This is a genomic window from Streptomyces sp. NPDC002784 (assembly GCF_053592135.1).
The window spans coordinates 56,697-113,226 of sequence record NZ_JBSFVD010000017.1; the positions used below are offsets into that span (position 1 = coordinate 56,697).

General features: G+C 71.9%; 44 protein-coding genes and 3 pseudogenes (2 of these 47 only partly in view). 21 read left to right on the plus strand and 26 right to left on the minus strand.

From position 1 onward, the window contains the following. From ACWD1Z_RS25975 to ACWD1Z_RS25990, 4 genes and pseudogenes are all read right to left on the minus strand, one after another. Window positions 1-757, minus strand: partial view of an alkene reductase gene (locus tag ACWD1Z_RS25975; RefSeq protein ID WP_451121986.1) — the 5' portion only. 305 nt of this gene lie to the left of the window's left edge; the window shows 757 of its 1,062 coding nt (coding positions 1-757); it begins with the start codon at window positions 755-757; its stop codon lies beyond the left edge, outside the window. 127 nt (window positions 758-884) lie between these two features. Then, a pseudogene (locus tag ACWD1Z_RS25980) lies at window positions 885-1,324 on the minus strand (zinc-binding dehydrogenase); the annotation flags it as partial. A 157-nt stretch (window positions 1,325-1,481) separates the two neighbouring features. Beyond that, a complete protein-coding gene (locus ACWD1Z_RS25985) occupies window positions 1,482-1,949 on the minus strand; it encodes a cupin domain-containing protein (RefSeq protein WP_451121987.1) in 468 nt (155 codons plus the stop codon). A 54-nt stretch (window positions 1,950-2,003) separates the two neighbouring features. Further along, window positions 2,004-2,978: an alpha/beta hydrolase gene (locus ACWD1Z_RS25990; RefSeq protein ID WP_451121988.1), complete on the minus strand. Its 975-nt coding sequence runs from the start codon at window positions 2,976-2,978 to the stop codon at window positions 2,004-2,006. Window positions 2,979-3,338: 360 nt separating this feature from the next. On the opposite strand from ACWD1Z_RS25990, the gene ACWD1Z_RS25995 reads away from it, so the two are divergent. Then, the gene (locus ACWD1Z_RS25995; RefSeq protein ID WP_451121989.1) at window positions 3,339-4,628 is read left to right on the plus strand and encodes a hypothetical protein; all 1,290 of its coding nucleotides are present in this window, start codon (window positions 3,339-3,341) and stop codon (window positions 4,626-4,628) included. Next, window positions 4,625-4,855 (plus strand): annotated as a pseudogene (locus ACWD1Z_RS26000) (VOC family protein); the annotation flags it as partial. The gene ACWD1Z_RS25995 and the pseudogene ACWD1Z_RS26000, both read left to right, overlap by 4 nt. Here the strand turns inward: ACWD1Z_RS26000 and ACWD1Z_RS26005 are convergent. Beyond that, entirely contained in the window at window positions 4,847-5,017 is a 171-nt protein-coding gene (locus ACWD1Z_RS26005) for a hypothetical protein (RefSeq protein ID WP_451121990.1), read from the minus strand. The pseudogene ACWD1Z_RS26000 and the gene ACWD1Z_RS26005 sit on opposite strands and share 9 nt — an antisense overlap. A 259-nt stretch (window positions 5,018-5,276) precedes the next feature. Continuing rightward, complete coding sequence (locus ACWD1Z_RS26010) at window positions 5,277-6,473, minus strand: carboxylate-amine ligase (protein ID WP_451121991.1); 1,197 nt, start codon at window positions 6,471-6,473, stop codon at window positions 5,277-5,279. A gap of 179 nt (window positions 6,474-6,652) precedes the next feature. Here ACWD1Z_RS26010 and ACWD1Z_RS26015 point away from each other — a divergent pair, with 179 nt between their 5' ends. The 3 genes from ACWD1Z_RS26015 to ACWD1Z_RS26025 all read left to right on the plus strand — a co-directional run bounded on the left by ACWD1Z_RS26015 (window position 6,653) and on the right by ACWD1Z_RS26025 (window position 8,666). Further along, window positions 6,653-7,207: a hypothetical protein gene (locus ACWD1Z_RS26015; protein WP_451121992.1), complete on the plus strand. Its 555-nt coding sequence runs from the start codon at window positions 6,653-6,655 to the stop codon at window positions 7,205-7,207. Between the two features lie 261 nt (window positions 7,208-7,468). Then, window positions 7,469-8,329, plus strand: a complete 861-nt coding sequence (locus tag ACWD1Z_RS26020; RefSeq protein ID WP_451121993.1) for a SigB/SigF/SigG family RNA polymerase sigma factor — start codon at window positions 7,469-7,471, stop codon at window positions 8,327-8,329. A gap of 31 nt (window positions 8,330-8,360) precedes the next feature. Next, the gene (locus tag ACWD1Z_RS26025; RefSeq protein WP_451121994.1) at window positions 8,361-8,666 is read left to right on the plus strand and encodes a DUF5133 domain-containing protein; all 306 of its coding nucleotides are present in this window, start codon (window positions 8,361-8,363) and stop codon (window positions 8,664-8,666) included. Between the two features lie 115 nt (window positions 8,667-8,781). Here the strand turns inward: ACWD1Z_RS26025 and ACWD1Z_RS26030 are convergent, their stop codons facing one another. Further along, window positions 8,782-9,141, minus strand: a complete 360-nt coding sequence (locus ACWD1Z_RS26030) for an STAS domain-containing protein (RefSeq protein ID WP_451121995.1) — start codon at window positions 9,139-9,141, stop codon at window positions 8,782-8,784. Window positions 9,142-9,401: 260 nt separating this feature from the next. On the opposite strand from ACWD1Z_RS26030, the gene ACWD1Z_RS26035 reads away from it, so the two are divergent. Then, window positions 9,402-10,055: a beta-glucanase gene (locus ACWD1Z_RS26035; RefSeq protein WP_451121996.1), complete on the plus strand. Its 654-nt coding sequence runs from the start codon at window positions 9,402-9,404 to the stop codon at window positions 10,053-10,055. A gap of 269 nt (window positions 10,056-10,324) precedes the next feature. Beyond that, window positions 10,325-10,849, plus strand: coding sequence for a MarR family winged helix-turn-helix transcriptional regulator (locus ACWD1Z_RS26040; RefSeq protein WP_451121997.1), 525 nt, complete (start codon window positions 10,325-10,327; stop codon window positions 10,847-10,849). A 76-nt stretch (window positions 10,850-10,925) separates the two neighbouring features. Here the strand turns inward: ACWD1Z_RS26040 and ACWD1Z_RS26045 are convergent, their stop codons facing one another. The 6 genes from ACWD1Z_RS26045 to ACWD1Z_RS26070 all read right to left on the minus strand — a co-directional run bounded on the left by ACWD1Z_RS26045 (window position 10,926) and on the right by ACWD1Z_RS26070 (window position 16,862). After that, window positions 10,926-12,746 carry a PP2C family protein-serine/threonine phosphatase gene (locus ACWD1Z_RS26045; protein WP_451121998.1) on the minus strand — a complete coding sequence of 607 codons (1,821 nt, stop codon included), beginning with the start codon at window positions 12,744-12,746 and terminating at the stop codon, window positions 10,926-10,928. Beyond that, entirely contained in the window at window positions 12,730-13,806 is a 1,077-nt protein-coding gene (locus ACWD1Z_RS26050; protein WP_451122082.1) for a SpoIIE family protein phosphatase, read from the minus strand. Before ACWD1Z_RS26050 ends, ACWD1Z_RS26045 begins: the two co-directional genes overlap by 17 nt. Continuing rightward, window positions 13,803-14,249: an ATP-binding protein gene (locus ACWD1Z_RS26055; protein ID WP_451121999.1), complete on the minus strand. Its 447-nt coding sequence runs from the start codon at window positions 14,247-14,249 to the stop codon at window positions 13,803-13,805. The genes ACWD1Z_RS26050 and ACWD1Z_RS26055 overlap by 4 nt, the downstream gene beginning before the upstream one ends. Next, window positions 14,246-14,665 (minus strand): STAS domain-containing protein, encoded by a 420-nt coding sequence (locus tag ACWD1Z_RS26060; RefSeq protein ID WP_451122000.1) that lies wholly within the window; start codon window positions 14,663-14,665, stop codon window positions 14,246-14,248. The genes ACWD1Z_RS26055 and ACWD1Z_RS26060 overlap by 4 nt, the downstream gene beginning before the upstream one ends. Next, complete coding sequence (locus ACWD1Z_RS26065) at window positions 14,662-15,552, minus strand: STAS domain-containing protein (RefSeq protein ID WP_451122001.1); 891 nt, start codon at window positions 15,550-15,552, stop codon at window positions 14,662-14,664. The genes ACWD1Z_RS26060 and ACWD1Z_RS26065 overlap by 4 nt, the downstream gene beginning before the upstream one ends. A 137-nt stretch (window positions 15,553-15,689) precedes the next feature. Continuing rightward, window positions 15,690-16,862 (minus strand): PP2C family protein-serine/threonine phosphatase, encoded by a 1,173-nt coding sequence (locus ACWD1Z_RS26070; protein WP_451122002.1) that lies wholly within the window; start codon window positions 16,860-16,862, stop codon window positions 15,690-15,692. A 198-nt stretch (window positions 16,863-17,060) separates the two neighbouring features. Between ACWD1Z_RS26070 and ACWD1Z_RS26075 the strand changes: the two genes are divergently transcribed. From ACWD1Z_RS26075 to ACWD1Z_RS26085, 3 genes are all read left to right on the plus strand, one after another. Continuing rightward, the gene (locus tag ACWD1Z_RS26075; RefSeq protein ID WP_451122003.1) at window positions 17,061-17,495 is read left to right on the plus strand and encodes a MarR family winged helix-turn-helix transcriptional regulator; all 435 of its coding nucleotides are present in this window, start codon (window positions 17,061-17,063) and stop codon (window positions 17,493-17,495) included. Window positions 17,496-18,118: 623 nt separating this feature from the next. Beyond that, entirely contained in the window at window positions 18,119-18,352 is a 234-nt protein-coding gene (locus ACWD1Z_RS26080) for a hypothetical protein (RefSeq protein WP_451122004.1), read from the plus strand. Then, on the plus strand, window positions 18,294-19,106 hold the full coding sequence (locus ACWD1Z_RS26085; RefSeq protein ID WP_451122005.1) for a DUF4440 domain-containing protein: 813 nt from the start codon (window positions 18,294-18,296) through the stop codon (window positions 19,104-19,106). The genes ACWD1Z_RS26080 and ACWD1Z_RS26085 overlap by 59 nt, the downstream gene beginning before the upstream one ends. A 316-nt stretch (window positions 19,107-19,422) precedes the next feature. Here the strand turns inward: ACWD1Z_RS26085 and ACWD1Z_RS26090 are convergent, their stop codons facing one another. Beyond that, on the minus strand, window positions 19,423-20,970 hold the full coding sequence (locus tag ACWD1Z_RS26090) for an MFS transporter (RefSeq protein WP_451122006.1): 1,548 nt from the start codon (window positions 20,968-20,970) through the stop codon (window positions 19,423-19,425). A 327-nt stretch (window positions 20,971-21,297) separates the two neighbouring features. On the opposite strand from ACWD1Z_RS26090, the gene ACWD1Z_RS26095 reads away from it, so the two are divergent. Then, window positions 21,298-22,308, plus strand: a complete 1,011-nt coding sequence (locus ACWD1Z_RS26095) for a class I SAM-dependent methyltransferase (protein WP_451122007.1) — start codon at window positions 21,298-21,300, stop codon at window positions 22,306-22,308. 65 nt (window positions 22,309-22,373) lie between these two features. Further along, window positions 22,374-22,589 (plus strand): annotated as a pseudogene (locus ACWD1Z_RS26100) (Tn3 family transposase); the annotation flags it as partial. 120 nt (window positions 22,590-22,709) lie between these two features. Here the strand turns inward: ACWD1Z_RS26100 and ACWD1Z_RS26105 are convergent. Genes ACWD1Z_RS26105 through ACWD1Z_RS26115 form a run of 3 tightly spaced genes read right to left on the minus strand, consistent with a single transcriptional unit; the run spans window position 22,710 to window position 25,595 of the window. After that, window positions 22,710-23,591, minus strand: a complete 882-nt coding sequence (locus ACWD1Z_RS26105; protein WP_451122008.1) for an alpha/beta fold hydrolase — start codon at window positions 23,589-23,591, stop codon at window positions 22,710-22,712. A 46-nt stretch (window positions 23,592-23,637) separates the two neighbouring features. Further along, entirely contained in the window at window positions 23,638-23,916 is a 279-nt protein-coding gene (locus ACWD1Z_RS26110) for an acyl carrier protein (protein ID WP_451122009.1), read from the minus strand. 26 nt (window positions 23,917-23,942) lie between these two features. Continuing rightward, entirely contained in the window at window positions 23,943-25,595 is a 1,653-nt protein-coding gene (locus ACWD1Z_RS26115) for an AMP-binding protein (RefSeq protein WP_451122010.1), read from the minus strand. A gap of 218 nt (window positions 25,596-25,813) precedes the next feature. Between ACWD1Z_RS26115 and ACWD1Z_RS26120 the strand changes: the two genes are divergently transcribed. Both ACWD1Z_RS26120 and ACWD1Z_RS26125 read left to right on the plus strand, forming a co-directional pair. After that, window positions 25,814-27,445, plus strand: a complete 1,632-nt coding sequence (locus ACWD1Z_RS26120) for a (2,3-dihydroxybenzoyl)adenylate synthase (protein ID WP_451122011.1) — start codon at window positions 25,814-25,816, stop codon at window positions 27,443-27,445. Next, window positions 27,442-28,173: a 4'-phosphopantetheinyl transferase family protein gene (locus tag ACWD1Z_RS26125; RefSeq protein ID WP_451122012.1), complete on the plus strand. Its 732-nt coding sequence runs from the start codon at window positions 27,442-27,444 to the stop codon at window positions 28,171-28,173. Before ACWD1Z_RS26120 ends, ACWD1Z_RS26125 begins: the two co-directional genes overlap by 4 nt. On the opposite strand, the gene ACWD1Z_RS26130 is transcribed toward ACWD1Z_RS26125, so the two are convergent. The 6 genes from ACWD1Z_RS26130 to ACWD1Z_RS26155 are packed head-to-tail and all read right to left on the minus strand — an operon-like array spanning window position 28,144 to window position 44,397. Beyond that, window positions 28,144-28,929 carry a thioesterase II family protein gene (locus ACWD1Z_RS26130; RefSeq protein WP_451122013.1) on the minus strand — a complete coding sequence of 262 codons (786 nt, stop codon included), beginning with the start codon at window positions 28,927-28,929 and terminating at the stop codon, window positions 28,144-28,146. The genes ACWD1Z_RS26125 and ACWD1Z_RS26130 overlap by 30 nt on opposite strands. Then, a complete protein-coding gene (locus ACWD1Z_RS26135) occupies window positions 28,926-30,044 on the minus strand; it encodes a Gfo/Idh/MocA family oxidoreductase (protein WP_451122014.1) in 1,119 nt (372 codons plus the stop codon). The genes ACWD1Z_RS26130 and ACWD1Z_RS26135 overlap by 4 nt, the downstream gene beginning before the upstream one ends. Beyond that, window positions 30,041-31,171, minus strand: a complete 1,131-nt coding sequence (locus tag ACWD1Z_RS26140; RefSeq protein WP_451122015.1) for a saccharopine dehydrogenase NADP-binding domain-containing protein — start codon at window positions 31,169-31,171, stop codon at window positions 30,041-30,043. Before ACWD1Z_RS26140 ends, ACWD1Z_RS26135 begins: the two co-directional genes overlap by 4 nt. Then, a complete protein-coding gene (locus ACWD1Z_RS26145) occupies window positions 31,168-36,564 on the minus strand; it encodes an amino acid adenylation domain-containing protein (protein WP_451122016.1) in 5,397 nt (1,798 codons plus the stop codon). The genes ACWD1Z_RS26140 and ACWD1Z_RS26145 overlap by 4 nt, the downstream gene beginning before the upstream one ends. After that, window positions 36,561-43,121: an amino acid adenylation domain-containing protein gene (locus ACWD1Z_RS26150; RefSeq protein WP_451122017.1), complete on the minus strand. Its 6,561-nt coding sequence runs from the start codon at window positions 43,119-43,121 to the stop codon at window positions 36,561-36,563. The genes ACWD1Z_RS26145 and ACWD1Z_RS26150 overlap by 4 nt, the downstream gene beginning before the upstream one ends. A 13-nt stretch (window positions 43,122-43,134) precedes the next feature. Continuing rightward, entirely contained in the window at window positions 43,135-44,397 is a 1,263-nt protein-coding gene (locus ACWD1Z_RS26155; protein ID WP_451122018.1) for a condensation domain-containing protein, read from the minus strand. Window positions 44,398-44,592: 195 nt separating this feature from the next. On the opposite strand from ACWD1Z_RS26155, the gene ACWD1Z_RS26160 reads away from it, so the two are divergent. After that, window positions 44,593-46,554, plus strand: coding sequence for an amino acid adenylation domain-containing protein (locus ACWD1Z_RS26160; protein ID WP_451122019.1), 1,962 nt, complete (start codon window positions 44,593-44,595; stop codon window positions 46,552-46,554). 1 nt (window position 46,555) lies between these two features. On the opposite strand, the gene ACWD1Z_RS26165 is transcribed toward ACWD1Z_RS26160, so the two are convergent. Then, window positions 46,556-47,761 (minus strand): cytochrome P450, encoded by a 1,206-nt coding sequence (locus tag ACWD1Z_RS26165; protein ID WP_451122020.1) that lies wholly within the window; start codon window positions 47,759-47,761, stop codon window positions 46,556-46,558. A 172-nt stretch (window positions 47,762-47,933) separates the two neighbouring features. Here ACWD1Z_RS26165 and ACWD1Z_RS26170 point away from each other — a divergent pair, with 172 nt between their 5' ends. From ACWD1Z_RS26170 to ACWD1Z_RS26185, 4 genes are read left to right on the plus strand one after another with little or no spacing between them, the layout of a single operon-like run. Further along, the gene (locus ACWD1Z_RS26170) at window positions 47,934-48,761 is read left to right on the plus strand and encodes a thioesterase II family protein (protein ID WP_451122021.1); all 828 of its coding nucleotides are present in this window, start codon (window positions 47,934-47,936) and stop codon (window positions 48,759-48,761) included. Beyond that, a complete protein-coding gene (locus tag ACWD1Z_RS26175; protein ID WP_451122022.1) occupies window positions 48,758-49,504 on the plus strand; it encodes an SDR family NAD(P)-dependent oxidoreductase in 747 nt (248 codons plus the stop codon). Before ACWD1Z_RS26170 ends, ACWD1Z_RS26175 begins: the two co-directional genes overlap by 4 nt. 38 nt (window positions 49,505-49,542) lie before the next feature. Further along, on the plus strand, window positions 49,543-50,784 hold the full coding sequence (locus ACWD1Z_RS26180) for a pyridoxal phosphate-dependent aminotransferase (RefSeq protein WP_451122023.1): 1,242 nt from the start codon (window positions 49,543-49,545) through the stop codon (window positions 50,782-50,784). Continuing rightward, on the plus strand, window positions 50,784-51,533 hold the full coding sequence (locus tag ACWD1Z_RS26185) for a tryptophan 2,3-dioxygenase family protein (RefSeq protein WP_451122024.1): 750 nt from the start codon (window positions 50,784-50,786) through the stop codon (window positions 51,531-51,533). The genes ACWD1Z_RS26180 and ACWD1Z_RS26185 overlap by 1 nt, the downstream gene beginning before the upstream one ends. Before the next feature lie 38 nt (window positions 51,534-51,571). On the opposite strand, the gene ACWD1Z_RS26190 is transcribed toward ACWD1Z_RS26185, so the two are convergent. Further along, on the minus strand, window positions 51,572-52,084 hold the full coding sequence (locus ACWD1Z_RS26190; protein WP_451122025.1) for a helix-turn-helix domain-containing protein: 513 nt from the start codon (window positions 52,082-52,084) through the stop codon (window positions 51,572-51,574). Between the two features lie 451 nt (window positions 52,085-52,535). After that, window positions 52,536-53,729, minus strand: coding sequence for a cytochrome P450 (locus tag ACWD1Z_RS26195; RefSeq protein ID WP_451122026.1), 1,194 nt, complete (start codon window positions 53,727-53,729; stop codon window positions 52,536-52,538). Between the two features lie 158 nt (window positions 53,730-53,887). On the opposite strand from ACWD1Z_RS26195, the gene ACWD1Z_RS26200 reads away from it, so the two are divergent. Together ACWD1Z_RS26200 and ACWD1Z_RS26205 are read left to right on the plus strand one after the other, a co-directional pair. After that, complete coding sequence (locus ACWD1Z_RS26200) at window positions 53,888-55,093, plus strand: cytochrome P450 (protein ID WP_451122027.1); 1,206 nt, start codon at window positions 53,888-53,890, stop codon at window positions 55,091-55,093. 95 nt (window positions 55,094-55,188) lie between these two features. Continuing rightward, a protein-coding gene (locus ACWD1Z_RS26205; protein WP_451122028.1) for an FAD-binding oxidoreductase crosses the window boundary here: on the plus strand, window positions 55,189-56,530 show its 5' portion. 38 nt of this gene lie beyond the right edge of the window; only the first 1,342 of its 1,380 coding nucleotides appear in the window; its start codon is at window positions 55,189-55,191; the stop codon falls past the right edge of the window.

The window sequence follows — 56,530 nt, forward strand, 5'->3', positions numbered from 1 at the left end:
GGGCGCGTGCGAGGGCGGGGTACACCTCCGCGGTGTCGGTCTCGGCGATGTCGTTGAAGGGGTTGCCGGGAGAGATGCGCAGGCCGGTGCGGTCGGCGCCGATCTCGTCGGCGACGGCGGTGGCGACCTCGACGGCGAAGCGGATGCGGTTCTCCATGGAGCCGCCGTAGCGGTCGGTCCGCTGGTTGGTGTTGGCGGACAGGAACTGGTGGACCAGGTAGCCGTTGGCGCCGTGGATCTCGACGCCGTCGGCGCCTGCCGCCATGGCCGCGGCGGCGGCACGGCGGAAGTCGTCGACGGTCGCCGCGACTTCTCCAGTGGACAGGGCGCGGGGCGTCGGCATGTCCTGGGGTCCGGAGGCGGTGAACATCGCGCCCTGGGGGCGGATCGCCGAGGGCGCGACCGGCTGCCGGCCGTGGGGGGTGTTGTCGGGGTGGGAGATGCGTCCGACGTGCATGAGCTGGATGACGATCCGCCCGCCGGCGGCGTGGACCGCGTCCGTCACCGTGCGCCATCCGGCGATCTGGTCGTCGTTGTGGATGCCGGGGGTGAGGAGGTAGCCCTGGCCGTCGGCGGAGGGCTGGGTGCCTTCGGTGATGATGAGCGCGTGCGAGGCGCGCTGGGCGTAGTACTCGGCGTTCAGGGGGGTCGGCACACCTTCGGGTGTGGAGCGGTCCCGGGTCATGGGGGCCATGACCAGGCGGTGCGGGAGGGCGAGGGCGCCGACGGTCGCGGGGGTCCACAGGGCGTTGAGCATGGGTGTTCCTTCGGTGTGGTGATGAGGGGTGATGGTGAGGGGTGGTGGTGAGGCGTGGCGCGACGAGTCGGGGTGATGAGGGGTGATGGCGACCCGGGGTGGCGAGTGGGCGGTGGTCCCGTGCGGGTCAGTCGACGGTGAGGACGAGCTTTCCGCGGACGTGACCGCGGTCGCTGACGTCCTGGGCGGCGGCGGCCCGGGCGAGGGGGTAGGTGGCGCCGACGGCGGTGACCAGCTTGCCGGTCGCGGCGGCCCGGGCGAGGGCGGCGAGGCGGTCGGCCGAGCGCTGCTGCGGGCCGTCGGCGAAGGTGATGCCGATCTGGTGGGCGCGGAAGTCGGCGAGGGTGATGATGCGTTCGGTTCCGCCGCGCAGGGCGATGGAGTCTTCCAGGGCGCCCTTGCCGGCGGCGTCGAGTACGGCGTCCACGCCGTTGGGAGCGAGGGCCCGAACCCTGTCGACCAGGCCCTCGCCGTAGATGGTCGCGGTGGCGCCGAGGGCGGTGAGGTAGTCCTGGTTGCCGGGGCCGGCGGTGGCGATGCCCGTGCTCCGCGGCCGGTGGCGAGCTGTGGCGGGTGCGGGAGGGTGTTGGGGGGCGGGTGACCGCTGGTAGCCGGTAGGCGCGGCGCGGGAGCCCGGCCAGGCAGTCGCCGGTAGCCGACAGGAGTCACGGCGACGGGAGCGCGGAGGACGGTCGCCGGTAACCCGTAGGCACCCGTGAAGAGGTCAGCGCGGAGGGCCGACGACGACGGCGCCATACAGTTCGGCGGCCTCCGCCATCAGTGACTTGGGGATCTCGAAGCCGTCGGGACGCGGCGTGGTGAGGTCGCGTCCGGCGTGACGGAACATGCCCTCGATGCCGCCCGGGGTGGCGATCATGAGGAGGTCGGCGCGCTCGGAGGTGATGCGGTAGGAGTGCGGGATGTTGCGCGGCAGGTAGACGATCCCTCCTTCGCGCAGCTCGTGCTCCTCCTCCCCCGCCCACACCAGAGCGGATCCCTTGATGAGCATGAAGATCTCGTCCTCGCGGGTGTGCATGTGGAAGGGCGGGGCCTCGCCTCTGACGACATCGAAACGGCCCACGGTGAGTTGCCCCTCGGTGGCGTCCTTGTCGAGCAGGACGGAGAACGTGCTGCCGTCGAGCCACTCCAGCTTCTGCTGCTGCTCGTGTTGTGCGAGATAGGCGGCGGTCATGTCAGTCTCCTTTGGGCGTACGGCCCTTGGCGGCCGTGGGGATGGCGGGGTCTGTCAGGCGCTGAGCGTGCGGCGCACCCAGGCGGTGCGGGCAGCGAGCGCGGCGGTGGACAGGGCCGCGGCAGGGGCGGCGCCGTCGAAGATGTGGAAGCCGCCGGCCCAGACGTGGAGTTCGGCCTGGACACCGGCCGCCCACAGGCGGGAGGCGTAGGTGACGTCCTCGTCGCGGAAGACCTCGGCGGAGCCGACGTCGATGAAGGCCGGGGGCAGCCCGGACAGGCCCTCGGCCCGGGCGGGGGCGGAGTACGGGGAGACCGCCTCGGTGCCGCGAAGATCGCCCAGGAGTGCGGTCCAGCCGGTGGTGTTGCTCTCCCGGCTCCAGGAACCGGTGCCGGAGTACTGGAGCGTGGAGACGGTGTTGTCGCGGTCGTCGAGCATGGGGCTCATCAGCAGCTGCGCCAGCGCCGTCGGCCCCTTGCGGTCGCGGGCCAGCAGCGCGACTCCGGCCGCGAGTCCACCGCCGGCGGAGGTGCCGGCGAGGAGGATCCGCTCGGGGTCGATACCGAGTTCCGCGGCGTGGGCGGCGGTCCAGACGAATCCGGCGTAGGCGTCTTCGACGGGGGCGGGGGCGGGGGGTTCGGGGGCGAGGCGGTAGTCGAGGGAGACGACGACCGCCCCGTGCTCGAAGGCCCAGTCGAGGATGTTCGCCATGCCGGTGGAACGGTCACCGATGAGCATGCCGCCGCCGTGCAGGAAGTAGATGGCGGGAGCGGCGGCGGCCCTCTTGTCGCGGGGCGTGAACACCGAGGCCGTCAGCTCGCCGTCCGGGCCGGGAACGGTGACGACGCGGTGGCCCAGCGCGCGGGTGGCGAGGACTTCCTCGATCGGGGCGGTGAAGGGCGCGGCCCGCAGCGGCTCGATCATCTCCGCCGTGATCGCGGAGGGCAGCGGGCTGTTGGCGTGCAGTTCGCCCAGCTCGGGTCGTACGGGGGGGCGGGCAAGAGCATCGGTCGCGGAAGCAGTGGTCATGACGCACTCCTGGGGAGGGGCTTCACCGACCGCTTCTGTGGCCGACCACATAAAAGTAGCGCGAGATTACGTGGCTGGCAACACATTTCTCCGCGGGGTCTTCCGTCCCCACCGACGAGGAGCGACGAGCCTGTTCCGGTGATCGCGCGGCGGACTCCCGTGACATCGCCGCCGTAGGACCGTTGAGGCAGGTCATGATCCACGGACTCGCCCCCGACCTGGCGGTCGCAGTTCGTCCTCCCTGGCTCGCCCCCATACGGCGTCCACACCTTCCACCGGCACGCCGTACGCGACCCCCGGGTGCGTCTGGTGATGCCCCGCCTGCGACGGCCTGACCCTGGCACGAAAGAAGACCGGCACATGACCGCGCATCGCCTCAACACCTGGACCCTCACGGAGTTCCCGCGCCTGAACCAGGGGGTGCTCTTCCACGGTGACCCGTGCGAGAGCCTGGTCAAGGCACTGGCGACTCAAGCGCTTCCGCTGCTGGCCGAGGACCCCGACACCTACACACCAGCGCAGGCCCAGCAGATCACCGTCCTGATGGGAAGGTGGGGCTCGGCGTGCGTGCGCCACCACGTCGAGCAGGGCCGCATCCCGGTCGGCGACACGAGCACTCTGTTCGCGGCACTCGACGTGCACGGCCGCCCCTACCGCCAGTACCTCGCCCGCGTGGCCGCCCGCACCCGGACCGGGCACCCCGACCGCGACACCTACGTCTCCTACTTCCACTGGAACCCGCCCACCGTCCACGTCCGCTGGGCCGGGCAGGAGTGGCACGCTCCCGGCGTGTTCGGCGACGGGCAGACCCGCACCTACACCGGTGATCCACGCGAACGGCAACTGCTCGGGTTCGTGAAGTCGGCCGAGGGCGTGGAACTGGCCGCCAACGACCTCATCGAACCCCTGCTCGGCACGGAATCGGCCACGGACGAGCGGATCGCTCGGATGACCGCGGCGGCCGGCCTCCTCGGCACAGTCCACCGGCTCTTCGCCCACTTCACCCGCCTCCCGGCAGGCGAGCGCATGTCACCGGAGTTCTTCACCGACACCTGGCGCCAGTTCACCAACCACTGGGAGCCCGGCGACTACCCGCCCAGCGGCGCCGCCGACACCGAGTTCATCGCCCGCGACCTCATCCTGGGCCTGGACATCCCCGACTACATCTCCTACGTCCGCCGCCTGTACCCGGCGCTCCTGCCCGACGGACAGCGACGCCTCAGCCGTCTGACGGGCGTCACCCCACTCCCCCGGCAGGTCCTCGCCCGCGCCGGCCTCGACGAGGAATCCCTGAACCGCGCCACTCCTGACGAACTGACGGCCATCGCGGCCGCCCACCGGGAACTGACCGCCTGCTACCTGCTCCTGGCCGAGAACGTCCGCGTCGCCACCGCCCACCTCAACTTCGCCCGCCGCTTCGTCTTCGACCTGCGCCGCAGCCGTGACGCCGACGGTGTGCCCGACACCACCGTCATGAGCAGCCGCATCGGCTCCACCGGCATCCGCGAGTCGTTCATGGACGAACTCAAGAACGCGCGCCGCCACCACCCCCTCACCGCCTTCGAGAAACTGCGCCGCTCCACCCTCACCGCCCTGGTCCAGGCACCCCCCACCCCGCCGCTGGACGAGGTCGTCGGCCTCGGCGCCTGAAGCGCGCCTTTCGGGTGGGGCCTTGCAAGCGCACAGACAACTTCGCCGGTCTCACGAGTGAGAACGGGCTCTTCGTCGGATTTCAGCGCGTCGACGACTACCGGGCTCCCAGCTGGCCGGACCAGGATGTTTCCCAGCAGCTCCACCTCTGCTTCGCCGTCGACGACCTGGACGAAGCCGAGGCCCGGTTGTTCGATCTGGGTGCCGGCAAGCCGGGTTCAGGACCCCTCGCGCAGGTTCTCCGGGCTGAGCCCGGCCTCCTCCATCGCCTCCCGCATGGTGCGGCCGGTGGCGCCGTTGCCCTGCTCGCCGGTCGCTGCTTCCTCCGGCGTCCGTACGACGTCGTCCGTGGACGTCGTCTTCGGCCGGTTCTCCTCCGGTACGGTCACGACTTCTCCTTGCTCGCCCGTGCGGGCGGGTTCTTGTGTGCCGACTTGCGGGCCTGGCTGTCCCGTGGGGAGAAACGCTTACCGATCACTCGGGTGTCTCACGAGCCCCGTCCGAAACGTGCCCCAGTCGTCACCGGCGCCCACGGCTTCGCTGACCACCCTGGGGGGATGCCGAGGTCGACGGCTCGGACGTACTCCCCCCGACGCCGCCGTTGTTACCCGCCCGGGCGAAGACCGGCACCTCCAGGCACCGGAGGTGTCACGCAGGCCGGTCGGAAGGCTGCGCCGTGACACCCGAGATGAGGTGGTCGACGACATCGGCGAGACGGCCACGCCGGCGGTGGACGGCGCGTTGGGCATCGGCGCGGCTGCCGTGGTTGCGCAGGCGCGACCAGAGCCGGTGCACGAGTTCGGTGTCGCCGTGGTGATCGAGCGCCGGACGCAGGCGGGCCAGCAGGCCGTCGACGTGGCTGATGGCCGGGGTCAGACGGCCGGTGGCCGGATCGATGAGGTCACCGGCGAGGCCGTCGCGTGCGGCGCGCCAGCAGGCGGCCCGCAGCAGGTCCGGAGCGGGCCGCGGGACCGGCTCCTTCGCGTCGATGGCGCTTAGGGCCGCGGCGGTCATCGCTCTGACGAGTCCGGCGAGCAGGACGGTGTCGTCGGCGGTGGCGGTGGCGTCGGCGGCCCGGAACTCCAGGGTGGGCAAGTGGTGGGAGGGCCTGATGTCCCAGTACAGGCCACCGCGGTCCATGATCGCGCCGGTGGCGAGATGGCCGGCGACGAGATCCTCGTAGTGCGAGGGGGACTCGAAGTACGGCGGCGGGCCGGCGACCGGCCAGCGTCCCCAGGTGGTCGTACGCCAGCTGGCGTAGCCGGTGTCCCGGCCCGCCCAGTAGGGAGAGTTGGCCGACAGCGCGATGAGTACGGGGATCCAGGGCCGCAGATGGTTGCTGATCTCCAGGGCGGTGGCGAGGTCGGGGACGCCGATGTGGATGTGGCAGGCACAGGCGATCTGCTCGTCGTCCAGGGCCCGGAACTGGGCGGCGCTGCGGGTGTAGCGGACGTCGTCGGTCAGCGGCGGCGGCCCGGGCGGGGCGATGACAGGGGTGCCGGAGGAGATGATGCGCAGGCCCCGGCGTGCGGCGGCGCCGCCGAGGCAGCGGCGAGTGGTGCGAATCTGGTCGGCGAAGCGGGCGAGGCTGCTGTGCGGGACGGTGCGGGTCTCGACCTGGTAGCGGGTGATCTCCGGGCCTACCCGGTCGCCGAGCTCCTTTGCCGCCTCAGCCACCACCGTCTCGGCCTCCGCACGCAGTTCCCGGGAGACGGGGTCGACCAGCAGGAACTCCTCCTCGGCGCCGAGGGTGAGCGGGGGAAGCCCGGATGCGAAAGCGCGGCCTGGACCGAAATCCGGATCGGGTGATGGTGTGACGGCCGGCGTGTGCCCTGTACTCGTCATGCCGGTCATGCTGACACGAGCACCCGCGGCTGGGCAGAAGGCGAAAGGCGTCAGCGCCTGAAGCGGACCGGCCGGAACAAGAACGCGATGGGCGGAAAGCCCTCCGCATCCAGCGGTTGGCCACGGCAGACGGGGCACTCGGCATCCATCGACACCGTTCCGATTCCCGGAGGCAGCTCATGAGTGCCACAGCCCCCCGCCCCGACGGCGCACCCGCGCCGCAGCGCATGCTCGCCATCTACCTCAATGACCATCTGGCCGGCGCGACCGGCGGCGTCGAACTGGCCCGCCGCATGGTCCAGGAACACGGCGAGTCGGCGCACGGCAAGGAACTGCGCTCCCTGGCCTCCGCGATCGCCGAGGACCGGGCAGCCCTGCTGCGTCTCATGGCCGACCTGGAGGTCACGCCCAGGCGCTACAAGATCTACGCGGCCTGGCTGGGCGAGAAGGTGGGCCGGGCCAAGCCGAACGGCCGCCTGCTGCGCCGCTCCGGCCTGACCCTGCTGATCGAGCTCGAAGCCATGCGGCTGGGGGTGCAAGGAAAGATTCTTCTGTGGCGCACCCTGCACCGCGCCGCGGCAGTGGATCCCCGCCTGGACTCCGACGAGCTGCTGCACCTGCTGAGCAGGGCAGAGGACCAGCTCATATCCCTGGACTCCCTCCACGCCAAGGCCGCGGCGGCGGTGTCTCCCCTTGTCGACGCCCGGCAGCAGGTCCCGGCATCCGCCCCGTGACAGGCGAGGCACGCACCAAGCGGAACGGATTTTGAGAACTACGGCGAACCTGGTGTTTGTGGGCGGAGACGGGGGGCAGGCGGAATCTTGTGCTTCGGACCGGAGGCGCGCCCAGCGGGGAGCAGTACGTCCGCGCGGGCCCGCTGTCGGCGGGTCCCGGCCTACTCCTCCTCGCGGCTGACCCTGGCATCCCCGTTCAGGCCATGACCCGGGACTTTTGTTCCGATCGTGCCTTGAAAACACGCTCAGGAGCGATTCCGCATGCTCATCGACACTCCCACGTCCACCCCCCACGCCGCTCCGTCGGACACCGCCACCGCCACCGCTACCCGCGCCCGGCGCAACCACGACGACGCCCCGGACACCGCCGAGCGCTTCGCCCGGCTGGCGGAACTTGAGGACTGTCCCGAGCGATCCGCACTGCGCGACGAACTCGTCGCCGTCTGGCTGCCCATGGCCCACCGCATCGCGTCCCGCTTCCGCGACCGGGGCGAGTCCATCGAGGACCTGCGCCAGGTCGCCGCGCTCGGCCTGGTGAAGGCCGTCGACCGGTACGAGCCGGAACGCGGCGCGTTCGAGAGCTACGCCGTCCCGACCATCACCGGCGAGGTCAAGCGGCACTTCCGCGACCGGATGTGGGCCCTGCGTGTCCCGCGCCGGGTGCAGGAGCTGCGCAACCGGGTCCGGGTGGCCCGCAGGGAACTCACCCAGAACCCCGGCAGCGCCGAGCCCACCATCGCGGACGTCGCCGAGCACACCGGGCTCACCGAGGACGAGGTGCGCGCGGGGATGGAGGCGCTGGAGAGCTTCAGCACCCTGTCGCTGGACGTCGAACTCGCCTCGAGCGACGACGGCTACAGCCTGGCCGACACGCTGGGCGCGCCCGACGCCTCGTACGACCGCATCGTCGACCGCGAGGCCGCCAAGGCGGGGCTCAGCAGGCTCTCCGAGCGTGACCGGGCCATCCTCTACATGCGCTTCTTCGAGGACATGACCCAGAGCCGCATCGCCGACCGGCTCGGCATCTCCCAGATGCACGTCTCTCGGCTCATCAACCGCAGTTGCGCCCGCGTCCGCGACGAGGTCATGACCCAGCGGTCCGGCAACCGCTCCGCTCAGTGAGCCCGCTTCCGCGTCCCGAGGAGTCCGTCCGATGCTGATGCCTCTTCCCGCACGCCTGCACGCGCTCGTCAGGGAGTACGAGACTCTCCTCGTCGAGGAGGAGGGCCGTACCGGAGCCGACGCCCCCAGTCAGCGCCTGCGGGACCTCGCCTACACCCTGTGCGTGTCCACCGGCACCCGCGACATCGAGCAGGCCCTCGAGGCCGCTCACACCTATCTCGGCACGGCGGCCGCCTCCCCCGCCGCACCTCCCGCCAGGGCTGCCGGCTACGCGCTCGGCGTGCCCCGGCGCCCGATCGAGGACGTACGCGTCCGTCGCACGACAGCTGATGCCTGACGGTCCGCCCCGCCGGACCTGGCTCTCCCCCACGCGCTGAGGGCCGGGCCCGGCGCTGCGGGCAGGCAAGGAAGAATCCCGCAGCGCCCGCAGCGCCCCCTTCTCCCCCGTCCCGCTATTCCGTTCCCTCGGAGTGGGCCGCAAGGGCTTCATCGACACTGTCGTGCACGCGTATCACCCTGTCGGCACCGGTGAGGGTCATCAGCCGCAGGGTCTGCGAGGGTGGCCCGGCCACGGCGAGCCAGCCGTCCTCCTCGCTCACGGTGTGGTGCAGCTGCAGCAGCATGTTCAGCCCCGAGGAGTCACAGAAGGTGACCCTTGACAGGTCCAGCACGAGCCGTTGATGGGCCCCTGCCAGCTCGTAGGCCCGCGGGGCGAGGTCGGTGAGGGTGTGGTGGTCCAGTTCGCCGGCCAAGGCGGCCACGGCCAGGGGCCCGCGGGTGTCCACTACCGTCAGCTGGGCGTCGGCGCTCATGAACCCATACTCTCCTGTCCAGGGGTGATCAGGGTTTCCATCATGCTCGAATGTAGCGGTCTCCGGCAGAGCGGCAGCCACCCGGTTCCTCTGCAGTCGTAGATGGCTCGGTTTGAGCCCCGCGGCGCACGCCGGCGGATGTTCGCATCACCCGTTCGCATGAAAGAAGGGCCGTCCTCCCAGGTGTCGGCATGACGCAATCAGCGGCGGGGATCACCGCAGGAGCGCGTGATGTGCGATCGAGAAGAAGGAGCCCCGGCGTGAGTGCTGTCGTGTTCGTCGCTGATTTCACTTCCGAACGCCAGTGGGTCGCCGGGCGGTCCTGGGCCTATCCGGACGGCGGCCCCACCAATCCGGGCGACGACAAGCTCGACCACCTCACCCCGGATCCCTCCTACTGCCGTGACGGCCTGTTCCGGGCCACGCACCGTCCCGACGGGCTGTGGGACGCGGGCCTGCTCACGACCGAGGAGAGCGCGGAGGCCTTCATGGTCCGGACCGGCGACCGGCTGGAGACCAGAGTGCGCCTCCCGGTCGGGGTGGGCGCCTGGCCGGCGATCTGGACCTGGCGGGACGGCGGCAACGAAGTCGATGTCTTCGAGTACCACCCGGACAACCCGGACCTGCTGGAGTTCACCAACCACGTCCGCCGGAGCAGCAGTTACGTCCGCGACAGCGCGGTCGCTCCCGGAGCGGTGATCAGCCTGAGCGTGACGTTCGGCAGGAACAGTGTGGTCTGGCTGCTGAACGGCGAAGAGGTCTTCGCCGACCGACGCGGCGTCGGCGCGGACTGGCACGCCTCCCTCATCGTCAACCTGTCCGTCTGCGCGGGCCGCTACCATCCGCGGCCCGATGACACCGTGAACGAGCTGTCGTACGGCGTGGAGAGCCTGGTCGTGCACCGCGATCCGTAACGCCACTCGCAAGCGGGCTCATGTCCGAGTTCTCAGCCGCCCTTCGCCGCCGCACGCCTTCGCTTGGTGTCCGCACCGAGAAATGGAGCTGACCCGGAACGCACTTATTGTCCGGTCTGTTTTCGCCCCTGGCATCTCGACCACCCGATTCCCGGCCCAACTGCCTACGATGGCTCCACCGGCGGTGCTTGGTCGGCGGCTGTTCGGGTACCGCGCTTGTATGAGGGTGGTATACGCATGGGCAGGCGATTGCTGGAAGTGATGGATGCGTGACGCGTCTCGGAGGCTTCGGAGACGGCCAGGCGGGCGGACGGGGCGAGGAGCTGCGGTCCCTCGCGTTGGGGATCTTCGACGCGGTGGACGACCTTTCGACCCTGTGGTCGGAGGCGGCCCAGCGGGCCAGCCTGCGGCTGTCGCCGCACCAGCTGCGGGCTCTGCGGGTCCTGGAGCTGGAGCCGGGGCTGAACCTCACGTCCTTGGCGGAGGGCATGGAGATAGGGCTGCCGACCGCCAGCCGGCTGTGTGACCGGCTGGAGGCGGCCGGGCTGGTGGAACGGGTGCTGCACCCCCGCAAGCGCCGAGAGGTGCAGCTCAGTCTCACCGGGCACGGTCGGCAGGTGCTGGGAGAAGTGGCCTCCCACCGGTCGCAGGCGCTCGCTGCGGTCCTGGCGGCCATGACCCCTGCCGAGCGGGAGGCGCTGAGCCGCGGCATGCAGGCGTTCCTGTCCGCTCAGCACACCGCCCGGCGAGCCCCCGGAGGACCACGCTCCGGGCCCTCGTCGGCCGCCCCGTGACCCCCTTGCCGCCCCGCGGCCCCTTGGACCGACGCAGCTGGCCCGGTGAGCCGTCACCAAGCCGGCCCGTGCCGCCTCATCGCGTGCCGCGCGCCCCGTAGCCGTCCCTCGTCCGGCCGGAGAGCTGGGCGGGAAGGGACCGCTTCGGAGCCAGCGCCCGCTCCCGCTCCGAGGGCACGACCGTATGGCACAGCAGCACGCACACGTCGTCGTCGCGTTCGGAGTCGTGCAGGAGGTGCTTGAGCAGGGTGTCGGCGGCCGTGCCCGGGTTCTGCTCCAGTTCCGGGGCGCTCAGCCCTTCCAGGGCCCGGCCGAGGCGCTTGATGCCGCCGTCGATGCCCTCGGCCCGGCGCTCGACCAGCCCGTCGGTGTAGAGCACCATCGAGGAGCCGGGCGGCAGCTCGGTCCGGTGGTCCTTGTACTCGCAGTTCACCGGGATGCCGAGCATGACGCCGGGCTGGGCGTCCAGGATCCTCACTGTGCCGTCGGCGCCGCGCACGACGGCGGGCGGGTGGCCGGCCGACGCCCACACGACCTCCGGCTCGTCCGGGCGGAACCGGGCGATCATCGCCGTGGCGTACAGCTCCGGTTGCAGGTGGCGCAGCATGCGGTGCAGCCGGGTGAGGATGTCGCCCGGGCTGGTGCTCTCCACGGCGTAGGCGCGCAACGCCGTCCGCAGCTGGCCCATGACGACGGCGGCGTGCAGCCCGTGCCCGGTGACGTCCCCTATGACGGCGAGCAGGCTGCCGTCGGGCTGGAGGAAGGCGTCGTACCAGTCGCCGCCGATGTTCATGCCCCAGGTGGCCGGGAGGTAGCGGGCGGCCAGGAGCAGTCCGGAGAAGGGGGGCAGGTCGGTGAGCTGGGCGCGTTGCAGGGCCTCGGCCGTGTCGCGGTAGCGCTCGTAGTTGCGGGCGTTCTCCAGTGCGGTGGCGACGCGGCGGGCGAGCTCCACCAGCATCACGGAGGTGTCCGCGTCGAAGCGGGGCCCGGGAGCGGTGAGGGTGAGGACCCCCAGCAGGCGGTGGGCGACCAGGGGAATGGCCAGCAGCGGTCGTTCCGGGGACAGGGCGGAGGGGGGCAGGTCGTCCACGCCCGGCAGGCCGCCGGGATGCTCGGCGGCGTGCTGCGGGCGGCCCGTACGGGCGGCGGCGACCGCGGCGGCCGAGTGGTCCCGGGCGCGTTGCGGAGTCGCTTCCTCGCCCTCGCCGTCCTCCTTGTCGAAGAGCCAGATGTCGAGCTGCGCCGCGTAGTCCGGGACGAGGATGTCGTTGAGGCGGCGCAGGATGTCGCTGCGGCTGAGCGTGGCCGCCGTGGCGGCGCTCGCGTCGGCGAGGAAGGTCAGCAGGCGCCGGGCCCGCTCGGCCTCGGCCCGCGCGATCCGCTCCGATTCCAGCAGCTCCTGCTGGACCTCGGCCGCGGCCTCCAGCTCGGAGTGCAACGCCAGCACGCCCTGGTTGGTCTGGTGCAGTTCCTCGCGGTGCAGCTCGACGAGGTCTTCCTGCTCGTCCAGCAGACGCAGTACGGCCGCGGTGTTGTCGTCAGCGCGCAGCAGGGCCTCGGGCAGCGGCGGGGCGGCACGGTCGTCGACGGGGGCCGGCCAGTGCGGCAGCGGGCAGGTGAGGCTGGGTGCCTCGGGGAACGGGGCGGAACCTGCGGGACTGAGGGAGGCGTCCAGCCGGCCCTCGTTTCCGGCGGTGGCGGCACTGAGGTGGAGCCGCAGTTCCCACTCCCCGCCCTGGCCGAGGCAGTGCCGCAGCTGCTCGGACAGAGAGGTGAGGAAGCGGGCCCGGTCCCGCGGCGGCGTCCGGCCGTCGGCGGTGATGCGCTCAACGGCGGCGCGTGCCCGGGCGGCGTCGGTGATCGACGTCAGTTTCCAGACGTCAGGAGTGTCTGTCATGGACGTCCGTCCGGTGATTCGGGGCCAGTACGGCCACGCTGGTGTCGTCGCGCTGCGGCCGTGCGGCGCTGCCGGCGTCTCGCATGATAACCGCGGCGACCACGGCCGGGTCATGCGCGGGGAGGCGGGGATCGTCGGGTGGCACCCAGCGGCTGGGCAGCCCGTCGCTGTGCAGGACGAGCAGGCTGTGCGGGTGCCAAGTCGATTGGTGCAGGGGGACGTTGGCGGGGAAGTGAGCGCCCACGATGCCCGGGTGCGAGATGAGCGCCCGCCATGCGCCGTCGAGGTACAGCCGGGCTCCGATGTTGCCGACACCGGCGTAGGAGAGCCGGCCCTCGCTCTCATCGAGCTGCGCGACGCCGATGGCGGCGCCCCGGGTGGCGCGCAGGGCACCGTGCAGGAAGCGAAGTATGTCGGTCGGCCCCAGGTGCGCGGTCCGGTGCAGGCCGTCGATGGCGGTGGTGGACGCATCGGCGGCCTTGCTTCCGTGGCCGAGACCGTCCGTCAGCAGCAGGGTGACCAGGGACCCGGAGCGTACCCAGGCGAAGCCGTCCCCGGAGTGCTCGGCCTGGGCGAGCGAGGTGTTGATCCCGCCGGCTCGGACGCCTGCCGCGGGCGGGCGGGTCCGTGCGTGGTGCGACCCGGCGGAGCAGATGCGGGCCACCGCGACGGTGCCCCGGCCCAACCGGCTGTGCAGGTCGAAGTCGGTGGCCAGGCGCCGACAGGTGCCCAGCCCCGCGCCGAGGGAGGAAGCCGATGTGGTGTAGCCGTCCCGCAGGACCGCGGCGACGTCACGGATGCCGGGTCCGTGGTCGATCGAAGCGATCTGCACACACGGACCGGCGTCGGCGGGAACGTCGGGGCGGCCGACCAGGTTGATGACGATCCGGCCGCCGCTGGCGTGCCTGACCAGGTTGGTCGCCAGCTCGGTGGCCACCAGCGCCGCGGCGGCGGTGGTCCGGTTGTCCAGCCCTACCCGGCCGCAGGCGGCTTCCGCGGCCACGCGCACATCCCGGACCCGGGTGCTCTCGGGGACCGGAATGTCCCAGACCCAGCTCATGTCGCTCGGGAACGCGGCGAGGGCAGGCCGGAGAGCCACTCGGTGACGGTGACGGTGGTGCCCTCCCCGACCCGGGTGTCCAGGGTGAACTCCTGGACGAGCCGCTTGGCTCCGCTCAGCCCCAGGCCCAGGCCGCCGCCGGAGGTGTAGCCGTCGGTCATGGCCAGGTCGATGTCCCGGATGCCGGGGCCCCGGTCGACGAAGCAGAGCCGCACACCGCGGTCGGCGCCGCTGCGCAGGAGCGTGATGTCCACATGTCCCCCACCGCCGTGGACCAGGGCGTTGCGGGCCAGTTCACTCGCCGCGGTCACCAGCTTGGTCTGCTGCACCAGACCGAAGCCGATGTCGGCGGCGATCTGGCGCACCTGCTGGCGTACCAGGGCGAGGTCCGTGTCCGAGCCGATGGCCAGACGCGTGGGCGAGACGAGTGGGGCAGACATCATGCACCCGCTTCCGGGCGGTCGGCCGCCCCCGACGGAGGCGTACGCCCCAGCAGGGACAGGGCGCTGTCGACATCCAGGGCCGTCTGGAGGCCGGGCAGGGTCAGACCCAGCTCGACCAGGGTGATGGCCACGGCCGGACGCATACCGGCCAGCACGGTCCGCGCGGCCAGCAGGCGCGCGCTTCCGGCGATCTCGGCCAGGATCCGGCCGAGGAAGGAGTCGACGATCTCCACTCCGGAGATGTCGATCACGACGCCGCTGACCGGTGCGGGGCTGTTCGCGATGCGCTGGGTGACGTCCTGCTGGAGTCGCTCGGACACCTCGTCGTGCAGCGCGCCTTGCAGGGTGACCAGGAGGACGTCTCCCAGCGCCAGCACCGGCACCATGTCCGGGTGCGGTGCGGAGGTTCCGGTCACCGCGGGGTCTCTCCCGCCGTCGACAGGGGGGAGACGCCCACACCCTGCTGGGCGAGCGCATAGGCCAGTGCGTCGGCGAGGCCGGCCCGCGTGATGATCGTGCCCAGGTCGATGCCGAGGTGGACGATGGTCTGCGCGATCGCCGGCCGGATACCCGACACGATGCACTCCGCGCCCATCAGGCGGGCCGCGGCGACCGTCTTCATCAGGTGCTGGGCCACCAGCGAGTCGACGGTCGGGACGCCGGTGATGTCGAGGATGGCGTACCGGGCCCGCTGGGCGACGATGGCCTCCAGCAGGCTCTCCATCACGACCTGGCTGCGCGCGCTGTCCAGGGTGCCTATCAGGGGTACGGCGACGATGCCCTCCCACAGCTGGATGACCGGGGTGGCCACCTCCAGCAGCTGCTCGCGCTGCCGGGCGATCAGCGCCTCGCCCGAGTTGACCGTGGTGTCCATCACCACCACGCGCAAGGTCCCCATCAGGATCGTCAGCGCGACCAGGCAGGCATGGGCGTCCTCGGCGGTGTCATCCGCGAGCTCCGCGCTCAGCACCGCGGTGATCGGCTGCCGCAGCCCGGCGACCTCGTCCGCGATGTGCGACGACCTGAACCCGGCCTCGGCCCGGGAGAAGGCCATCCGGCCCAGCTGGTCCCGCACGGTGTTGAAGCCGGGGGCGTCGACGTCCTCCAGGCGCCCGCTGCGGGCCACGTCGGCCAGGGCGTCCACGACTGCCTTGCACGCCTCCACGGCCTCGTCCCGGGAGACGGTGAAGATCGTACGGAACAGGGCGGCGTCCGCCCACCGCTGGGCGATCTGCTCCTGGCGCCGCTCCAGGAGATCTCCCAGTTTCTGCGCCACTTCCGGGGCCGTGTAGTGCTCCGCCACTTAAAACAGTCTCCCTTTTGCGGGCCCCTGCACCGCCGAGGGGCGAGGTACCCACCAATTGTTGCTGCATGGCAAATGTTAGCGCGAGGGTGCAAGGCGAACAACACGTGATCGCCGCCTCTCACCGCGGGCTGCGATTACCCTTCCCGCTGTCTCCCGCGCCAGTCCAGGCAGACGACCAAGGCGTCGTCGTCCGCCGAGGCCTGGCCCCGGTGAGCGGTCAGCTCCCGCAGGATGGCACGCGGCACGTCCGCGGCCGGCAGCAGGCGGGTCGCCTGGATGGCGCGGTCGAGCGAGGCGTCTCCGTACGTCTCCCCCTTCGGCGAGGAGACGGCATGCACGCCGTCACTGACGAAGACGAGCCGGTCGCCGGGCTCGACCTGGAACTCCTGCGCCACGTAGTCGGTCTCCTCGAACATGCCCAGGGGCAGTTGCGCCTCGAAGAGAACGTGCTCCACGACGCCGCCGCGCAAGCGCAGCAGTTGCGGAGAGCCCGCGTCCACGACCTTCGCCCGGCCGGTGGCCAGATCGAAGTCGAACATAAGCACGGACAGATAGCAACGACCCTGATAGTGGGCGTAAATGGCCTGGTCAGCCAGGGCCGCCTGGTCCTCGATGCCGATTCCGGCCCGGCGCGCGTTGCGCAGCGCGTTGATGCCCAGGTTCGTCAGCAGGGACGCCTCTATGCCCTCGCCCATGCCGTTGGTGACATACAGCATCAGCCGGTCCCCGGTGGCGGACCAGTCGAAGTTGTCGCCGAAGATGGCGTAGGCCGGCTCCAGCTGGGCCGCCAGGTCGTACTCGCCACGGGAACAGGAGCGGCCGGGCAGCAGCTGCCACTGCATCTCCGCCGCCAGGGTCAGCCGTTCCTTGCGCCGGGCCTGCAGATACACATCGGTGTCCCGCTCGGCCACCAGCACCTCGTGCCCCAGCACATCGGCCACCTCGGCCAGCTCCGACTCCCACCGGCGCGCGACCTCGGCGCCGGGCAGGGTGACGGCCAGCACACCGAGCCGGTCCCCGCGCACACTGACCGGCAGCAGGAGCCGGACCCGGCCGTCCCGCCGTTCCTCGTGGTACGGCAGCTGAGAACCGAACGCCCTGCCCTCCGGAGTGTTGTGCACCGACAGAGGCTCCAGGGTGTGCGGCAGCACGGACACCGGCTGGAGCGCAGTGAGGCTGTAGTCGGCGACGAACAGCTCGACGTCCTCCGCGCCGTACTGATCGGTCAGTACGGCGCGGATGGCGTCGAGCAGCTCATGAGGAGCCGCCGTGCGCAGCGCGCGTTCAGCGGTCACAAATCTGTTCATTGCGAGAAAAACACCTGTCTTTCGCCGGGCAACGTGGATACCTTTCCCCTGCAATGGGCCCGCACGGCCCGCCTGCCTTCGGGACCGTCCCTTGAATTCGGCAGGCGCCCCTAGTACGCTGACAGGCGCCCGAGCGCCTGCGAGAGTGTGACTGTGACTGCCTTCCGCCGCCATCCAGAGCCCGCCGAGGTCGCACGTGTGACGACCACGGCCGCCGAGCTGCTGGAAGTCGTGTGGGGCCGGGCCTCGACCGCGCCCGCCTCGGCGTCCCAGCTGCGCGTACTCCACATTCTTGAGCACAACGACGGGATCAACCTGCGCTCGCTCGCCGAGTCCCTGGCGTCCACCCCGCCGTCCACCAGCCGGCTCTGCGACCGGCTGCACGCGGCGGGGCTCATCGAGCGAGCGGTGAACGCGGAGAGCAAACGCGAGGTACGGCTGCACCTGAGCGGGCGGGGGCGGACCTTCCTGGCCGAACTGCGCACCCGCAGGGAGAGGGAAGTGCGGAGGGTGCTGGCGGATATGCCCGCCGCCAAACGGATCGCCCTGCTGGAGGGGCTGGAGGCGTTCTGCGCCACCGCGTCGACCCAGATACACCACAACGCCTCGGATCCGAGCAGCCGTACCGCCTGACCGTCGGCCGCCGGCGTCGGTGTCCCCGCTGCCGTTCGGTGATGGCGACCAGTACACGGGTCGGTCTCCGCCCACCGGAGCATTCCCAGATCCTTCCCACGCACGTCCGACAGTGGTAACTCTGTTGCCTCGCAACCACTGTTGTCAAACGACAACAATGCGCGAGCTCAACTACCCCTGAACGCGGGTACCCAGATGTACCCGCGATGTGCGCGCACGGTGAAAATTTCTCTCCGGTTCCCGCCGCCGGATCAGGTCGTAGATGTCCCCGCCGATCTCCATGCCCCAGGTGGCGGGCAGGTAGCGGGCGGCGAACCGCGGGCCGGTGTTCGCCGGCAGGTTGCGCGGGAGCGGTGCCCTGGGCGACGACCCCGACGGGAGGCTTCCGCGGTGACTCCAGGACACGGTGACGCGGTCACGGCCCGGGCCCGGCTCGTACGATTCTGAGGTGGTGGAGCGGTGGGCAGCATGGGTGCCGGCCGTGCCGGTCCCGCCGCTGCGGATTCCGGCTGACGGGGTTCCCACCGGGGCCGTACCGCGGACTCCCTCCTCGCGGCACATGGCCTTCGTCGTGACTTCGTCGGCACTCCGAGTTCGGTCTGACGCCGAGGCTCGCGGCCCGGGTGGTGCGGTTCGAGCGAGCCCAGCAGATGCTGCGGCGTTCGGCGCCCTTCCTGTTGATCGCCCAGGTGGCGGTGGACTTCGTCGCAATGGCCGGCTGCATGCCGACCGAGCTGCTGGCGGGTGATGTTCCATCCGTCCAAGACAGTGCCGGTGGCGCGGGGGCATCGTCACGGTATGAACGCAATCACCACGGCAACGACAACAATCGTCTGGCCGTGCCTCACCTATCGTGACGCACGCGCCGCGATCGCCTTTCTGACCGAGGTCTTCGGCTTCCGGGAGACGGCGGTCCACGCCCGCGAGGACGCCCCGTCGATCGTCGAGCACGCCGAGCTGCGCTGGCCGCTGGGCGGTGGCGTGATGCTGGGGACCACCGCCAAGGACGAGTCCGCCTGGGGGCGGCGCGTCGCGGGCAACGACGCCGTGTACGTCGTGTGCGACGACCCCGGCACCCTCTTCGAGCGAGCCGTCGCCGGCGGGGCCGAGATCGTCCGTGGCCTCGTCGACGAGGACTACGGCTCGCGCGGCTTCACCGCCCGCGATCCGGAGGGCAACCTGTGGAGCTTCGGCACCTATCGGGGCGAGGGCGCGGCGCCGAAGGCCGATCGCGCGACCTTCGCGGCCCTGCTCGACGACTGGGCCGCCGCCATCGTCGCCAACGACGCCGAGGCGATCGGGCGCTTCGCCACGCCGGACTGGAGGTTCGTCGGCGGCAACGGCGTCACCCAGGGCTCGACGTTCCTCGAGCTGGTGGCCGCCGGTGACCTGACCCACGACACCATGACCTTCGACGTCGAGCACGTGGCACCGCTGTCCGACACCACGGTCCTGGTGACGACCCACGGCACCAACAGCGGCGCCTTCCGGGGCGAGCCGTTCAGCGCGGACGAGTGGGCCACCGACGTGTTCGTTTGGGACGGCGAGCGGTGGCGCTGCGCCCTGACCCAGCTGACGCCTACCGAGCCGGCGCAACCTGCCACCCCATGACCGCCGTTGGCCTCTGACGCGGGGTACTGCTGCGGCCGAGTGGGCCTACATTCCTGAGACGGTACGTGGAGCGACGGTGGCACGACCGGCGCGGGTTCGGCGCCGGGGCGGCCGACTCGCCCCCGCCGCCGGACGAGGCCGAGTCTGGTGACGTGGCTGTCGTGGGCGCCGAAGAGCCCGCATCACTGGCGTCCACCGAAGCCCATGCGTCTGGAGTTCTCGGTCGACGGCTTCTTCCGTGGTGATCACGTCATACGTCTGGCCGTGATGCCGCCCGAGACCCTGACATTCGACCACGGCAGTGTCCTTCCCGGGTCTACCGCGCGGAGGCGGACGCCTCCTGGCCGCTGTTGTCGGTGGACAGGTCCTGATGCCTGATGCGCAGCCCCAGGACGACGAGGAGGGCCACACCGAGCAGCATCGCGCCGACCACCAAGAACGCCCGCGTGGCGCCCTCGGTGAACGCGATCTCGTACAGCCGGTCCTGTGCCGCCCGCGCGTCGGCACCCTGCGGCGCCTCGGCCCGCAGCTCCCGCTGCTTGTCGAGCATCGTGCGTACCCACACCGTCGACAACACCGCGATGCCGAGGGCGCCGCCCACCTGCTGCATAGAGTTCAGCACCGCCGAGGTGACCCCCTGCTCCCGGTGCCCGACGCCGTAGAGCGCGGTCAGGGTCAGCGGGATGAACAGCAGCGCGAAACCACAGGCCGCGACGAACATCGGCGGGAACAGGTGCGCCCAGTAGCCCGAGTCGGCCTCGAGCCGGGAGAACCAGTACATCCCCACGGCCCCGAGGACCGCGCCGCTGCCCGCGACCCAGCGCGGGTCGAAGCGCGAGACGAGACTTGAGGAGAGTTGCGAGGCCACCATCATGAACAGTGCGAAGGGCAGGAAAGCCACGCCGGTCTGCAGCGCGGAGTAGTCCATGACGTCCTGCGCGTACTGGCTGAGGAACAGGAAGAAGGCGTACATCGACGCCGCCACGATCAGCATGGCCAGGTAGCTGACGCCGCGCGTGCGGTCGCGCAGGATCCGCAGCGGCAGCAGCGGGTCCCGCGGACGCCTCTCGACGACGATGAACGCGCCCAGGATCAGCACGCCCGCACCGATGGCGACCAGGGTCTCGGCCTCCGACCAGCGGCTGCCGCCGCTGGTCTCGTCGCCGCCCGCATGCGTGAAGCCGTACACCAGCGCGGCCAGACCCACCGTCGCGGTGATCGCGCCCAGCAGGTCGAACGTGCCGCGCTTCGGCTGCGACTCGGCAAGGTACCTGGTCGCCAGCAGCGCCACCGCGACGCCGATCGGGACGTTGATGAAGAACGTCAGCCGCCAGGAAAGCTCGGTCAGCAAGCCGCCCAGCAGCAGGCCGACCGCGGAACCCAGCCCGGACATCGCCGCGTAGACGCCCATCGCGCGGTTGCGCTGCGGCCCCGCCGGGAACGTCGTGGTGATCAGGGCGAGCGCGGCGGGCGAGGCCATCGCGGCGCCGAGCCCCTGCAGTGCCCGGGATGTGATCATCCACTCGGGGTTGACGGCCAGGCCGCCGAGGAGCGACGCGGCCGCGAACACCGCGGAGCCGAGGATGAAGATGCGCCGTCGGCCCAGCAGGTCACCGAGCCGTCCGCCGAGCAGCAGTAGACCGCCGAAGGCCAACGAGTACGCCGTCAGCACCCACGACAGGCTTTCCGGGGAGAACCCGAGGTCGTTGCGCAGTCGTGGCAGCGCGATGGTGACGATGGTCGCGTCGAGCACCACCATCAGCTGCACGGTGCTGATCAGCACGAGCGCCATGCCGGGGTGCCGGGGACCGTTCCCCTCGGCAGGCGGCTGGTCCTCGCTCCGCCGGGTCGCTTCGTCGTGCACGAGAGCCCCTTTCACGTCCTGGCCGCGGGTTCCGCCCGGCGACCGTAGCCCGTCGGGACCGGCCGCCGTGCGCCGATGAAAGAGTGCCGACAGGGTTTCCCGAGTCACTCCCGGCCTGTGCCTAGCCTGCGGTACGGCTGCGCCACGCGTGATGTCCGCGCAGCCCGCCCGACCGGTTCGACCGAGGAGGCAGCCCTGTCGGCCACTGTTCCGCCCCGTCCCCCGCGACCCCGGCACCGGCCAGGTGGCCGGACCGCCGCGGCGGTCCCGGACGCGCGCGGCTTCTCGATACGGTTCTTCGGTGCCGGACTGGCCGCCGCGGAGCTGATGACCTGTTACCTCGGGCTGGAGACCGGCGCCTACCGGGCGCTGGCCGACGGCGGCCCCGCGACCTCCGCCGAACTCGCGGACCGCGCGGGCCTCGACGAGCGCATGACCCGGGAATGGCTGGAGCAGCAGACGAGCGCGGGCGTCCTCCGTGTCGACGACCCCGCCCGGCCGCCCGGCAAGCGCCGCTTCGAGCTGCCGCCCGAACACGCCGAGGCGCTGCTCGACGCCGACAGCCCGCACTACATCGCCCCGCTGGTCGTGATGCCCATCGGTGGCATGGCGGCGGTGCTGCCCCAGCTCGTGGCGGCCTGCACCGCCCGTGTCGGGCTCCCCCAGAGCGTGTACGGCGAGGCCATGCGCGGCGGCATGCGCGACCTCAACCGCGCGGTCTTCCGTGACCACCTGCCGGGCTGGATCGCTCGCCATCTGCCGGACGTCGAAGCACGGCTGCATCTTCCGGGGGCCGCCATCACGGACATCGGGTGCGGCACCGGTCTCTCCACGCTCGCCCTGGCCCGCATGTTCCCCCAGGCCCGGGTGCACGGCGTGGACCGCGACGGCGACGCCCTCGCCGAGGCCCGCAGGAACCTCGCCGCGAGCGGATTCGGCGACCGTGTGCGCTTCACCGACCGGGACGCGGCCGAGTCCGGGCTCGCGGGCGGCAGCCTGCTCGTCTGCGTCTTCGACGCCCTGCACGACATGGCGCGGCCGGTAGAGGTGCTGCGCGGCTGCCGGGAACTGCTGGCGCCGGGCGGCGTGGTGCTGCTGATGGAGCCCGCGGTGGCGGAGCGGTTCAGCACCGAGCCCGCCGACAGCGAGCGCTTCCACTACGCGGTCAGTGTGCTGCACTGTCTGCCGATCGGCATGAGCGAGACGCCCTCGGCGGCAACCGGCACGGTGATGCGCCCCGACACGGTCCGCGCCTACGCGCGCGAGGCGGGGCTGGCCACCGAGGTGATCGACGTGGGCCACTTGTTCTACCGGCTGTATCGGCTGCGGCCGGCCTGAACCGCCGTGGACGAGCACCGCAACGGGGCCGCCCGCGATCATCTTCAGGATGTTCTTTCCGGGCGGCCTCGGTGCTCTGGACGACCCGATACATCGACGCCGCCGTCACCCGGCTCCAGACCGAGGGCCACGGAGTCCGGGACGAGGACATCGCCCGGATCTCCCCGCTCAAGCACCGCAACCTGAACCTGCTCGGCCGGTACAGCTTCATTTCCTGCGTCCCGGCCGCCGGCACCCGGCGTCCGCGCGCGCCCGAACAGGCAGGAGCTGTCGGGTCATAGCGGCCCTGGGACCCCGAGGCCCGTCAGGAAGCAGCCGGTGGCCGCCCCTGGAGTGCTCGGCGACGCCTGATGCGGACAAGGGCGGGGGCGGTCCGCTCGCGGTGCTCGTGCGTGCTCGTCTCAGCCCGGCTGCGTCTCCTCGGCCGCCGCCCGGTCGCGCGCGCGGGCGGTGCCGCGCGGGATGCCCACCTTGCCGGTGCGCAGATACTCCCCGACCAGGTTGTTGACCTCGGTCGGCTTCTCCAGCAGGGACGCGTGCCCGCTGTTGCGGATCTCGGTGTACTCCGCCGTCGGGATCAGCGCGGCCAGCTCACGCGCGAAATGCCGCGGTGCCACGATGTCGTGCTCCATGCCCACGATGAGCAGCGGCACCCGCACCTTGGCGACGTCCGCCTCCGCCGGCCGGAACCGCCGGGCCGCCTCCGCGTGCCCGATCGCGCCGTGGCCGCCGGACTCGGCCCACCCCTGCAGCCCCTCCAGGAACGGCGCGATGAACGCGTCACGGTTCAGCGCCCGCGGGCCGAAGAGGTACATCGCCCGGTAGACGCCCTCCAGCAGCGCCGGGATCTGCTGCCCCGACTTCAGGCGCGTCACCGCCTCGGCCTGGATGGCCTCCTGGAGCTTGCTGGCCTTCCACGGCACGCCGATGAGGGCCGCGCGGCCGACCAGTTCGGGCCGCTTCATGGCGAACTCCAGGAGGATCATGGCGCCCACTGAGTAGCCGATGTAGGCGCACGCGCCGAGCCCCAGCGCCTCGTTGAGCGCGGCCAGGTCCTCCCCGAGCAGTTCGACGGTGTACGGAGGCGGGGTCTCCTCCGAGGGCGCGACGCCCCGCAGGTCGAAGGTGACGACGCGGTAACCCGCCTTCGTCAGGTGCGGCACCTGCATGTCCTCGAACAGCGACGCCTGATGCTGCCCGGGTACGAGCACGACGACCGGCCCGTCCTCGGGGCCGTAGACGTCGTAGCTCAGGGTGACGTCGGTCGGCAGTTTGATCTTCATGCGTGTCCCTTCGGCTCATCCTCCAGCTGTCCCTCCGGCACGTCGCTCAGGAGGAGATCAGCTCGTCCTGGTCGTCGAGCTGCCCGATGACGTACGCAAGGACCTGCTCGGTGGTCTGGATGCCCCGCCCGGTCTCCTCGTCGATGGGCGGCAGGTCGAAGTCGTCCTCGATCGCGAAGGCCAGCTCCAGCAGAGCCAGCGAGTGGAAGCCGAGGTCGTTGACGAGATGCAGGTCCTTGGCCGGGTCGAACCGCTCCGGCTCGGGCGAGAGCTGCTCGATGATTCCGAGCACCGTCTCGCGGACGTCCTCCACCGCGTAGCGCATCCGCGTTCTCCCGTTCTCGACGTGGGTCAGGCCGGCCGCGCGGGCCGGTTGCGCAGCGTGAGCCACAGCTCCCGGCGCCTGCTCTTGCCGCTGGTGGTGCGCGGGATGGTGCCCCTGGGCACCCGGACGACCTCGCGCGTGACGCCCGGGCAGGTGGTGCTCAGCACCCGGTCGGCGATCTCGGCACACTCCGCGTCGAGGTCTTCGAGGACGGCGTACGCACGGGCGTGTGTGTCGTCCTGGCCGAGTGCCACACACGTGCGGTTCGGATCCAGGCCGGCGCGCCCCAGCAGCAACTCGACGTCCTCGGCGAACAGATGGCGGGCATTGACCTTGATGCCGTCGCCGAGCCGGCCGATGACGTACACCTCGCCGCCGTACTCGAAGGCCACGTCGCGGGTGCGCAGACGGCCGTCCGTGAAGGCGGTCCCGGCCGCCTGGGCGTCGTCCAGGTAGCCGTCGGCGAGCGAGGTCCCGGAGATCTCGACCTCGCCGAGGTACCCCCGCGGCACGGGATGGCCGTCGTCGTCGAGCAGACGGACGTCCAGGCCGGTCAGCGGGCGTCCGCAGCTGATCACGTCGATGGTGTCGGTGTCCTGCGCGCCGGTATCGACGAGGCGCACGGGTGCGCCTACGGCCAGCTCGCGGCGCCGGATCCGGACCCGGGACGGCTGCGCTCGGACCGGCACGCCGGTCACCGCGAGGGTGCTCTCGGCCAGGCCGTATGCGGGGGTGAGCGAGGCCGGAGCCAAGCCGTGGCCGACCAGCAGGCCGGTGAAGGACCGGACGAGTTCCGGGTCGATCCGCTCGGCGCCGACGATCACGGCACGCCAGCCGGAGAAGTCCAGGCCGTCCAGGTCTGCGGGCCGGATCCGGTCGACGATGCGCTGCAGCCCGAAGGCGGGCGTTGCCGTGATGGTGGCGCCCCCGCGGCCGAAGCGGCGCAGATACGCCAGCGGATGGCGGACGAACGTCTCCGGCGCGCATACGGCGAGGTCGTTGTTGCCGCCCGACACGGGGACCACCATGCAGCCGATCAGGCCCATGTCGTGGTGCATCGGCAGCCAGGAGCACCAGGCGTCGTGCTCCGTGGCGTGCTCCCAGGCCCGGATCGCGGCCGTGTTGGCGGCCAGCGCGTCGTGCGAGACGCGCACCCCGCGCGGACGGCCGGAGCTGCCCGAGGTGAACTGGACCAGCGCCAGCCGCGCCGGGTCGCGCCGCACGGGGCGCGCCGCCGCCAGTTCGTCGGTCCGCAGCAGTCGCACCCGCCGGTGCGCCGCGAAGCCGGGCTCGCCGGTCACCTCGCGCGCATAGCGCTCATGGCCCGCGTCGACCACGAGCACCTCGGCGTCCAGGACGTCGAGGACCTCCCGGACGCGCTCGCGGTGCGCGTCGCCCGACATACGGGTGGGCGGAGCGAGCACGGACACGGCACAGCCCGCCGCCTGGACGCCGTAGAACCCGGCGATCAGCTCGGGACCGGTGCCGCACAGCAGGGGCACGACAGTACCGGCCGGGACGCCGCCCGCTGCGAGGCCCCCGGCCATGGCCAGGGCGCGCGCGGCGATCTCGGGGTACGGGGTGCGCTCGGCCGACTCGGAGTCGAACAGCTCCACGCCGGCATCCGCGCGCGGCCGGTCGAGCCAGTCCAGCGGATGGTGTGCGCCGGTGCCGGTCATGAACCCCCCTCGGTCGTCGGACGGGACAGCCGCCCGCACGCCGACGGGCCGGTCAACAGGACCGTAGGCGAGGCGCGGAGGCCGTCGGCCGTCTCTTTCATGGCTCTGTCGGTGCGCGGCCGGCGCCTCGCGCGCTGTCCGAGACTGACGGCAGCCTTGCCGTCGCGTGCCGCGCGGAAGCCGCCGCGTGCGACCACGCCGCCCTGCGGAGGATGCGGATGACCGACACGAATGCGATACCCGAAGCGTTCACGCCGTGGCCCGAGGAGGACGCCGAACGCTACCGGAAAGCGGGCCTGTGGCGGGGCGTCCCGCTCGGCAACGCCCTCACCGCCGCGGCCGGCACCACGCCGGAGGCGATCGCCGGGGTCGACCGCCGCAGGCGGATCACGCACGGCCAAGTGCGAACCGAGGCCGACGAGATCGCCCGCGGTCTGCTAGCCCTCGGCCTGCGCCCGGGCGACCGTGCCCTGGTCCATCTGCCGAACGTTGTCGAGTTCCTCACCGTGACCGTGGCGCTGCTGCGGTCCGGCATCATCCCCGTGCTCGCTCTCCCGGGCCACCGCCGCAGCGAAGTCGAGCATCTCGCGGCGGCCTCCGGCGCGGTCGCCTATGTGACGGTCGACCGCTTCCAGGGCTTCGATCACCGCACCCTCGCCCGCCACCTGCTGGGCATCCGGCCGGACCTGCGCTGTGTGATCAACGGCGACGCGCAGGAGCTGACCTCGCTCGACGTGGTCCGCGCCGCCGGGGCCGGGGCGCCCGCGCGCCCGCTGCCCGACGTGGACCCCTCGGGCGTGGCCCTGCTGCTGCTCTCCGGGGGGAGCACCGGCCGGCCCAAGCTGATCCCGCGCACCCACGACGACTACGCGTACAACATCCGCGGCTGCGCCGAGGCCCTCCGGTTCGGTCCCGGCTCCGTCTACCTCGCCGCCAACCCGGCCGCCCACAACGCGGCTCTCGGCTGCCCCGGCGTGTGGGGGGCGCTGATGGTGGGCGGCATGGCGGTGTTCGCGGCCAGCCCGTCGCCCGACGAGGTCTTCCCCCTCATCGAACGGGAGGGCGTCACCCACACCACCGTGGTGCCCGCGGTGGCCGCGCTGTGGTCGGCCGCGAGCGCGGGGCGGCGCGTCGACATGAGCGGCGTCCTGCTCCAGGTGGGCAGTTCGAAGTTCGACGCGGAGGCGGCCGGGCGCACCCAGCGCGCGCTGGGCTGCCGGATCACCAACTGGTTCGGCATCGGCGAGGGGCTGCTGACCCATACCCGGCTCGACGACCCCGAGGAGGTCGTCCACGGTACGGAGGGCCGGCCGCTGTCGGAGTACGACGAGGTGCGCATCGTCGACGAGCGGCTGCGCGACGTGCCGCCCGGCGAGGTCGGCGAGCTGATCACCCGCGGCCCGTACACCATCCGCGGCTACTGGAACGCCCCGGAGGCCAACCGGACCGCGTTCACCGCCGACGGCTTCTTCCGCACCGGGGACCTGGCACGGCTCACCCCCGACGGCAACGTGGTCATCGCCGGGCGGGTGAAGGACGTCATCAACCGCGGCGGCGAGAAGGTGTCGGCCGAGGAGGTCGAGCAGCATCTGCGCAGCCACGACGCCGTCCGCGACGCGGCCGTCGTGGGCCGGCCCGACCCCGCACTCGGTGAGGCGTCCGTGGCCTACCTCGTGCCCGAGGACGAGGACGGGGTGGACCTGGCCGGAATCAAACGCTACCTGTCGGGCCGGGGCCTGGCCGCCTTCAAACTCCCCGACGCCCTGCGGCTGGTGGCCGAGCTGCCCCGGACCCCGGTCGGCAAGATCGACAAGAACGCCCTGCGGGCGGACGCGCACGGTGACGCGTGATCGAGGAGCTGGTACGGCCGGACGCCGCCGCCCGTGACGTCTTCGGGGACGTGCCCGCGCACCGACTCTTCCCCGCCGAGCGCGAGCTCGTCGCGGGCGCCGTCGAGGAGCGCGTCCGGGAGTTCACCACGGTCCGCTGGGCCGCCGCGCAGTGCATGCGGCGGCTGCGACGGCCCCCGGCACCGCTGCTCCCCGGGCTGTTCGGCGCGCCGCGCTGGCCGGACGGGCTGGTCGGCAGCCTGACCCACTGCCGCGGTTACCGGGCCGCCGTGGTCGCGCCCGTGTCGGCTGCGTCCGGAATCGGGATCGACGCCGAGCCGCACGCCGCCCTGGGCCCGGGCATGCTCCGGCGCACCGCGTCGGAGAAGGAGCGGCGGCACCTCGCCGGACTGCGGGCGGCCCGGCCCTGCGTCCACTGGGACCGGCTGCTGTTCTGCGCCAAGGAGGCTTTCTACAAGGTGTGGTCGCCGGCGGTGGGCCGACCGCTGGGCTTTGCGGACGCCGAAGTCGCCTTCGACGCGGGGCCGCCGGACGACCGCGGGGGCAGGTTCGTCGTACAGCTGACCGGCCAGGCGCGTGGGCGGTCCGAGGAGCACGCCGGCTTCCCCGCCCTGCGCGGGCGGTGGACGGCGCGACGCGGTGTGCTGGTCACCGTCGTCGCGGTGGACGCGAAGGCCGTGGCGGCGGCAGGCGGCGGTTCACCGCCCATGCGGACGCCGTGGTGCTGACCCGTGCGCCGCGTACGGGGCGGTCTGCTCACCGAGCCAGTCCACGACCGCGCGCTCGCCGTCGCCGCGCACATAGAAGTGGTCGCCGGGAAACGTCGCCACCGTGAACGGGCCGGTCGTCACCGCACGCCACGCCTCCGCGTCCGCCAGGCCGACCTCCGGGTCCCGGTCGCCGAAGCAGATCGTCACCGGCAGGTCCAGGTCGGTGCCGCAGGCGGGTTCGTACGTCCCGATCAGCCGGTAGTCGGCGCGCAGCGACGGCAGCGCCATGGCCCGCACCTCCGGCATAGCCAGCAGACGGGAGTCCGTGCCGCCCAGGGCGCAGACGTCGGCCCACAGCCGGTCGTCGTCCAGATACGTGTCGTCGGGCCGCTGGCGTGCCGGGCCGGGCCGGCCGGAGACGATCAGCCGCCCGGGGCGGGTGCCGCCGGCGGCGGCCAGCCTGCGGGTCACCTCGTGCGCCACGGAGGCGCCCATGCTGTGGCCGAAGTACCACACCGGTGTGTCGTCGAGCTGGTCCAGCGCCTTGGCCAGCGGCTCCGCCAACTCGTCCATGGTGGTGCAGGGTTGCTCACCGGCGCGGTCCTCGCGCCCCGGATACTGCACGACCAGCGCCTCGACGTGCTCCGGCAACGCGCGGGCCAGCGGCCGGTAGAAGCTGGCCGAGCCGCCGGCGTGGGGGAAGAACACCATCCTGAGCGTCGCGCCGGGCCGCGGCGCGAAGGCCCGCAGCCACGTGTTGAAGACCACCGTCATGACGCCTCGCCTTCCGTCAGATCCTCCGCGCCGAGCAGCTCGGGCGGCCCGGGCCGGTGCAGGCGCACCGGCCCGCACACCTCGGCGACCCGCATCGCCAGCCGGGTGAGCGTGACATGCCGCTGCACATGCGCCTCGTTCGACGCCCCGGCCACCGCCTCCTGCCACAGTCCCGTCATCGCGCGGCCGGTCGCCCGCGGCCACAGCGTGCCCAGCACCTCGGCGTAGGACGGGCCGTGCGCGGGACCGATGGTCTGCACGGTCGGCACCCGCAGATGCGCCGCTGACGCGTCCGGGAACCGCGGCAGGTCCCGCAGCTCCTCCGGCATGTGCGGGCGCATGCTCCACAGCACCGGCCCGTGCGTGTTGACCAGCGTGAGATGACCGCCGTCGTAGCCGATGGTGATCCGGTGCATGAGATGACCGTGGTTGTCCGGTGCCGAGGGCACCAGTTCGTTCTGCAGCCGGAAGGTCAGCGGCACACCCCCGAAGCGGCCGCTGAGGCTGCGGTACGGCGGCGGAGGGCCGCCCGCCGGTGCCGGGAGGACCCCGTCGACGCCGAACGGCCTGATCGCCCCCAGCGCCTCGGCGAGGAGGTCGAACACCGTGAACAGCACCTGGAAGGCGCAGGTCACGTCGACGAACACCGGCCGCTGCCGGGCACCGGCCGCCCGGGCGTGGTCCAGGAAGCGCCGGACCGGTTCCACGTGCGGGTAGTGCGTGTTCATCCGGAACACCACGTCCTGCTCACGGGCTGTGCGCAGGCAGGCGAGCAACTCGTCCGGGTGCAGCGGATGTTCGTGCAGGACGTGCAGGCCGCGGCGCATGAGCTGCTGCGCCAGTTCCGGGCCGTGGCCGCCGGTCATCGCTCCGCCCACGACCACGCAGGCCATGCGGACGTCGTCGGGCACGTCGTCGGCACCGCTCCACAGCGGCACGCCGTAGTGCTCGGCGCACATCTTGCTGCGAGCGCTGCCCCGGGCGATGATCCCGGCCAGCTCGAAGGGGAAGCCGGGCCGCTCGAAGGCCGCGAGATAGGCACGCCCGAAGCCGGTCCCGGCGACGGCCACCCGCACCGGCGTCCCCGCTGCCGCGCCTCGGTCGCCGGCCGTCACAGCGCCCCCTCCTCCATCCGCAGCGGCCCGAGGAGGGGCTGTTCCAGGACCTCCAGGGTGGTGACCGCCGGGCAGGCGCGCAGCGCCTCCAGTACCGTGCCGGAGTCCAGCACGGTCGCGGCGAAGTGGATCCCGGGGCCGATACGGCCGTCCAGCACGTCCAGCGCGGCCAAGGCGGCGGTCAGTCCGGTGAGGGCGTAGGTGTCGTTGCCGCGCAGGGCCAGGCCGCGGGTCGCCGGCTCGCCACCGTGGCTGCCCGTCACCTCGAACAGCATCAGCTGGAACGGTTCCTTGCCGAACAGGTCGAGCGCCGCCGCCCGGGTCAGTTCGTCGGCGGCCCGGCCCAGGTCGGACTCCCCGCGCATGGCGCCCTGGAGCCGGCTCAGACAGCTCATCATGTGCGCGCCGCCCTCGAAGACGTTGAACCAGTCGACGTCCGACAGCCCGCACTCCGCCGCCACCTGTTCGGCCTCGAAGCTCAGATAGGGGTAGGCGTCGACCCGGCGGCCGGCGTAGGGCGGCTCGATCCCGGACCGCGGCTCCAGCTCCCGCTCGACGCGGACGCCGCCCCGGATCGCCGCCTGGGCAACGCCGTACGAACCGCCCAGGCTGAGCAGGTAGTCCGCCGCCCCCGCCGGGGTCAGCCGGTCCATGGTGCCGACATACGCGGTGAGCGTGCGCGGATGTGACATCGAGCGGGCCAGGAGCCGGGGCAGCAGGCCGGTGAGACCGGGCTGCATGCCCGCGGTGAGCACCGCGGTGCCGGTGAACGTGCCGGGCCGGTGCAGTGCCTCGAACACCGGCTCGTCACCGCCCGGATCGACATAGGCGGCCCCCGCCGCCAGCGCCGCCCAGGCCACCCGGTCCAGGACCTGGTACGACGGGCCGGCGCAGTTGAGGACCAGGCGGGCCCCCTGGCAGAACGCGGCCAGCGACCGGCCGTCGTGCAGGTCGACCGGCATGGCCTCGCCCCGCAGGCCGAGCTCGCCGAGCAGCGTGGCGGCCTGCCCCTCGTGGCGGCCACCGATCCGCACCGTCGCCCCGGGCCGGCGCTCGGCGAGGACCCGCAGCGCCGCGCTGCCGACGGCACCGTAGCCGCCGAGCACCGCGAGGTCGGCGCCGGTCACCGCTCGTCCTCGGGCAGGTCCAGCATGTCGCGGGTCAACTCCCCGCAGCAGCTGAAGTGGGTGCCCGGGATCTCCTCGACATCGAGGCGGCCGACGCATATGCCGTCCCAGTACGCGCGCATGTCAGCAGCCATGGTCGGCCAGATGGGTGCTTCCTCGCTGTGCACCAGCAGCCGGGCGTCACCGGTGTACACGCCGGGCGAGTGCGCCGCCGCGGCGTTGAACAACGCGAGCGTGCCGGTCAGCGCGTCCCCGATGTCCTTGGCCGGCCAGCCGAGGTGCCCGGCGATCGCCGCCACCCGCTCCTCACGGCTGCGGGCACCTGGTCCGGCGGCGGCCTGCGCGACCTTCCGGAGCGCGGCGTCCGGATGGTCCGCGAGCCCCGCCAGCGCGCCGGCGGGTATCTCCCCGGCCGGCACCAGCTCCGCCAGCGTCCGGCCCAGCGCGGCCTCGTCGGGGTAGCCCAGCTCCGCTGGGTCGGCGCCCGCGCCCTGGACGAACATCGCCTCGTACAGCACCTCGTCCCGGATGACGGCCGGCAGCGGATAGCTGCTCACCAGCGTCAGGCCGCAGACCGGCACGCCCAGTTCGCTCAGCTGCTGGGCCGCGGACAGCGCCAGCAGGCCACCGCCGCGGGCACCGACGAGATGGAAAGGACCCGGGCTGAGGGTGCGCACCTGCCGCACGATCCGCTGCGCCAGCTCGTCGATGTCCGGCGCCTCTCCGACCTCCAGATACGGGATCTGCACCACGGGGTCGTGCTCGCCCAGCTGCTCGCCGAGCCGGACGGCATCCTCGCCGAACCCGTCGTTGATCAGGACATGCACGGGGTTTCCGATCGCCTCGGTGACTCCGGTCAGCACGTAACCCTCCTTGTCGGTCGTCTCCGTATCGGCCGTTGCGCCATCGTCGAGGAACGCCGCGAGCTCCTGGACCGACGCTCCGTCGAGGAGCTGCCGCAGCAGTTCGTCGAAGAGGACGGCCGATGCCTCGGGGACGCTCTCCCGCAGCTGTGTCACCACTTGGGCGGCGAGCAGCGAGTCACCGCCGAGGGCGTAGAAGTTCGTGTCATGGCTGAGGTCGGCCTTGTCCAGCACCTCGCCGTAGACCCGGGCGACGGCCCGGTGCAGCTCGGTCGCCTCCTGCTGCTCGCCCACGGCGCCGCGGGCGGACTCCAGGCCGGGCTGTTCGGCCCAGGCGGCCAGCGCGGCGCGGTCGATCTTGCCGTTGCCGGTCAGCGGCATCGTGTCGAGCACGTGGAACGCCGACGGGATCATCTCCGCGGGCAGCCGGTCGGCCAGCCGGCGGGCGACCTCGTCGGTGTCGAGGTCCAGGCGGTCCTGCTTGAACCGGGCGGCGAACACGTGCATGCCGATGCCGGCCAGCTCGTCCACCGGCTCAGGCAGACAGTAGACCAGCTCCGCGCCGGCCTCGGCGAGCAGGTCCTGCCACTGCTGCCGGGCGATGAAGGTCTGGTCACGGCCGTGCCGTACGTCCTGGAAGTCACCGGCGGTGGCGTCGAACAGGAACTCCATCGAGGTGAGGACCTGGTAGTTGTCCCGCGTCGTCTCGATGAACACCAGCCAGCCGCCGGCCACCAGGGCCTCTCGCATCCGTCGTAGCACGGCACGGGCGTCCTTGGCGTAGTGCATGACGTTCCCGCACAGGATCAGGTCGACCGAGTTGGGGCGCACGCCCTGCTCGCGGAACGGCTCGTTGAAGTCGAACATCGCGTAGTCGACCCACGGGTACGCCCCGAAACGGTCGGCGGCCTTGTTCAGGAAGAAGCGGGAGACGTCGGTGAAGGCGTAGCGCACGTTCTCCCCGTCCAGCGCCGGGATGGTGTCCGCGCTGGTGCCGCCGACGCCGGCGCCGATCTCCAGGACCCGCAGGGGCGGCCCGCCCGGTCGGCGGCGCGCGACGCCCCGGACCGTGCTGGTGGCCAGCCGGTTCAGGTAGCGCGACAGGAAGCCCTCCATGTACGCCGCTTCCTGGATGCTGAGATCCCCTTCGGGGAACAGCAGTTGCAGCGGGTCCCGCTCGTCGCGCATGAGTTCCGGCAGGTGCTCGGACGCCGTCCTGAAGTACTCCACCAGCTCCGGCCGGTCGTGTGCCTGCGGCAGCAGCCGCTCCACCTCCGCCCAGGCCCGCGCCACGTCCTCGGGCTCCACCAGGCGCAGACAGCGGTAGCCGTCCTCGTGCTCCTGGAGGTAGCCGTTCGCGGTGCAGGCGGCCAGCCAGCGACGCACCAGCCGTTCGTGCCGGGGGGCGACCCGGGCGGTCCGCATGATCTCCGCCGTGCTGTGCCGCGCCGCGCCCGAGGGCCACAGACCGGACCGGCGCAGTACGTCGATCATGCGATGCAGGGCGGCCTCGTCGAGCACCTCGGCGAACTCGACCACCTTGCCGACGTCCACGCCGCCGCGGATCTCGTCGCCCGCCGCGACGACCTCACCGACCAGAGCGGGGTCCGTCGGCCGGGAGGGGGCGCCGGTGCGGGCGCTCTCGACGAAGGCGACCAGCCTGCGGTCGTTGCGCTCCCCCACGGTGGTCACGGCGACGGCGTCCAGCTCCGGGTCGGCGGCCAGCGCGGCCTCCACCTCGGCCGGCTCCACGCGGTGACCGCGGATCTTGACCTGGCGGTCGTCGCGTCCGATGAACTCGATGGTCCCGTCGGGCAGATACCGCCCCAGGTCGCCGGTGCGGTAGGCGCGTTCACCGGACGGCAGCCGCACGAACGAGCGGGCGGTCTTCTCCGGATCCCCGAGGTAGCCCTTGGCCAGTCCGGCCCCGGCGATGTACAGGTCGCCCACCACGAGGTCCGGGCGCGGACGCAGCGCGCCGTCCAGCACGTGGAAGCGCTGATTCTCCAGCGGCGTCCCGTAGGGGATGCTCGGCGCCTCGGGATCGACCCGGCCGATGGGGTGGACGATCGACCAGATCGCCGCCTCCGTCGCACCGCCGAGCCCCGCCAGCTCGACCGAGGGGACGTGGGCGCGGATCGCGTCGGGCAGCGACACCGGGATCCAGTCGCCGGACATCATGACGAGCCGTACGCTGCCGCGCTCGGTGTCCGCCCCGCGCCAGTAGTCGTCGAGCAGCGTCATCTGCGCGGGCACGGTGTTGAGCACGGTCACCCGGTGCTCGGCGATCAGCCGCGACCAGTGTGACGGGTCGGCGCGCCGGGCCGCCTCGGGCAGGACCAGGATGCCGCCGCGGCCGAGCACGCCGAAGATGTCGAACACGGACAGGTCGAAGGCGAGGCTGGACAGTCCCAGCACGATGTCGTCCGCGGTGACGGCGAAACGGCGGCACACGTCGTCGAGGGTGTTCACGGCCGCTTGGTGACTGACCTCCACGCCCTTCGGGGTACCGGTGGAACCGGACGTGAAGATGACGTACGCGCTGTCCTCCGGTGCCCCCTCGGGGCGGGCCGGGGGCTCCTCGGGCAGGGGAAGGGTGTCGACGTCGACACGGCGGCAGCCCTGCGGCGCCCCGGCCGCGGTACCCGAGTGCTGGAGCACCACGCCGACGCCAGCGCTGCTCAAAATCTGCTCCCGGCGCGCCTCGGGCTGGCCGGTCTCGACCGGAACGTACGTACCGTCGGCGAGCAGGACCCCGATCGCGGCGGCCACCTGGTGCCGGCTCTTCTCCATGAGGACGCCGACTCGGTCGCCGCGCCGGTGCCCGGCCGCCCGCAGTGCCTCCGCCACCGCGCCGGCCCGGTCCAGCAGTTCCCGGTAGGAGACCGCGCCGCCGGCGTCGACGACGGCCGTTCGCTCCGGTTGCGCCAGGGCCCGCTCGACCAGGGCGTCGGCCAGCAGGGCCGGACTGAGCGGCCGTGCCGTGTCGTTGACCGTGGCGCGCCGGGCGAGCTGGGCCGTTGGCAGCGTCAGCGGGTCGCCGGACCAGGCGGCGTCGTCGTCCGCCAGAGCGCGCAGCAGCGTCTCGAAGGCGGCGAACATGTCGTCCAGCACGGCCGGGGGGATCACGTCGTCGCGCGAGTCCCAGTTGATCTGCAGGCTGCCGTCGGCCTCCATCGCCTGGCAGTCCAGCCAGGCCTGCGGGGTCTGGCTGATGCCCTGACGGATCGGCGTGCGCATGGGGTTGGCCTTGTCGGGCGCGTCGGCCAGCCCGATGGCGCTGGTGAAGACCACGGGCATCAGGCTGCTCTGCTGCCCGCGGCGCCGGCTCAGCTCGCGCAGCACCTCCACACCGGTGAACAGGCGGTGGTCCAGGTCCTCGAAGAGCCGCTCGCTCATGGCCTTGGCGCGGCCGGTGAAGTCCTCGGCCGCCAGGGTGTCCACGGCCAGCAGTTCCACCGAGGTGAAGTCCCCTACGATGTTCGCCACGTCCGGGTGGAGCGGCAGCCGGCTGAGCACCGTCACGTCCAGCGTGAACCGCGGCTGCCGGCTCCACCGCCCGAGCACCTCAGCGTAGGCGGCCATGACCACGTTGGACGCCGACAGGTGACGGGCCCCCGCACGTCGGCGCAGGGCGGCCCATGTCACTTCGTCCAGCCGCAGCTCGCGCCGGGTGAACCGGGCGGCCCCGTGACGGCTCGGCCGGGCGACCATGGGCAGCTCCGGTGCGGCCGGAAGGTCGTCGAGGCGGTCCAGCCAGTACGCCCGGTCACGCTCGTACACCGGCCCCTGCCGCACCTGTCGTTCGGCCCGCAGATAGTCACGGAAGCCGATGGCCGGCGCCGGCAGCTCCGCCCCGGGGTCCGCGTAGTAGGCGCCGAACTCGTCCAGCAGGCGGTAGATGCTCACGTAGTCGGCGATCAGGAAGTCGATCGAGAAGTGCAGCACGGCCCGGTCGGGCAGCTCGGTGACCTCGATGCTGTACAGCGGGCACTCGGTCACGTCCTTCGACTCGTGGGAGAGCCGCTGCCGGGTCGCGGCCAGCCGTTCCTCACCTGCCCGGGCGGGCAGCCCGCGCACGTCGGTCCAGGCGATCTCGAACGGCGGCGGATCCTTCAGCACGCGCTGGAAGCCGTCGTAATCGAGGACGGCCCGGAGCATGTCGTGCCGGTCCACCACGGTCGACCAGGCCCGGCGCAGCCGGTCGCGGTCGAGGCGGTCGAAGACCAGCTCGCCGTAGGCGTGACAGGGCACCGAACCGTACTCGAACGCGTCGCGTCGCCCGAGCAGATAGGCGGCCTGGACGTCGGTCAGCGGGAACGGCTCGTACCGCGCCTCGGGCTCGGCTCGCACCGTCTGGTCGTCGCGGTCGCGCAGGGCGCGCAGGACGTCGTCGCGCCGGCTGACGATCAGGTCGCGGCGCTCGGGCGTCATGGCGCCTTCCGGACCGCGGAAGCGGACCTTCCCGTCGTCTTCCCACAGGTGGATGCCGGCCTGTTCCAGCTCGGTGATGATGCCGCTGGCGTTCACAGCACACCTTCTTCCAGTCGGATGGGAGCGTCGTGATCACCGGCCGGGAGGGCCAGCTCGTCGATGAGGGCCGCCACCTGGGACAGCGTGGGACGGTCGAACAACTGCCGCAGCGTGAGCTGCACCCCGAACCGCCGGTCCAGGCGCTGTGCGACACGGATCGCGGTCAGGCTGTCGCCGCCCAGCTCGAAGAACCCCGCGTCGCGGGAGATTTCGTCCATCCCCAGCAGTTCCTGCCATACGGCGGCCACCGCGCGCTCGGTCGCGCTGCGCGGTGCGGTGAACGGCGCCGGGGAGTCGGTGACCGGCGCGGTGGTACGGGCCAGGGCTGCCCGGTCGACCTTGCCGTTCGGGGTGAGTGGCATCTCGTCCAGGACCCGGACGTGCTCCGGGACCATGTAGCCGGGCACGGCCTCGGCCAGCCAGGCGCGCACCGCCTCCGGGTCGGGGTCCGCGCCGGTCACCGCGGCGACCAGGCGTCGGACCGGCCCGGTCCGTTCGACCCACGCCACGGCGTGCGTGATGCCGTCCAGTTCGCGCAGCCGGGTCTCGATCTCGCCGAGTTCGATGCGGTGGCCGCGGATTTTGACTTGGTGGTCGGTGCGGCCGAGGAATTCGAGGGTGCCGTCGGGGTGGTAGCGGCCCTGGTCGCCGGTGCGGTAGTAGCGGTGGCCGTCGGGGGTGGTGGGAAAGGCGGTGGAGGTGCGGTGGGGGTCGGCGCGGTAGCCGCGGGCGAGTCCGGTGCCACCGATCCACAGTTCACCGGGGACCCAGTCGGGGCGGTCGTGACCGTGAGGGTCGACGACGCGGTAGTGCTGGTTGGCAAGGGGGCGGCCGTAGGGGATGGAAGTCCAGGCGGGGTCGATATGGGTGACGTCGTGGGCGTTGGACCAGATGGAGGCCTCAGTCGCGCCGCCGAGAGCGACCAGATGGGCGCGGGGCGCAGTGGCACCCAGGCGGGGGTGCAGATCAAGACCGACCCAGTCGCCGGAGACCAGGGCGAGCCGGAGAGCGGGCAGCTGCTGATGGTCCTCGGCGGCGGTGAGGAGCATGTCGAGGAGGGTGGGAACGGTGTTCCAGATGGTTACGTGATGCTGGTCGACGAGACGGGTCCAGGCGGTGGCTTCGCGGCGGGTGTCCTCGGTGATGGTGACCAGGCGTCCGCCGGCGGCAAGGAGACCGAAGATGTCGTAGACGGAGAGATCGAAGTCCAGGGCGGAGACAGCCAGCACGGCGTCGTCGGCGGTGACGTGGTACCGGGAGTTGATGTCATCCACGGTGTTGGCGGCGGCGGCGTGCGTGATCTCGACGCCCTTGGGTTCACCCGTGGAACCGGAAGTGAAGATGATGTAGGCGAGTTCGTCGGGTGAGGTTTCGGCGGGTGCGTCCAGGGGGGTGTGAGCCAGGGCCGTATCGAGGCTGATCGTGCGGGCTCCCGCCCAGTCGACGGACTCGGCGGTGAGCGCCAGACGGGCGCCGGCGCTGTGGGTGATGCGGTCGCGGCGGCGGGGAGGCTGGTCGGTGCCGATGGGCACGTAACAGCCACCAGCAGCCAGGACACCAAGGACAGCAACAATCTGTTCGGGACCCTTGGGCAGGCAGACGGCAACAGGGTCACCGGGCCGCAGACCGCCTGCGTGCAGGCACCCGGCCACGGCCAGCGCCTGCTCGGCGAGCCGACCATAGGTAAGGGAGGCGGCTTCACCGATCACCGCGATGCGATCGGGGGCTCGTACCGCCTGCTCGAAGACCGGAGCGTGCAACAGACGAGGCGTGACAGGGCATTGCGTGGCATTCACCTCCGCCCGCACCCGCGCCTGATCAGCCGGGAGGGCGACGCGCGGCAACGGCCGGTCCCAGTCGTGGTCGGCCAATCGCTCCAGCAGACCGCGCATCGCGTCGGACGCCGCTTCGACGACTCCGGGGGCGAACAGGCTGTCGACGTAGTCCCAGTTGACGTCGAGTCCGCCGCCCTGCTCGATCACCTGGCAGTCCAGGGTGACCTGGGGCGTCTGGGAGAGCCCTCGGGTCCGGGTGCCGAACGACAGCTCCAGATCGGGGAAGTCCCCGGCGACCCCGAGGGTGGAGGTGAAGACGACGGGCATGAGCATGTGCGCGGCACCATGGCGCTGCGCCAGTTGCTGCAACACCCACACCGCGGACACGCCGCTGTGCTCCATCCCCTCCCATGCCTGCCCGTGCACCCGGCGGACCGTCTGCGCCCATGGCTCGTCGGGATGGCTCTCGTGGCCCAGCAGCATGAGGGAGGTGAAGTCACCGACCACCTCGTTGACCTGCGGGTGCAGATCCTGGCGGTCGAAGACGGTCAGGGAGAGGGTCAGCGCGGGCTCCGCACTCCACGCGGCCAGCACCTCGGCGAACGCGGTCGCGACGACGGTCGAGGCGGTCAGCCCGTACTCGGCGGTCCGCCGGCGCAACGCCTGCCACCGCTCCGGTCCGATCCGGAACTCGCGGCGCACGAAGCGGGGCCGCCCCACCTGCTCGGGCTCGGTCCGCACCGGAAGGGCCGGCGGCGCGGGCAACTCCTCCAGCTTGCGCAGCCAGAACTCCTCGTCCCGCTGCCGGGCGTCGGCGCCGACCTTGGTGCTGAGCAGGTAGTCGCGGTACGACAGCTCCAGCTCGGGGAGTTCCAGATCGGGGTCGTCGTAGCGGGCCGACAGCTCCGCGAGGACCGTGACGATGCTGAGCGCGTCGAGGACGACGTAGTCGAAGCCGATGCCGAGCACGGTGCGGCCGTCCTCGCACTGGACCGCGCGCACCTCGTACAGCGGCCACCGGGTGACGTCCCGCACCTGGCTGTCCATACGGCGCAGCTCGGTCACCGCCTCCTCGTGGTCGTCCGCCGTCGTCGTCCGGATCTTGAAACGGAACTCCGGCACGCTCTCCAGGATCCGCTGGTGGCCGTCATCGTCGAGGACGGCGCGCATCATCTCGTGGCGCCGTACTACTCCGTTCCACGCCGCCTGCAGACGGCCCAGATCCACCGAGTCGGCCTCGAACTCCCAGTACCACCACGAGCCGACGCCGCCCAGGGTGAGGTCTTCCTGACGCCCCAGCCAGTAGGCCCGCTGCACATCGGTCAGCTCGAAGGGATCGTGCCGGTGCGCCGGGTCCGCGACGATCGTCCGGGGGTCGTCTCCCGGGGAGTGGTCGAGCCGTGTCAGCCGGGCGGCGAAGCCGGCCACGGTGGGGGTTCTGAACAGATCGCCCAGGTGGCCGGAGAGCCCCTCGCGGCGCAGGGCCGCGAGCATACGCGTGGCCAGCAGGCTGTCACCGCCGAGATGGAAGAAGTTCGACCGGGCGGTGACGGAGGGCACCTCCAGCAACGCCGCCCAGATGGAGGCCAGGGTGGCCTCGATCCCGGTCGGTGCGGCGTCCGCCGACACCTTCGCGTCCGCCATGGCGGAGACCCGCGCGGCGAGGTCCGCGCGTACCCGCGCCCGGTCGACCTTGCCGTTCGCGTTCAGGGGCAGCGTGCCGGCGACCTCGATGTGCGTCGGGACCATGTATTCGGGCAGGTGCTCGGCGGCGGCGTCCCGCACCCCTTCCCGCGGGGCATCGGCACCGTCGTGTGCCACGATCAGGGCGCAGAGGGTGTGGTGCAGCTCCGGCAGCACCACGGCGACGGCTTCCCGCACCCCGTCGACGCGCTCCAAGGCCCTTTCCACCTCGCCGAGTTCGATGCGGTGGCCGCGGATTTTGACTTGGTGGTCGGTGCGGCCGAGGAATTCGAGGGTGCCGTCGGGGTGGTAGCGGCCCTGGTCGCCGGTGCGGTAGTAGCGGTGGCCGTCGGGGGTGGTGGGAAAGGCGGTGGAGGTGCGGTGGGGGTCGGCGCGGTAGCCGCGGGCGAGTCCGGTGCCACCGATCCACAGTTCGCCGGGGACCCAGTCGGGGCGGTCGTGACCGTGAGGGTCGACGACGCGGTAGTGCTGGTTGGCAAGGGGGCGGCCGTAGGGGATGGAGGTCCAGGCGGGGTCGATATGGGTGACGTCGTGGGCGTTGGACCAGATGGAGGCCTCGGTCGCGCCGCCGAGAGCGACCAGATGGGCGTGGGGTGCGGTGGCACCCAGGCGGGGGTGCAGATCAAGACCGACCCAGTCGCCGGAGACGAGGGCGAGCCGGAGAGCGGGCAGCTGCTGATGGTCCTCGGCGGCGGTGAGGAGCATGTCGAGGAGGGTGGGAACGGTGTTCCAGATGGTCACCTGATGCTGGTCGACGAGACGGGTCCAGGCGGTGGCCTCGCGGCGGATGTCCTCGGTGATGGTGACCAGACGTCCGCCGGCGGCGAGAAGACCGAAGATGTCGTAGACGGAGAGATCGAAGTCCAGGGCGGAGACAGCCAGCACGGCGTCGTCGGCGGTGACGTGGTAACGGGAGTTGATGTCGTCGATGGTGTTGGCGGCCGCGGCGTGAGTGATCTCGACGCCCTTGGGTTCACCCGTGGAACCGGAAGTGAAGATGATGTAGGCGAGTTCGTGGGGTGAGGTTTCGGCGGGTGCGTCCAGCGGGGTGTGAGCCAGGGCGGCATCCAGGCTGATGGTGCGGGCTCCCGGCCAGTCGGCGGGCTGGGCGGTGAGCGCGAGACGGGTGCCGGCGGCGTGGGTGATGCGGTCGCGGCGGCGGGGAGGCTGGTCGGTGCCGATGGGCACGTAACAGCCTCCGGCAGCCAGGACACCGAGGACAGCGACGATCTGTTCGGGACCCTTGGGCAGGGAGACGGCAACAGGGTCACCGGGCCGCAGACCCTGGGCGTGCAGGCATCCGGCCACGGCCAGCGCCTGCTCGGCGAGCCGACCATAGGTAAGGGAGGCGGCTTCACCGATCACCGCGATGCGCTCGGGTGCTCGTACCGCCTGCTCGAAGACCGGAGCATGCAACAGACGAGGCGTGACAGGGCATTGCGTGGCATTCACCTCCGCCCGCACCCGCGCCTGATCAGCCGGGAGCGGTACGGGAAGCTTCTTCGACCAGGCGGCCGGGTCCTCGGCCAGCAGCCGCACGCGCTCCACGAAGGCGGTGAACATGGCGGCCGGCACACCCTCGCTGAACAGGTTCTCCGCGGTTTCCCAGTTGATCAGCACGCCGCCGTCCCGCTCCATGACCTGCAGGTCGATCCACACACCGGGAGTCTGGGAACTCATCCAGACGGGCTGGCCGAACAGTTCCAGCGCGGGCGGTTCGAACAGCTCGCCCATGCTCAGCGCGCTGGTGAACACCACCCCGGTGCGGTGGGCGTGCCCGGTCGTCGTCCGGGCCAGGTCACGCAGGACCGAGGTGCCACCGTAGCTGGAGTGGGCGGCGTCCCGCCGATACTGCTCCTGAAGGGCGCGGGCGCGTTCGGCGAACGGACGGCCCGCGTCCGGACGGGTCTCCAGCAGCAGCAGCTCGGTGAAGTCGCCCACCAGCCGGTGCACGTCCGGGTGCACCGGAAGACGGTTGAACACCGGCAGGTTGAGCAGAAAGTGCGGAGTGTCGCTCCACGCCGCCTGCACGTCCGCGTACGCCGTCGCCAGCGCCAGCGACAACGTCACGCCGTGGTCGCGGGCGTGCCGGTCAAGACGGGCCCGGGTCTCGCCGGACAGCCAGGTGTGACGCCGTACGGTGACGACCTCGCCGAGCCGTTCAGGGGCGGTGCCCAGGGGTAGCGCGGGCGCGGTGGGAAGCGACTCGGCGCGCTCGCGCCAGTACTCGGCATCGCGCTCCCGGCGCCGGGCCGACCGCTCCACCAGGGACAGGTACTCGGGATAGCTCAGGTCCAGCGGCCTGGCGTCGAGACCGTCGTCGGAGTACAGGCGCGCCAGATCGGAGACCAGGATGCGGAAGCTCCCGGCATCACTGACGATCATGTCGATGTCGACGAACAGCCGGCAAGAGCCGTCCGTGATCAGGGCCAGTCGCACGTCCAGACCGCGCCCGTCCTCGATGCGCAGCGTCTGATGCGACAGCCGCGCCCGGATCTCCGACAGCCGCCGCTGCCGCGCGTCCTCGTCCAGTCCCCTCAGGTCCATGACCTCGTCCAGGCCCCGGAGTTCGGGATGCACGCGCTGGATGCCGTCACCGTCGATCTGCGCGCGCACCATCGGATGGCGGCTGCGCAGCGCCCGGACGGCGCGGTCGAGACGGTTCGGGTCGAGGTCGGCGTCGAACTCGAAATAGAAGTGCGACCCGGTCCGCATCGGCATGTTGGGGCGGCGGCTCGACCAGTAGGCGTGCTGCATGGGCGCGAGCTGGAATGCCTGCCCGGGTTCGGCCGCCGGGGGTGCCGGGGCCGCGGCGCCGCCGACGCTCGTCAGCCGCGCCCACGCCTCGACCGTGGCCTCCTCGATCAGGTCGCCGAAGGTGACGTTCAGGCCGGCGTCCTGCCAGGCGGTCGCCAGGGTCATGACGCCGAGCGAGTCCAGGCCCAGGACCACGAGGTCGTCGTCCGGGGCGATGTCGGTGACCGGGAGGCCGAGTTTCGCGGCGACTTCCGCCCGGATGTCGTCCGCCGACAGCACCGGGGGGCGCGTGATCCGGTCGATGGGTCGCTCGATCATGCGGACCTCTCCTTCAGGCCACGGCGTGGCCGGTCGTCGTGCAGATCTCGACGTAGGTGGCGAGCAGCTCGCGGGCGAACTCGGCGGAGAAGCGGTCCGGGTTGAAGAACAGCAGGATGCGGACGGTGTCCGCGGTCGGCACTGCCACCAGCTCCAGTTCGAACCGCGTCGCCACCCCGTCCGGCACCAGCACCTCCACGTCCAGCCCGCCGGCCCGGGTGCTGTAAACGGGGTCGGGCATCATCTGGAAGACCACGTCGTCCGGCCGCCGTGTGGTGTCGGCCGGCGTGAGCGGCAGCATGTGCAGCGGCATCGCCTGGTGCACGAACGCCTCCATCACGGTGGCGTGGGTGGCGCGCAGGTCTCGGGCGAAATCCGCTCCGGGCCGCAACCGGGTGCGCAGCAGCACCATGTTGGCCAGGAACCCGACCGTGCGCCGGTACTCCGGCGTGCGGTTGGCGAACAGTGTGGCCACCGTCAGGTCGTCGCTGCCGCTGACCTTGCGCAGGGCGCGGTAGTAGGCCGTCAGCAGGGCGACGAACAGGGTGCTGCGCTCACCGCGGGCAACTTCGTCGAGGGCGCGGACGGTGCCGGCGTCGAGCACGTGCTGCACGAGATCGGTGTCGCGCGCCGCTCCGGGCGTGGCGGGTGACATCGGCAGCGGCGGCAGGCTCAGCCCGCTGAGCTGCCGGGACCAGAACGAGGTGAGCCGCTTGCCCGCCGCCGAGGCCAGGGTCCGGCGCTGCTCCGCGGCGAACGACGAGTAGGGCACGGCCGGTTCCGGTGCCGGTTCGCCCTCGGGCCGGTCCAGCGCGGCGCACAGATCCTCCAGGATCACGCGGCACGACCAGGCGTCGGTGACCATGTGGTGCATGTTGAAGCAGAGCACGTGATGGTCGGCGGCGAGCCGGAACAGGGTGAGCCGCACCCCGCTCCGCACGGGGTCGATGCGCGACCCCAGCTCGGCGGCGACGGCGTCCTCGGCCGCTGCCTCCGGGTTCTCGGCCGTGGAGAGGTCGACCTCGCGCAGTTCGGGAGCGACGCTGTCGGCGACGAGCGCCTTGAGCCGTCGGCCGCCCCCGGTGAAGGTCGTGCGCAGCGCCTCGTGCCGGGCGAAGACCTCGGCCAGGGCACGACGCAGCCGCGCCGGGTCGAGCGGGCCGCGCAGACGGCACAGGGTCGGACAGTTGAGGGCGCCTTCCTCACCGCGGTAGCGGTCGAGGAACCAGAGCAGGGTCTGTCCGACGGACGGCTGGGTTTCGGCTGGGGCTACCACGTCGGCAACGTAGCCACATCGGCGTCCGGCACCGGCGCACCTTGAAAGAAAGCTGCGAGAAACCCGGGCGGCGCCCGCCGGCACCTTCACGAACCTGTCGCGGACCGGACCGCCATGCCGGGCGAGGCCCCATCGTGGACCGGGGTGCGCGCCGCGCGTCCGCCCGGCGCCCGCGTGAGTTCTCGGAGGTCAGCGATGAGCCGGAACCCGTTCGAGCGCGAGGGGCAGCGCTGCGTCGTACTGCGCAACGAGCGCGGCCAGCGCTCACTGTGGCCCGCGGAGAAACCGGTACCGGCGGGCTGGTCCGTCGAGCACGGCCCGGTCAAACGGTCCGAGGCGGGCGCCTTCGTGGAGACCGTCTGGCCCGACGTGCGGGGCACCGGCGGGCCGGGCGCCGGTCTGCCCACGCTGCCGGAGCACTTCGAGCGGATCGCCGCCGCCCACCCGCAGGCGCCCGCAGTGGAGGCGGACGGCAGCGTGCTGACCTACGCCCAACTGGCGGCGCGGGTCAACCGGCTGGCCCGCGTGCTGATCGCCCGCGGCCTGGGCCCCGGCCACCTCGTCGGGCTGTCCGTCGCCCGTGGCCACCGGCTGCCGGTCGCCGCCCTCGCGGTCGCCACGGCCGGCGCCGCGTACGTGCCGCTCGACCCGGCCTACCCGGCCGAGTGGATCGCGCACGCGGTGAGCGATGCCGCGCTCGACTGCCTGCTGCACAGCGGCCCCCATCCCGCTGTGACCGGAGAGATCCCCGTCATCGACCTGGACAGCCCCGACCTGGATCGCCTGGCGTCGGCCGCGGCATCGCACCGGGTCGCCCCCCAGGAGCGGCTGCGACCGCTGACGGCCGACAGCCCGATGTACGTCATCTACACCTCCGGCTCGACAGGCGTGCCGAAGGGCGTGGTCGTGGCGCACACGGGCGTGCGCGACCTGGTCGCCACCCAGCGGCGGTGGATCGGAGCCGGCCCCGGCGACCGAGTGCTGCAGTGGGCCTCGTTCAACTTCGACGCCGGTTTCTGGGACATGACCCTGGCCCTGCTCTCCGGAGCCACCCTCGTGCTCACCGACGAACGGGACGTGCTGCCCGGCGACGACCTGCACCGCACCCTGCGGGACCGGCGCATCACGCACGCCGTCCTGCCCCCGGTCGCCCTCACCCTCACCGAACCGGCCGGCGTGCTCGACGGCGGGGTGCTGCTGTCCACCGGCGACGCCTGCCCGCCGTCGCTGGTGCGCAAGTGGGCGCCCGGCCGGCGGATGTACAACGGCTACGGCCCCACCGAGATGACCGTCGGTGTCACGATGGCCGGACCGATCGCCCCCGGCGACCCGGTGAGCATCGGCCGCCCCTGGCCGGGCAACGAGGTGCGGGTGCTCGACGACGACCTGCTCCCCTGCCCGCCCGGTGCCGAGGGCGAGCTGTACCTCGTCGGTTCCGGGGAGGCGCTGGGATACCTCAACCGGCCGGCGCTGACCGCCGAACGGTTCGTCGCCGACCCCTACGGTCCGCCGGGCGCGCGCATGTACCGTTCCGGCGACCGCGGCCACCGCACCGCGGCCGGGGAACTGTTCTACGCAGGCCGCTCGGACCGCCAGGTCAAGCTGCGCGGCTTCCGCGTAGAACTCGGCGAGGTCGAGGCGGCCCTGGACGCCTGCCCCTCGGTAGCGCTGGGCGCCGTGGTGGTGACCGGCACGCTCGACACCGCACGCATGACCGCCTACGTCACGGGCCGCCCGGGCGGCAGCCCGGACCCCGGCGACATCAGGCGCCGGCTGGCACGGAAGCTGCCCGCCCACATGGTGCCCGAGGACATCGTGGCCCTGGACACGATGCCGGTGACCAGCAACGGCAAGGTCGACCGGCGCGCCCTCACCGACCTGGCCGGCTCGGACACCCCTCCCGCCGACGGGGTCCGCAGCCCTCAGCCGCCCGCCCCCGGTTCGCGCGTCGACGCGCTGTGCGCGCTGGCCGCGGACGTGCTGGGCGTCGACGCGATCGAGCCGCACGAGAACTTCTTCGACGCGGGCGGCCACTCGGTGCTCGCCGTGCGGCTGTCGCACCGCGTACGGGACGAGTGGAAGATGAACCTCCCCGTCCGCGCGATCATCGAGGGCCCCACCATGGCCGACCTGTGCACCCACCTCCCGGACGCCTGAGTCAGCGCAATTCCAGCCGCAGCTCCTCGTAGCCGAAGAGAAACGAGCTGTACACCCGCCGCGGCGGCGCCAGCGCCTCGATCCGGCGCACCCGGCGCACCACCGAGGCGAGCACGGCCGTGAGCTCCAGCCGGCCGAGGAAGGCGCCCAGACAGAAGTGCGGTCCGTGGCCCAGGGCGACGTGCGGATTGGGGTCGCGGCCGACGTCGAACGTCCGGGGCCGGTCGAAGACGGCGGGGTCGTTGTTGGCCGCGATGTTCCACAGGCACACGATGTCCCCGGCGCGGACGTGCCGCCCACCCAGGCGCAGGTCGCTCGTCGCGGTCCTGGCAAAGTGCATGGCGGGGGTGACCCAGCGCAGCACCTCCTCGACGGCCGTGGCGACCGGGACGTCCCCCGAGGACAGCCGCCGCCACTGGTCGCCGTGGCGGCCCAGGGCGTCCAGTGCCCCGATGGCGGACATACGGGTGGACTCGTCACCGCCGAGGATCAGGCTGTAACAGTTCAGGGCGATGTCGTCGTCGGACAGCGGCTCGCCCTCCACGCGTGCGCCGGCGAGCATGCTCACCACGTCGTCACCGGGTCGCAACCGCCGCTCGCGGACCAGTTCGACGAAGTAGGCGAGGATCTCGCTGCGCGCCTCCAGGGCGTCCACCGGGTCGGCCCGGGCGTCGTCGGCGGACAAGGCACGCTTGTTCCAGGCGAGCAGGTCCGGACGGTCGGCGTCGGGCAGCTCCAGCAGGTCGCAGATGGTGCTGATCGGCAACACCTCGGCGACCTCGGCCGCGAAGTCGAACGGGCCCACCCCCACGACGCGCGCCACCAAGGCGTCCGCCCGGGCCGTCACCTGCTGCTCCACCTGCCGGATCAGCCGGGGCGAGAAGGCCCGGAGCAGCAACCGTCGCAGATCTCGGTGGCGCGGCCGGTCCATCACCGCCAGCATCCGGCCGCCCGCGGAGTCCCCGCCGCGCAGCAGCACGTCGAGCACCGTGCCGCGGGCGGAGCTGAGCCGGGCCGCGTCCCGGTAACCGGCGAGGACGTCGGCGTGCCTGGCCACCGACCAGAAGCCGGTGCCGTACGGCGACTCGTGCCACGCCACCGGCTCTCGCTCGCGCATCCGGTCCCAGTACGCGTACGGGTCGTTGTCCACGAAGGCGGCGGGATCGGTGAGATCGAACGCCGGCACCGGTGCGGCGGACTCGGGCATGGTCTCGTCCTCCTTGCCTCGCAGCGCATGACGCCTCCGAGCCGGGGCGCACCGGCCGATCGTGGCAAGGGTTGCGGGCCGGTGCGGGCGCCGTGAATGAAAGCAGAAGGATTCCGCGAGCCCGCCATCGGCGCGTGCCATCGTCGAGACGCGACCACCGATCGGAGGGCGTATGGAATCGCGTACTTGGCTCAGGCGCCTGCATCCACGCAGCGTCCGCGCTGGCGAGGGACTTCCCGGTACGGACCGGCCGTGCCTCATCCGCCTGGTCTGCTGTCCGCACTCCGGCGGCTGGGCGGAGAGCTTCCTGCCCTGGCGCGACCACCTCGTCGGCCTCGCGGACAAGACCGGCCGAGACGGCGTCGACCTCCTCGCGGTGCAGTACCCGGGGCACGGCAACCGCGGCGCGGAGGCGCCGGCCGACGGCGTCCACGCCATCGCCGACGCCGTCCATGCCGAGCTGGCCGCGCTGCCACCGGCCCGGCTGGTGCTGTTCGGACACAGCTTCGGCGCGATGGTGGCGTACGAGACGGCACGCCGGGTGGAGACCACCGGCCATCCGCCGGCCCTGCTGGCGGTCAGCGGCGCCCGCGCCCCAGGCGACCCGGAGATCCGGGTCGGCGACTCCGCTCTCCCCGACGAGCAGTTGTGGCAGCGGGTCCGGCAACTCGGCGGACTCGACCCGCTGGTGGCCGCGGAACCCGAGCTGCGCGACCTGGTGCTGCCCGCGTTGCGCGCCGACATCGCGGCACACGAACGCTATGTGTGCGCCCCACCGTCCGCCCTCATTCGCACGCCCATCCGGTGCTACACCGGCGCGGACGACCCGTTCGCGTCCGGGACCGCAGGGGCGGGATGGGCGGCGCGGACCACGGGCCCCACGGTCGTCCGGACGCGCCGCGGCGGGCACTTCCATCTCTTCGAGCAGCCCGGCGAACTCCTCGCGGACCTGCTGGCCGAGCCCGCCGGGACCGGCCCGGAGGAGGCGGTGTGGGCGTGAGCGGCCCCTGGGCGGGGCAACGCGTCGTTGTGACCGGTGGCGGCTCGGGCATCGGTGAGGCGGTCGTCCTGCGGGCGGCCCGGCTGGGCGCCGCGGTGCTGGCCGTGGGCCGCCACGCCGGCCGGCTCCGGCAGGTCGCCGACCACGGCGGCCCCGGCGTGCACCCGCACCCATGTGACGTGACCCGGCCCGGCGCCGCCGCCGGGATCGTGGCCGCCGCGCGCACCACGCTCGGCGGGATCGACGCCCTCGTCAACAACGCCGGGCACGCCCGGTTCGCGCCGCTGGAGGACGCCGAGCCGGAGGACTTCGGCCGGATGCTGCAGACCAACGTCGTGGCCGCCGCCGAGCTGATCAGGCAGGCACTGCCGGAGCTGCGCGCCAGCCGCGGCAGCGTCGTCAACGTCTCCTCGGTCGGTGGCGTGCTGGCCATGCCCGGCCGCGCGTACTACGGCGCGAGCAAGGCGGCGCTGAACGCCCTGACCCGCACGCTCGCCGTCGAACTGGCCCCCGACGTCCGGGTCAACGCGGTGCTGCCCGGCCCGGTGGACACCAGACTGTGGGCGGAGGCGGCCGGCGACGACGTCGACGCGCTCCGCCGGAACGTCGTCGCGGCCACGCCGATGGGACGCTTCGGCGCGGCCGACGAGGTCGCCACCTGGGTGTGCCACCTCCTCGACCCGCAGGGCGCCGACTGGATGACCGGCTCCCTGATCGCCGTTGACGGCGGCCGTACGGCCTGACACACATCCCCCCCTCGATCTCAGGAGCACTGAAGACCATGGCCCAGCCGATCCCGGGCTTCCCGGTGGCTTCCTCGATCCCCACGTCCTGGCTGTACAACTCCTTCCGGATCGCCGACGAGCGGGAGCGCCGGACACCGGGGGGCCTGATCAAACTCCACGTCGGCGAACCCGCCTTCGGTCCGCCCGAATCGGTGGCCCGCAGCCTCGCGGAAGCGGCGCTCGGCGGACGCACCCGGTACATCGACGTGCAGGGACTGCTGGAGCTGCGCGAGGCGATCAGCGCCAAACTCGGCACCGTCAACGGCATCGACGCCCCCGTCGACCAGCTCTTCGTCACCCCGGGCTCCTGCCAGGGCCTCTCCGCCCTGCTGCGCAGCCTCGCCGAACCCGGCGCGGAGATCCTGCTCCCCGCCATCCACTGGCCGGTCCATCTGCAGCAGGCCCTGCTGGCCGGCCTGCGCCCGGTGTTCTACGGGCTCGACGAGACGTACGCGCCCGACCCGGAGTCGATCCTCGCCGCCGCCACCGCACACACGCGGATCCTGCTGCTGAACTCGCCCGCCAACCCCACCGGCGCGCTCCTCGGCCGGGACACCCAGGAACGGCTGTACCACCTCGCCGCCGACCAGGACTGGCAGATCGTCAGCGACGAGGCGTACGAGGACTTCGCCTTCGCGGCACCGCACGTGTCGATCGCTGCCCACGAACGCGACCTGCCCCCCTCCGAGCGGCGGGTCCACAGCGTGTTCACGTTCTCCAAAGGGCTGGCGATGACCGGATACCGGCTCGGCTACGTCGCGGTCGCCCGCCCCGAGGCGTGCGAGGCGATGCGGACGGTGCAGGAGTCGAGCATCATCGCGCCGTCCGCCCCGATCCAGTACGCCGGGCTGCGCGCGCTGCAGGCCCGGGAGGCGCTCGCCGACAACCATCTGTTCGTGCGCGCCAACCGGGACAACGCGCTGCCGGCGCTGATCGACGCCGGGCTGCTGCAGGCCCTGCCCGGCGGCGGGTGGTACGCGATGGCCGACGTCTCCTCCAGCGGCCTGACCGGCGAGGAGTTCGCCGCCGAGCTGATGGCGACCGAGAACGTCGTGGTCGTACCCGGCAGCGGCTTCTCCGCCCGCCCCGAGTTCGGTGCGGACGGGACGCTGCGCCCGCTGTACCCGGGCGGCATCGCCGCCGGGCTGGTACGGATCGCTTTCTGCGTCGACCCTCAGCAGCTGGCCACCGGGGTCGAACGCATCGTGGCCCTGGTCGACCGGAAGAGGATGGGCTGATGGACGCCGAGGACTCCTACCACGACTACCTGCGGCTCGACGAGCTGCTGTCCCTGCAGCAGCCGCGGGCCCCCAAGGACGCCTCCGAGCACACGGTGCTGTCCGAGCAGTTCTTCATCGTCTGCCACCAGACGTGCGAGCTGTGGCTGAAGCAGATGCTCGCCGACCTGGCCGCCGTCGAGGAAGCGTTCCTCACCATGCGCACCGCCGACCTGGAGCGCGCGGCCGACCTGCTCTACCGCGTGGCCGACCTGCTGCGGCTGCTGCACGAGCAGCTCGTGGCGATGGAACGGCTCCCGCTGGAGGACTTCGCCGCCTTCCGCCGCCATCTGGGTTCGGCGAGCGGCGCCCAGTCCACCCAGTTCCACCAGCTCGACCGGTTGATCGGCAACGCCACCCGCACGGGCACGCTGTACACGGCGTTCGCCAAGGGCGTGGAACGCACCGGTGTCACCATGGCCGCCCTCGTGGAGGCCGGCGTCGCGGCCGGCACCGAGCACCGCATCGTCGAGGGACTGCTCCACCTCGGCAACGGCTATACGCGGTGGAAAATCGGCCATGTCGCTCTCACCAGCAGGATGCTCGGCGAGAACACCGGAACCGCCGGAAGCACGGGCGTCGGTTATCTGATGGACCGGGCGACCCTGCCGTTCGCGGAACTGCGGCTGCTGCGCGGCCGTATGCATCAGCGCGAATCCGGCACGGCCGGTTCCAGGACGGCGGGCCGGGGCTCCTCAGCTTCGGGCTGAAGGTGCTCCGGCCCGCCGGGGGCGCATGATTCTTTTCGCTACCCGGAATGTTCCGGCTCCGAGCCCGCCCATTCCAGGATGTAGCCGCGACCCCACACCGTGCGTAGTTCCAGACTGATCCTCTCAATGCGCTTCCGCAGGCGCAGTATGTGAAGGTCCAGTGCATTGTTGGAGAAACCCACGTCGATGTCGGCCAGTGCCTGCTTGAGCTGCTCGCGGCGGACCACCTGGCGGAAGTCCTCGAGCAGGCAGTGCATCAGAGCCACCTGGGCATTGGACATGGGTACCGACTCGCCGTCGTAGTAGAGGACGCCGGTCGGATCCAGCATGGGCACCGCGTCCGTGGTGCGCTTGCGCAGGACCGAGACCCGGGCCTCGACGTCGCAGCGGGCCACCGGCGGGCGTATCCAGTCCTCGCTGGGCGCCACATCGGTCGGCGGCACGGCGCCGCCCTCCACGACCAGCAGGGCGGGTACTCCCGCCTCACGCAGCCGGGGGCGCTCGTGGCCCTGGGCCGGCCACCGCAGGAACACGACCTCCGGGCAGCTCATAGCGACTCCTGGCGGCCGGCACCTCCTGGGGTCGTCCGGCTGGGCCATCGGCGTGGGTGACCGGCACACCAGTGGACAGTGGCAGTGACTTCCCGGACATGCGGCATGAGTGCCCCCGTTGGTGTCGAAGCGCTGGAGTTCTCGTTCTTTTCCATCTACCTGTCTGTCGATGGCCCGTGCGTCGTATCAGCGCATGGCGTCAGGCTGCGGCGGGGATTCCGGAAAGGCGTCGGGATACGCCTTGGTGAACATGCCGGGAAATCCTCGGGCCGACAAAGCCGGCGCTGCGGCGGGCCGTACGGAACTCAGTTCGGACTCTGCTATCACCTACAACATTCCGTCGGTCGGTCACAGCTTCACCGTAGAAGGTGAGTACCCCGCGAAAAAGGGGTTTGTCGCCGCCTCGTCGAAGAAGCCCGGACGGCGCTCATTTCACGCCAACAGCGCGCCCTCAGCCCAAGGCGACGGGAATGCGCTGGTACCCGCGGAACGTGACGCTCGGGCGCCGGACGATCTCACCGGCCAGCCGTGGCGGCTCGGCCGCGTCGGCCAGCCACCGAGTGACGGCACGCCCCTCGACCCGGGCCAGGGCGGCGCCCAGACAGTGGTGCGGTCCGCCACCGAAGCTGACGTGCGGATTGGGATCGCGCGTGATGTCGACCTCCTCCGGCCGCTCGAAGCACGCCGGGTCCCGGTTGGCCGCGCCGAGCAGCAGGACGAGGATCCGGCCGGCGCGGACAGTCCGGCCGTCGATGTCGACCGATTCCTTCACATAGCGGGCGGTGGCCTGGATCGGGGCGTCGTAGCGCAGCATCTCCTCCACGGCCCGCTCGGCCAGTTCCGGCCGCTCGCGCAGCAGCCGGAACTGCTCCGGGTGGGTGAGCAGCGCCGACCACGTGGTGGAGATCAGGTTCGTGGTGGTCTCGAAGCCCGCGAAGAACAGGAACACGACATTGTCGACGAGCGTCTCGCGGTCCATGTCCGGGCTCTCGCGCTCCAGTGCCAGCAGATTGCCGATCAGATCGCGGGACGGTCGTAGCGAGCGCTCGTCGATCAGGGACTTGATGTAGTCGCGCAGCCAGGTGACCGCCGCATGGGCGCCCTCCCGTTCCTCGGGCGGCACGTAGAGCGCGAAGGCCTTGGCCAGCTCCACGGCGTGCGGGCGCACCGCCGCCCGGTCGACGTCGGGGATGCCCAGCAGCTCGCAGACCACCGTCACCGGCAGCGGGAAGGCGAGGTCGTCGACGACGTCCAGCCCGCCCCTCTCCGTCGCGGCGGCCATCAGCTCCTCGACCTGCCCGGCCACATAGTCGTCGAGCCGCCGCATCAGGGTGGGGCTGAACGATTGCTGCATGATCCGCCGCCAGAAGGTGTGCGTCGGCGGGTCCTGGTCGAGAACGATCCGCTGCAGGAAGTCGTTCGCCGGCCCCGAGCCGTTGGAGAACTCGTGGTATTCGGCCGGATACCGATGCCCCAGCCGCCGGTCCTTCAGCAGCCGTGCGACGTCCGCGTGGTGCGAGGCCACCCACTGCCCCGCGGAGCCGCGTGCGAGCCGGCCGGCCGCCCTCAGCTCGCCATACACCGGGTAGGGGTCGTCGATCACGCGCGGGTCGCGGGAGTCGAACCTCACCGGAAGTCGTCGCATCCGCGTCTGCCACCTCCACCGTCGCAGTCCGGCCACCGAGCCTTGCAGAGCACCGGCGGCCGGGCGGCGAACCTGTCAGCCAACCTTCGGCCCCGGCGGGGCAGCGCGGCGACGGCCCTAGTCTCGTCGCCGGTTGGAGGTGCATGATGCTGACGGACATGCCGCGGTACGTGCTCGACGACGCCAGGCGGGCAGCGGACCCCTACCCGGTCTACCAGCGGCTGAGGGAGTACGGGCCGATGTGCCGGGGTGGCCCCGGCCAGTGGGTGTTCCCGCGGCATGCCGAGGTCAGCGCACTGCTGCGGGACCGGCGCCTGGGCCGTGAGTACCCCGAGCAGTACCAGGCGCTGTCGATCGGGGAAGGCCCCGCCAACGACTATCTGCAGGGCATCGTCATCAACCGTGACGACGAGGCGCACGCCCGGCTGCGGCGCCTGCTGATCAAAGCCCTCAACCCGGCGATGGTGCGCTCGCTGGCCGGGCCCATCGCCGCGTCCGTCGACCGGATCCTCGACCCGCTGGCGGAGCGCGGCGAGTGGGACCTGGTGTCGGACCTGGCCGTGCCGGTGCCCATGACGGTGATGAGCGAACTGCTCGACGTCCCGGCGGCCGACCGCGACATGATCGCCCGCTGGTCCACCTCGCTGGCGCAGGCGTTCGCCGTGTTCATCCCGGACGACAAACGGCGCGAGGCGCACGAGGCGGTGGTCCGGCTGCGCGCCTACTTCGTCGACCTGCTGCGCGAACGCCGCCGCCGGCCGGGGCAGGACCTGCTGTCGCGGATGCTCACCGCGGTGCGGGACGGAACCGAACCGCTCACCGACGACGAGATCGTCGACAACGCGCTGTTCGTGTACTACGCCGGCTTCGAGACCACCACCAACATGATCGCCACCGGCGGCAATCTGCTCCTCACCCAGCCGGCCGTGCAGCGCCGGCTGCGCGCCGAACCGGACGTGATGGGCACCGCCGTCGACGAGTTCATGCGCTATGACGCGCCGATCCACACCACCTCGCGCCTGGTGCTGGAACCCATCGAGATCGCCGGGCACACCCTGCGCCGGGGGCGGGTCGTGGTGCTGCTGCTGGCCTCGGCCAACCGTGACGCGTCGGTCTTCACCGACCCCGACCGGGTGGACCTGGCCCGCTCTCCCAACCCCCACGTCAGCTTCGGCGGCGGCGTCCACCACTGCCTGGGGGCCGCGCTGGCGCGGATCGAGGGCACGGTCGTCTTCGACCGGCTGATGGCGCGCTTCTCCCGCGTCGAACCGGCCGGGCAGGCGCTCTGGAACCCCAGTGGCGGCGGGTTCCGGTTCCCGTACTGGGCGTTCGAGAGCATCCCCGTCACCGCTCGCCCGACGTGACCGTCGCCGGTCTGTCGGCACCCTTTCACGCACGGACGGCGCCCGGTTTCCAAGGGCTACGTTCACCGCACACCCTTCCCGTCAGGAGGACTGCCGTGGCACTCGTCAACGCAGCCGGAAATGCCGTCAAGGACGCCGCGCTCGAGGAACTGCGCGATGCCGTCCGCGGCGAGGTGATCAGTCCGGGCGACCCGGACTACGACGCACGCAAGCTGATCTGGAACGGTTACTTCCAGAAGAACCCCGGCGCGATCGTGCGCGTGGACGGCGCGTCGGACGTCATCAAGGTCGTGAACTTCGCGCGCGACAACGAGATCGAACTCGCCGTCAAGGGCGGCGGGCACTGCTTCGCCGGCACGGGCACGGTCGAGGGCGGTCTGCTGCTGGACACGTCCAACCTGCGCGGCATCCACGTCGATCCGCGCCGCCGCCGCGTCGTGCTGCAGCCCGGCCTGGTGCAGGGCGACGTGGACGCGGAGACCCAGAGCTTCGGCCTGGCCGTCACCGGCTCGCAGGAGTCGTACATCGGGATCGGCGGCGTGACCCTCGGCGGTGGCCTGGGCTGGCTGGCCCGCTACCGAGGGCTGCTCGTCGACAACATGATCTCCGCCGACGTGGTGCTGGCCAACGGCGAACTGGTGCGCGCCAGCGCGGACGACGACGCCGAGCTGTTCTGGGCGATCCGCGGCGGCGGCGGCAACTTCGGCGTCGCCACCCGCTTCGAGTTCCAGCTTTACCCGCAGGGCGAGTGCGCGGCCGGCATCCTCGGCTTCCCGATCGACCAGACGGTGGCGGTGACCCGCCGCATCGACGAGTTCAACCGCACCGCCCCGGACGCGCTCACCACTTCGTTCGCCTTCCTGGTCGCGCCGGGCGGCGAGCCGGCCGTCGGTATCGGCTTCTGCCACGCCGCGCCCGACGACAAGACGGAGGGGCTGATCGAGCAGATGCGCGGCCTGGGCACGAACCTGGTGCTCGACCACTGCGGTGTGATGCCGTACGTGGCGGTACAGCGCCTCCTCGACGAGAACACGGTCGCCGGACACCGCTACTACCCGCGCTCGTTCCTGCTGCCGTCCCTGCGGGAGGAGGCGATGCAGGTCCTCGCCGACGGGTTCGTCAGCACCCCCTCCCAGCGCAGCCTGGTCGGCGGCGCCCAGATGGGCGGGGCGATGCTGAAGGTCGGTCCGGAGGAGACGCCGTTCCCGCACCGCGACGGCTACCTCACCAGCATCCTGCCGTCCTGGACCGACCCGGCCAAGGACGAGGAGTCGGTGGAGTGGACCGAGCGGGTCTACGCCGAGCTGCTGCCCTACACCACCGACGGGGTCTACGCCAACCACCTCGGCGTCGACGCCGCCGAGCGGGTCGCCGAGGCCTACGGGCAGAACTTCCAGCGGCTGACGAAGCTGAAGGCGGTCTACGACCCGGACAACT

What these genes read in the sequence shown, in the direction of transcription:
- ACWD1Z_RS25985 (WP_451121987.1), bottom strand. Translation starts at nt 1,949, where the DNA reads ATGACCGCCGCCTATCTCGCACAACACGAGCAGCAGCAGAAGCTGGAG.
- ACWD1Z_RS25990 (WP_451121988.1), bottom strand. Translation starts at nt 2,978, where the DNA reads ATGACCACTGCTTCCGCGACCGATGCTCTTGCCCGCCCCCCCGTACGA.
- ACWD1Z_RS25995 (WP_451121989.1), top strand. Translation starts at nt 3,339, where the DNA reads ATGACCGCGCATCGCCTCAACACCTGGACCCTCACGGAGTTCCCGCGC.
- ACWD1Z_RS26010 (WP_451121991.1), bottom strand. Translation starts at nt 6,473, where the DNA reads ATGACGAGTACAGGGCACACGCCGGCCGTCACACCATCACCCGATCCG.
- ACWD1Z_RS26015 (WP_451121992.1), top strand. Translation starts at nt 6,653, where the DNA reads ATGAGTGCCACAGCCCCCCGCCCCGACGGCGCACCCGCGCCGCAGCGC.
- ACWD1Z_RS26020 (WP_451121993.1), top strand. Translation starts at nt 7,469, where the DNA reads ATGCTCATCGACACTCCCACGTCCACCCCCCACGCCGCTCCGTCGGAC.
- ACWD1Z_RS26025 (WP_451121994.1), top strand. Translation starts at nt 8,361, where the DNA reads ATGCTGATGCCTCTTCCCGCACGCCTGCACGCGCTCGTCAGGGAGTAC.
- ACWD1Z_RS26030 (WP_451121995.1), bottom strand. Translation starts at nt 9,141, where the DNA reads ATGAGCGCCGACGCCCAGCTGACGGTAGTGGACACCCGCGGGCCCCTG.
- ACWD1Z_RS26045 (WP_451121998.1), bottom strand. Translation starts at nt 12,746, where the DNA reads ATGACAGACACTCCTGACGTCTGGAAACTGACGTCGATCACCGACGCC.
- ACWD1Z_RS26050 (WP_451122082.1), bottom strand. Translation starts at nt 13,806, where the DNA reads ATGAGCTGGGTCTGGGACATTCCGGTCCCCGAGAGCACCCGGGTCCGG.
- ACWD1Z_RS26055 (WP_451121999.1), bottom strand. Translation starts at nt 14,249, where the DNA reads ATGATGTCTGCCCCACTCGTCTCGCCCACGCGTCTGGCCATCGGCTCG.
- ACWD1Z_RS26070 (WP_451122002.1), bottom strand. Translation starts at nt 16,862, where the DNA reads ATGAACAGATTTGTGACCGCTGAACGCGCGCTGCGCACGGCGGCTCCT.
- ACWD1Z_RS26085 (WP_451122005.1), top strand. Translation starts at nt 18,294, where the DNA reads ATGAACGCAATCACCACGGCAACGACAACAATCGTCTGGCCGTGCCTC.
- ACWD1Z_RS26095 (WP_451122007.1), top strand. Translation starts at nt 21,298, where the DNA reads ATGACCTGTTACCTCGGGCTGGAGACCGGCGCCTACCGGGCGCTGGCC.
- ACWD1Z_RS26105 (WP_451122008.1), bottom strand. Translation starts at nt 23,591, where the DNA reads ATGAAGATCAAACTGCCGACCGACGTCACCCTGAGCTACGACGTCTAC.
- ACWD1Z_RS26110 (WP_451122009.1), bottom strand. Translation starts at nt 23,916, where the DNA reads ATGCGCTACGCGGTGGAGGACGTCCGCGAGACGGTGCTCGGAATCATC.
- ACWD1Z_RS26115 (WP_451122010.1), bottom strand. Translation starts at nt 25,595, where the DNA reads ATGACCGGCACCGGCGCACACCATCCGCTGGACTGGCTCGACCGGCCG.
- ACWD1Z_RS26120 (WP_451122011.1), top strand. Translation starts at nt 25,814, where the DNA reads ATGACCGACACGAATGCGATACCCGAAGCGTTCACGCCGTGGCCCGAG.
- ACWD1Z_RS26130 (WP_451122013.1), bottom strand. Translation starts at nt 28,929, where the DNA reads ATGACGGTGGTCTTCAACACGTGGCTGCGGGCCTTCGCGCCGCGGCCC.
- ACWD1Z_RS26150 (WP_451122017.1), bottom strand. Translation starts at nt 43,121, where the DNA reads ATGATCGAGCGACCCATCGACCGGATCACGCGCCCCCCGGTGCTGTCG.
- ACWD1Z_RS26160 (WP_451122019.1), top strand. Translation starts at nt 44,593, where the DNA reads ATGAGCCGGAACCCGTTCGAGCGCGAGGGGCAGCGCTGCGTCGTACTG.
- ACWD1Z_RS26165 (WP_451122020.1), bottom strand. Translation starts at nt 47,761, where the DNA reads ATGCCCGAGTCCGCCGCACCGGTGCCGGCGTTCGATCTCACCGATCCC.
- ACWD1Z_RS26170 (WP_451122021.1), top strand. Translation starts at nt 47,934, where the DNA reads ATGGAATCGCGTACTTGGCTCAGGCGCCTGCATCCACGCAGCGTCCGC.
- ACWD1Z_RS26180 (WP_451122023.1), top strand. Translation starts at nt 49,543, where the DNA reads ATGGCCCAGCCGATCCCGGGCTTCCCGGTGGCTTCCTCGATCCCCACG.
- ACWD1Z_RS26185 (WP_451122024.1), top strand. Translation starts at nt 50,784, where the DNA reads ATGGACGCCGAGGACTCCTACCACGACTACCTGCGGCTCGACGAGCTG.
- ACWD1Z_RS26190 (WP_451122025.1), bottom strand. Translation starts at nt 52,084, where the DNA reads ATGAGCTGCCCGGAGGTCGTGTTCCTGCGGTGGCCGGCCCAGGGCCAC.
- ACWD1Z_RS26195 (WP_451122026.1), bottom strand. Translation starts at nt 53,729, where the DNA reads ATGCGACGACTTCCGGTGAGGTTCGACTCCCGCGACCCGCGCGTGATC.
- ACWD1Z_RS26200 (WP_451122027.1), top strand. Translation starts at nt 53,888, where the DNA reads ATGCCGCGGTACGTGCTCGACGACGCCAGGCGGGCAGCGGACCCCTAC.